This window comes from Delftia tsuruhatensis (assembly GCF_903815225.1).
GTDB classification, from domain to species: domain Bacteria; phylum Pseudomonadota; class Gammaproteobacteria; order Burkholderiales; family Burkholderiaceae_C; genus Comamonas; species Comamonas tsuruhatensis_A.
The window spans coordinates 4801255-4856348 of sequence record NZ_LR813084.1 but is presented as its reverse complement, the minus strand read 5'-3'; the positions used below and the strand labels follow the sequence as shown (position 1 = coordinate 4856348).

51 protein-coding genes, 2 tRNA genes and 2 pseudogenes (2 of these 55 only partly in view) are annotated in these 55094 nt (G+C 68.9%); 33 read left to right on the top strand and 22 right to left on the bottom strand.

All coding sequences use genetic code 11. The annotated features are described in order from the left end of the window. Positions 1-1961, bottom strand: the 5' portion of a protein-coding gene (gene nirB / locus L1Z78_RS22060) for a nitrite reductase large subunit NirB (RefSeq protein ID WP_234638479.1). Its footprint begins 556 nt before the window's first position; only the first 1961 of its 2517 coding nucleotides appear in the window; the start codon lies at positions 1959-1961; its stop codon lies off the left edge, out of view. Between the two features lie 222 nt (positions 1962-2183). Then, positions 2184-3194 (bottom strand): AraC family transcriptional regulator, encoded by a 1011-nt coding sequence (locus tag L1Z78_RS22055; RefSeq protein WP_234638478.1) that lies wholly within the window; start codon positions 3192-3194, stop codon positions 2184-2186. Positions 3195-3382: 188 nt separating this feature from the next. Between L1Z78_RS22055 and L1Z78_RS22050 the strand changes: the two genes are divergently transcribed. From L1Z78_RS22050 to L1Z78_RS22025, 6 genes are all read left to right on the top strand, one after another. Then, entirely contained in the window at positions 3383-4231 is an 849-nt protein-coding gene (locus L1Z78_RS22050) for a TauD/TfdA dioxygenase family protein (RefSeq protein ID WP_234638477.1), read from the top strand. 28 nt (positions 4232-4259) lie between these two features. After that, positions 4260-5318 carry a 3-keto-5-aminohexanoate cleavage protein gene (locus L1Z78_RS22045; RefSeq protein ID WP_234638476.1) on the top strand — a complete coding sequence of 353 codons (1059 nt, stop codon included), beginning with the start codon at positions 4260-4262 and terminating at the stop codon, positions 5316-5318. A 16-nt stretch (positions 5319-5334) separates the two neighbouring features. Then, positions 5335-6303 carry a Bug family tripartite tricarboxylate transporter substrate binding protein gene (locus L1Z78_RS22040; protein ID WP_234638475.1) on the top strand — a complete coding sequence of 323 codons (969 nt, stop codon included), beginning with the start codon at positions 5335-5337 and terminating at the stop codon, positions 6301-6303. Between the two features lie 35 nt (positions 6304-6338). Beyond that, the gene (locus tag L1Z78_RS22035) at positions 6339-7322 is read left to right on the top strand and encodes a quinone oxidoreductase family protein (RefSeq protein WP_234638474.1); all 984 of its coding nucleotides are present in this window, start codon (positions 6339-6341) and stop codon (positions 7320-7322) included. 91 nt (positions 7323-7413) lie between these two features. Beyond that, positions 7414-8625, top strand: coding sequence for a porin (locus L1Z78_RS22030; protein WP_234638473.1), 1212 nt, complete (start codon positions 7414-7416; stop codon positions 8623-8625). Positions 8626-8686: 61 nt separating this feature from the next. Further along, positions 8687-11221, top strand: coding sequence for an ABC transporter permease (locus L1Z78_RS22025; RefSeq protein WP_234638472.1), 2535 nt, complete (start codon positions 8687-8689; stop codon positions 11219-11221). Positions 11222-11973: 752 nt separating this feature from the next. Here the strand turns inward: L1Z78_RS22025 and L1Z78_RS22020 are convergent. After that, the gene (locus L1Z78_RS22020) at positions 11974-12855 is read right to left on the bottom strand and encodes a LysR family transcriptional regulator (protein WP_234638471.1); all 882 of its coding nucleotides are present in this window, start codon (positions 12853-12855) and stop codon (positions 11974-11976) included. Positions 12856-12985: 130 nt separating this feature from the next. Here L1Z78_RS22020 and L1Z78_RS22015 point away from each other — a divergent pair, with 130 nt between their 5' ends. From L1Z78_RS22015 to L1Z78_RS21995, 5 genes are all read left to right on the top strand, one after another. Next, positions 12986-14542, top strand: a complete 1557-nt coding sequence (locus L1Z78_RS22015; protein ID WP_267966993.1) for an MFS transporter — start codon at positions 12986-12988, stop codon at positions 14540-14542. 39 nt (positions 14543-14581) lie between these two features. Then, positions 14582-14989 carry a group II truncated hemoglobin gene (locus L1Z78_RS22010; protein WP_234638470.1) on the top strand — a complete coding sequence of 136 codons (408 nt, stop codon included), beginning with the start codon at positions 14582-14584 and terminating at the stop codon, positions 14987-14989. A gap of 48 nt (positions 14990-15037) precedes the next feature. Further along, positions 15038-15628, top strand: coding sequence for a LemA family protein (locus L1Z78_RS22005; RefSeq protein WP_234638469.1), 591 nt, complete (start codon positions 15038-15040; stop codon positions 15626-15628). 16 nt (positions 15629-15644) lie between these two features. Further along, on the top strand, positions 15645-16682 hold the full coding sequence (locus L1Z78_RS22000) for a M48 family metalloprotease (RefSeq protein WP_234638468.1): 1038 nt from the start codon (positions 15645-15647) through the stop codon (positions 16680-16682). Between the two features lie 73 nt (positions 16683-16755). Next, positions 16756-18834, top strand: coding sequence for a bifunctional 2',3'-cyclic-nucleotide 2'-phosphodiesterase/3'-nucleotidase (locus L1Z78_RS21995; protein ID WP_234638467.1), 2079 nt, complete (start codon positions 16756-16758; stop codon positions 18832-18834). A gap of 43 nt (positions 18835-18877) precedes the next feature. On the opposite strand, the gene L1Z78_RS21990 is transcribed toward L1Z78_RS21995, so the two are convergent. Next, complete coding sequence (locus tag L1Z78_RS21990) at positions 18878-19453, bottom strand: PaaI family thioesterase (RefSeq protein ID WP_234638466.1); 576 nt, start codon at positions 19451-19453, stop codon at positions 18878-18880. 91 nt (positions 19454-19544) lie between these two features. On the opposite strand from L1Z78_RS21990, the gene L1Z78_RS21985 reads away from it, so the two are divergent. Both L1Z78_RS21985 and L1Z78_RS21980 read left to right on the top strand, forming a co-directional pair. Next, complete coding sequence (locus L1Z78_RS21985) at positions 19545-20000, top strand: MarR family winged helix-turn-helix transcriptional regulator (protein WP_234638465.1); 456 nt, start codon at positions 19545-19547, stop codon at positions 19998-20000. Positions 20001-20049: 49 nt separating this feature from the next. Further along, the gene (locus L1Z78_RS21980; RefSeq protein ID WP_234638464.1) at positions 20050-21333 is read left to right on the top strand and encodes an MFS transporter; all 1284 of its coding nucleotides are present in this window, start codon (positions 20050-20052) and stop codon (positions 21331-21333) included. A 29-nt stretch (positions 21334-21362) separates the two neighbouring features. Here L1Z78_RS21980 and L1Z78_RS21975 read toward each other — a convergent pair whose 3' ends face one another. Genes L1Z78_RS21975 through L1Z78_RS21965 form a run of 3 tightly spaced genes read right to left on the bottom strand, consistent with a single transcriptional unit; the run spans position 21363 to position 24333 of the window. Then, a complete protein-coding gene (locus L1Z78_RS21975; protein WP_234638463.1) occupies positions 21363-22328 on the bottom strand; it encodes a tripartite tricarboxylate transporter substrate-binding protein in 966 nt (321 codons plus the stop codon). Then, positions 22325-23338 (bottom strand): carbon-nitrogen hydrolase family protein, encoded by a 1014-nt coding sequence (locus tag L1Z78_RS21970; protein ID WP_234638462.1) that lies wholly within the window; start codon positions 23336-23338, stop codon positions 22325-22327. The genes L1Z78_RS21975 and L1Z78_RS21970 overlap by 4 nt, the downstream gene beginning before the upstream one ends. Continuing rightward, a complete protein-coding gene (locus tag L1Z78_RS21965; RefSeq protein ID WP_234638461.1) occupies positions 23335-24333 on the bottom strand; it encodes a carbon-nitrogen hydrolase family protein in 999 nt (332 codons plus the stop codon). The genes L1Z78_RS21970 and L1Z78_RS21965 overlap by 4 nt, the downstream gene beginning before the upstream one ends. A gap of 267 nt (positions 24334-24600) precedes the next feature. Here L1Z78_RS21965 and L1Z78_RS21960 point away from each other — a divergent pair, with 267 nt between their 5' ends. From L1Z78_RS21960 to L1Z78_RS21935, 6 genes are read left to right on the top strand one after another with little or no spacing between them, the layout of a single operon-like run. Beyond that, positions 24601-25503 (top strand): Bug family tripartite tricarboxylate transporter substrate binding protein, encoded by a 903-nt coding sequence (locus tag L1Z78_RS21960; protein WP_234638460.1) that lies wholly within the window; start codon positions 24601-24603, stop codon positions 25501-25503. Between the two features lie 24 nt (positions 25504-25527). Continuing rightward, entirely contained in the window at positions 25528-26934 is a 1407-nt protein-coding gene (locus L1Z78_RS21955) for an FAD-binding oxidoreductase (RefSeq protein ID WP_234638459.1), read from the top strand. Further along, the gene (locus tag L1Z78_RS21950; protein ID WP_234638458.1) at positions 26927-28153 is read left to right on the top strand and encodes a pyridoxal phosphate-dependent aminotransferase; all 1227 of its coding nucleotides are present in this window, start codon (positions 26927-26929) and stop codon (positions 28151-28153) included. The genes L1Z78_RS21955 and L1Z78_RS21950 overlap by 8 nt, the downstream gene beginning before the upstream one ends. After that, on the top strand, positions 28150-29334 hold the full coding sequence (gene metC / locus L1Z78_RS21945; RefSeq protein WP_234638457.1) for a cystathionine beta-lyase: 1185 nt from the start codon (positions 28150-28152) through the stop codon (positions 29332-29334). The genes L1Z78_RS21950 and metC overlap by 4 nt, the downstream gene beginning before the upstream one ends. Before the next feature lie 13 nt (positions 29335-29347). After that, positions 29348-29923 carry a cysteine dioxygenase gene (locus L1Z78_RS21940; RefSeq protein WP_234638456.1) on the top strand — a complete coding sequence of 192 codons (576 nt, stop codon included), beginning with the start codon at positions 29348-29350 and terminating at the stop codon, positions 29921-29923. Beyond that, positions 29920-31518 carry a rhodanese-like domain-containing protein gene (locus tag L1Z78_RS21935; RefSeq protein ID WP_234638455.1) on the top strand — a complete coding sequence of 533 codons (1599 nt, stop codon included), beginning with the start codon at positions 29920-29922 and terminating at the stop codon, positions 31516-31518. Before L1Z78_RS21940 ends, L1Z78_RS21935 begins: the two co-directional genes overlap by 4 nt. A 39-nt stretch (positions 31519-31557) precedes the next feature. Here the strand turns inward: L1Z78_RS21935 and L1Z78_RS21930 are convergent, their stop codons facing one another. Both L1Z78_RS21930 and L1Z78_RS21925 read right to left on the bottom strand, forming a co-directional pair. After that, positions 31558-32469: a LysR family transcriptional regulator gene (locus tag L1Z78_RS21930; RefSeq protein ID WP_234638454.1), complete on the bottom strand. Its 912-nt coding sequence runs from the start codon at positions 32467-32469 to the stop codon at positions 31558-31560. Positions 32470-32502: 33 nt separating this feature from the next. Then, the gene (locus L1Z78_RS21925; RefSeq protein ID WP_234638453.1) at positions 32503-33519 is read right to left on the bottom strand and encodes a carbon-nitrogen hydrolase family protein; all 1017 of its coding nucleotides are present in this window, start codon (positions 33517-33519) and stop codon (positions 32503-32505) included. A 447-nt stretch (positions 33520-33966) separates the two neighbouring features. On the opposite strand from L1Z78_RS21925, the pseudogene L1Z78_RS28020 reads away from it, so the two are divergent. Next, positions 33967-34278, top strand: a pseudogene (locus L1Z78_RS28020) (AraC family transcriptional regulator); the annotation flags it as partial. Further along, a complete protein-coding gene (locus tag L1Z78_RS28110; protein WP_326491987.1) occupies positions 34261-34755 on the top strand; it encodes a helix-turn-helix domain-containing protein in 495 nt (164 codons plus the stop codon). The pseudogene L1Z78_RS28020 and the gene L1Z78_RS28110, both read left to right, overlap by 18 nt. A gap of 24 nt (positions 34756-34779) precedes the next feature. On the opposite strand, the gene L1Z78_RS21915 is transcribed toward L1Z78_RS28110, so the two are convergent. Both L1Z78_RS21915 and radC read right to left on the bottom strand, forming a co-directional pair. After that, positions 34780-35439 carry a Smr/MutS family protein gene (locus L1Z78_RS21915; protein ID WP_234638451.1) on the bottom strand — a complete coding sequence of 220 codons (660 nt, stop codon included), beginning with the start codon at positions 35437-35439 and terminating at the stop codon, positions 34780-34782. A gap of 56 nt (positions 35440-35495) precedes the next feature. Beyond that, entirely contained in the window at positions 35496-36176 is a 681-nt protein-coding gene (radC, locus tag L1Z78_RS21910) for a RadC family protein (protein ID WP_234638450.1), read from the bottom strand. Positions 36177-36271: 95 nt separating this feature from the next. Here radC and L1Z78_RS21905 point away from each other — a divergent pair, with 95 nt between their 5' ends. Together L1Z78_RS21905 and ispH are read left to right on the top strand one after the other, a co-directional pair. Beyond that, entirely contained in the window at positions 36272-36742 is a 471-nt protein-coding gene (locus L1Z78_RS21905) for an FKBP-type peptidyl-prolyl cis-trans isomerase (RefSeq protein ID WP_234638449.1), read from the top strand. Position 36743: 1 nt separating this feature from the next. Further along, positions 36744-37742 (top strand): 4-hydroxy-3-methylbut-2-enyl diphosphate reductase, encoded by a 999-nt coding sequence (gene ispH / locus L1Z78_RS21900; RefSeq protein ID WP_234638448.1) that lies wholly within the window; start codon positions 36744-36746, stop codon positions 37740-37742. A 67-nt stretch (positions 37743-37809) separates the two neighbouring features. On the opposite strand, the gene L1Z78_RS21895 is transcribed toward ispH, so the two are convergent. Beyond that, positions 37810-38499 carry an HPP family protein gene (locus L1Z78_RS21895; protein WP_234638447.1) on the bottom strand — a complete coding sequence of 230 codons (690 nt, stop codon included), beginning with the start codon at positions 38497-38499 and terminating at the stop codon, positions 37810-37812. 143 nt (positions 38500-38642) lie between these two features. On the opposite strand from L1Z78_RS21895, the gene serS reads away from it, so the two are divergent. Continuing rightward, positions 38643-39959, top strand: a complete 1317-nt coding sequence (gene serS, locus L1Z78_RS21890) for a serine--tRNA ligase (protein ID WP_234638446.1) — start codon at positions 38643-38645, stop codon at positions 39957-39959. Between the two features lie 33 nt (positions 39960-39992). Then, positions 39993-40082 (top strand) — tRNA-Ser (locus L1Z78_RS21885). A 57-nt stretch (positions 40083-40139) separates the two neighbouring features. On the opposite strand, the gene L1Z78_RS21880 is transcribed toward L1Z78_RS21885, so the two are convergent. The 5 genes from L1Z78_RS21880 to L1Z78_RS21860 all read right to left on the bottom strand — a co-directional run bounded on the left by L1Z78_RS21880 (position 40140) and on the right by L1Z78_RS21860 (position 44054). Next, on the bottom strand, positions 40140-41192 hold the full coding sequence (locus tag L1Z78_RS21880) for a hypothetical protein (protein WP_234638445.1): 1053 nt from the start codon (positions 41190-41192) through the stop codon (positions 40140-40142). Next, on the bottom strand, positions 41189-42208 hold the full coding sequence (locus L1Z78_RS21875) for a hypothetical protein (protein WP_234638444.1): 1020 nt from the start codon (positions 42206-42208) through the stop codon (positions 41189-41191). Before L1Z78_RS21875 ends, L1Z78_RS21880 begins: the two co-directional genes overlap by 4 nt. Positions 42209-42661: 453 nt before the next feature. Continuing rightward, positions 42662-42943 (bottom strand): H-NS family nucleoid-associated regulatory protein, encoded by a 282-nt coding sequence (locus L1Z78_RS21870; RefSeq protein ID WP_234638443.1) that lies wholly within the window; start codon positions 42941-42943, stop codon positions 42662-42664. Between the two features lie 139 nt (positions 42944-43082). Beyond that, positions 43083-43442 (bottom strand): hypothetical protein, encoded by a 360-nt coding sequence (locus L1Z78_RS21865; RefSeq protein ID WP_234638442.1) that lies wholly within the window; start codon positions 43440-43442, stop codon positions 43083-43085. A gap of 258 nt (positions 43443-43700) precedes the next feature. Then, positions 43701-44054, bottom strand: a complete 354-nt coding sequence (locus L1Z78_RS21860) for a PRC-barrel domain-containing protein (RefSeq protein WP_234638441.1) — start codon at positions 44052-44054, stop codon at positions 43701-43703. 393 nt (positions 44055-44447) lie between these two features. On the opposite strand from L1Z78_RS21860, the gene L1Z78_RS21855 reads away from it, so the two are divergent. From L1Z78_RS21855 to L1Z78_RS21840, 4 genes and pseudogenes are all read left to right on the top strand, one after another. Further along, positions 44448-44813, top strand: a complete 366-nt coding sequence (locus tag L1Z78_RS21855) for a bacteriocin (protein ID WP_234638440.1) — start codon at positions 44448-44450, stop codon at positions 44811-44813. A gap of 126 nt (positions 44814-44939) precedes the next feature. Next, positions 44940-45290, top strand: coding sequence for a DUF1304 domain-containing protein (locus L1Z78_RS21850; protein WP_234642236.1), 351 nt, complete (start codon positions 44940-44942; stop codon positions 45288-45290). A gap of 144 nt (positions 45291-45434) precedes the next feature. Further along, positions 45435-46148: pseudogene (locus tag L1Z78_RS21845) on the top strand (FliI/YscN family ATPase); the annotation flags it as partial. Between the two features lie 306 nt (positions 46149-46454). Further along, positions 46455-46531: transfer RNA gene (locus tag L1Z78_RS21840), tRNA-Gln, on the top strand. Between the two features lie 46 nt (positions 46532-46577). Here L1Z78_RS21840 and L1Z78_RS21835 read toward each other — a convergent pair. After that, positions 46578-47546: an NAD-dependent epimerase/dehydratase family protein gene (locus L1Z78_RS21835; RefSeq protein ID WP_234638439.1), complete on the bottom strand. Its 969-nt coding sequence runs from the start codon at positions 47544-47546 to the stop codon at positions 46578-46580. A 99-nt stretch (positions 47547-47645) separates the two neighbouring features. On the opposite strand from L1Z78_RS21835, the gene L1Z78_RS21830 reads away from it, so the two are divergent. Next, a complete protein-coding gene (locus tag L1Z78_RS21830; protein ID WP_234638438.1) occupies positions 47646-48539 on the top strand; it encodes a LysR family transcriptional regulator in 894 nt (297 codons plus the stop codon). Between the two features lie 21 nt (positions 48540-48560). Here the strand turns inward: L1Z78_RS21830 and L1Z78_RS21825 are convergent, their stop codons facing one another. The 4 genes from L1Z78_RS21825 to xsc all read right to left on the bottom strand — a co-directional run bounded on the left by L1Z78_RS21825 (position 48561) and on the right by xsc (position 53034). Next, entirely contained in the window at positions 48561-48749 is a 189-nt protein-coding gene (locus L1Z78_RS21825) for a hypothetical protein (RefSeq protein ID WP_234638437.1), read from the bottom strand. A gap of 258 nt (positions 48750-49007) precedes the next feature. Next, complete coding sequence (locus L1Z78_RS21820; RefSeq protein ID WP_234638436.1) at positions 49008-50054, bottom strand: YeiH family protein; 1047 nt, start codon at positions 50052-50054, stop codon at positions 49008-49010. Then, the gene (locus L1Z78_RS21815) at positions 50051-51022 is read right to left on the bottom strand and encodes a bifunctional enoyl-CoA hydratase/phosphate acetyltransferase (RefSeq protein WP_234638435.1); all 972 of its coding nucleotides are present in this window, start codon (positions 51020-51022) and stop codon (positions 50051-50053) included. Before L1Z78_RS21815 ends, L1Z78_RS21820 begins: the two co-directional genes overlap by 4 nt. Before the next feature lie 200 nt (positions 51023-51222). Then, positions 51223-53034, bottom strand: coding sequence for a sulfoacetaldehyde acetyltransferase (xsc, locus tag L1Z78_RS21810; RefSeq protein ID WP_234638434.1), 1812 nt, complete (start codon positions 53032-53034; stop codon positions 51223-51225). A 131-nt stretch (positions 53035-53165) separates the two neighbouring features. On the opposite strand from xsc, the gene L1Z78_RS21805 reads away from it, so the two are divergent. The 3 genes in view from L1Z78_RS21805 to L1Z78_RS21795 are tightly spaced (each overlapping or abutting the next) and all read left to right on the top strand, a layout consistent with a single transcriptional unit that may run on beyond the window. Continuing rightward, positions 53166-53996 carry an IclR family transcriptional regulator gene (locus L1Z78_RS21805; protein WP_234638433.1) on the top strand — a complete coding sequence of 277 codons (831 nt, stop codon included), beginning with the start codon at positions 53166-53168 and terminating at the stop codon, positions 53994-53996. Next, the gene (locus L1Z78_RS21800) at positions 53989-54966 is read left to right on the top strand and encodes an AAA family ATPase (RefSeq protein WP_234638432.1); all 978 of its coding nucleotides are present in this window, start codon (positions 53989-53991) and stop codon (positions 54964-54966) included. The genes L1Z78_RS21805 and L1Z78_RS21800 overlap by 8 nt, the downstream gene beginning before the upstream one ends. Next, on the top strand, positions 54956-55094 hold the 5' end (the start) of the coding sequence (locus L1Z78_RS21795) for a cobaltochelatase CobT-related protein (protein ID WP_234638431.1). It continues 1535 nt past the right edge of the window; 139 of the gene's 1674 nt are visible here — the first part of the coding sequence; the start codon lies at positions 54956-54958; the stop codon falls past the right edge of the window. The genes L1Z78_RS21800 and L1Z78_RS21795 overlap by 11 nt, the downstream gene beginning before the upstream one ends.

Sequence of the window (55094 nt, the reverse complement as noted above, 5' to 3'; positions counted from 1 at the left end):
GCCAGGCCCACGCTGTCGTCCACGCCGTAGCGGCACCAGGTCGATCCGACGCAACTCTTGACGGTGCGCAGCGACTTGCCATACGCATGGCCGGACTCGAAGCCGGCGGCGATCAGCTCCTCCCAGATCAGCGGCAACTGCTCCACGCGGGCGCCGAACAGGTCCACGCGGGCACCGCCCGTGAGCTTGGTGTACAGGCCGTATTTCTTGGCCACCTGGCCCACGGCGATCAGGCCGTCGGGCGTGACCTCGCCGCCAGGCATGCGCGGCACCACCGAGTAGCTGCCGTCCTTCTGGATGTTGCCCAGGTAGTAGTCGTTGCTGTCCTGCAGGCTGGCCAGCTGCGGCTGCAGCACGAACTCGTTCCAGCACGAGGCCAGGATGCTGGCGGCCAGCGGCTTGCAGACATCGCAGCCCAGGCCCTGGCCGTGGCGGTGCAGCAGTTCCTCGAAGGTCTTGATGCCGCCCACGCGCACCAGGTGGTAGAGCTGCTGGCGCGAATGCGGGAAATGCTCGCAGACATGGTTGTCGACCGCCATGCCGCGCCGCGCCATCTCCGCCTTCATGACCTGGGCGGCCAGGGGCACGCAGCCGCCGCAGGTGGCGCCGGCCTGGGTGCAGGCCTTGAGCTCGCCGACGGTGCAGGCGCCTTCGCCCACGGCTGCGCAGATCTGCGCCTTGGTGACGTTGTTGCATGAACAGATCTGGGCCGTGCCGGGAAGGGCGTCCACGCCCAGGCCGGGCCTGGCCTTGCCGTCGCTGGAGGGCAGGATGAGGAACTCGGGCTCCTCGGGCAGGACGATGCTGCCCAGCGTCATCTGCAGCAGCGTGCCGTATTCGTCGGCATTGCCCACGAGCACGGCGCCCAGCAATTGCTTGCCGTCCTCGCTGACCACGATTTTCTTGTAGACCTGCTTGCGCTCGTCGATGAACTGGTAGTTGCGGCTGCCCGGCGTCCTGCCCTGGGCATCGCCGATGCTGGCCACATCCACGCCCATGAGCTTGAGCTTGGTGCTGAGATCGGCGCCGCCGAAAGCGGCCCCGGCCTCGCCCGCGATGTGGCGGGCCGCCACGCGCGCCATGTCGTAGCCGGGTGCCACCAAGCCGAAGGTCTGCTCGCGCCAGGATGCGCATTCACCGATGGCATAGATATGGCGGTCGCTGGTGCGGCAATGGTCGTCCACGGCCACGCCGCCGCGCGGGCCTATGGCCAGCGCGCACTGGCGCGCGATCTCGTCGCGCGGGCGGATGCCGGCCGAGAACACGATCATGTCGGTTTCCAGGTGCGTTCCATCGGCGAACACCATGCGGTGGCGGGCCGTGGCGCCATCGGTGATCTCCAGCGTGTTGCGCTCCGTGTGCACCTGTACGCCCAGGTCCTCGATTTTGCCGCGCAGCATGCGGCCGCCGCCGTCATCCACCTGCACGGCCATGAGGCGCGGTGCGAACTCGACCACATGGGTCTCCAGCCCCAGGTCGCGCAGGGCCTTGGCGCATTCCAGGCCCAGCAGGCCGCCGCCCACCACCACACCGGTGCGTGATTTCGCGGCCGAGGCCTGCATGGCCTCCAGGTCCTCGATGGTGCGGTAGACGAAGCAATGCGGGCGGTCGCGCCCCGGCACGGGGGGGACGAAGGGGGCCGAGCCCGTGGCCAGTACCAGCCTGTCATAGCAGAGGACCTCGCCGTCGGCCGTGGTCACCGTGCGCTCGCGCCGCTCCACCGCGGCGGCCCGGGCGGCCAGGCGCAGCCTGAAGCCGGTGGTCTCGAAGAAGCCGGGTTCGACCAGGGACAGGTCCTGGGCCGTCTTGCCGGCGAAGAACTCGGACAGGTGCACGCGGTCGTAGGCCGGGCGGGGTTCCTCGCAGAGCACGGTGACGTTCGCATCCGCCACGCCCAGGGCATGCAGCTGCTCGAGAAACTTGTGGCCCACCATGCCGTGGCCGATCACAACGATGTTCATCTGGCGTCCTGCGTTGCGCATCCAGTGTTTGCGGGCCGCGGGCCGGTGGGCCGGCGGGTCGGTGCATCCGATGCAAGGGCCATGCCAGCAGTCGGTCTGCACCGTCGCAGCGGCGTGCGGGACGGGGCCTTCGATCCCCGTGCCTGTGTGGCACCGGGCGGGGGCAGGGTGCGCCGCGGTGGTGCGCGGCATGCACCGCAAGGCGGATGGCGCGACGGGGGCTCAGGCGGGGTCGCCGCCGCCGGCGCGGTTGCGCCAGGTCTCGGGCGGGCAGCCGTGGTGCGTTGCGAACCAGCGCGTGAATGCGCTGTGGCTGCCATAGCCCAGCATGGCTGCGACCTGCGCGATGCCGTAGAGCGGATTGCCCAGGTAGCGCAGGGCCAGTTCCTGGCGTACCTCGGCCAGCAGGTCGCTGAAGCTCAGGCCCTCGCGGTCCAGCTCGCGCTGCAGGGTGCGCATGCTGCGGCCCATGCCCTGGGCCACGCTGGCGCAACTGGCATTGCCCGAGGGCAGCAGCAGGTGGATGGCCTTGCGCGTCTGCTGGCCCACGGAGGCGGCCCGGTGCGCCGGCATGGCGTCCACGAGCTTGCGGGCATAGCGGGCCAGGGCCGGGTCGGCCAGCGGATTGGGCGCGTCCAGGTCGGCGGTGCGGCAGACGATGCCGTTGAACTCGGCGCCGAAGGCGACATGGCAGCGGAACATCCTGCGGTGCACGGCCAGGTCGGCGGGCGGGGCATGGCTGAAGCACACGCTCTGCGGGTGCCAGTGCTCGCGCAGCAGCACCTCGCACATGCGCCACAGCACGCCCATGGCCAATTCCACCGACTGGCGCAGGGCTCCACCGGGGCGCACGAAATCCTGGCGCAGGATGGCGATGTCGCCCGCATCCTCCAGGTGGATCAGCAGCGACTCGTTGACCAGATGCATGTGGGTGATCAGCGTGTCCAGCGCGTGGCGCAGCGTGGGCTGGTGCAGCAGCAAAAGGCTCACCGCACCGAAGCTGGACAGCTGGCGCGACTGTGCCATGCGCAGGCCCAAGGTCTCGCAGCCCGTGGCCTGGGCGGCGTCCTCCAGCAGGCGCGCGACGGTGGCCACCTCGATGAGCTGGTCCTGCTCGCTCAGCAGGGCCGGGCGCAGGCCGGCCTGGCGCAGCGCCCTGTCGGGGTCGCCGCCGAGTGTGCGCATGACGTCCGAGAAATGGTTCAGCGCGGCGGCGCGCACCAGGGTGACCATGCTGTGCCTCCTGTCAGGCCGTGGCCGGGGCTGTGCCGTGCTGGCACGAAATGCAAAGAGGATGGCATGGCTTGCAAAGCCTGCGGACCCGGAGTTTTCCTACATTGCCAACACCGGGAACGCCTTGGCGCCCCGGGCCGACGGCGCCGGCACAGGCCCCGCATACACGACAGGACAAGGAGACAAGCATGCACATAGCGCCCATGACATGCGCCATCGGCGCCGAACTGACAGGCGTGCGCCTGGCCGACGCGGTGCGCGACGACGCGCTGTTTGCGGACATCCAGGCGGCGCTGCTGCGCCACAAGGTCTTGTTCCTGCGCGACCAGGACATGGACCGCGCCGAGCACGTGGCCTTTGCGCGCCGCTTCGGCGAGCTGGAAGACCATCCCGTGGCCGGCAGCGACCCCGACCACCCGGGCCTGGTGCGCATCTACAAGTCGCCCGACCAGCCCAATGACCGCTATGAGAATTCCTGGCACTGCGATGCCACCTGGCGCCAGGCCCCGCCCATGGGCTGCGTGCTGCGCTGTATCGAGTGCCCGCCCGTGGGCGGCGACACCCTGTGGGCCAACATGGCCCTGGCCTACGAACGGCTGCCGCAGCAGGTCAAGGAGCTGATCGCGCCGCTGCGCGCGCGCCACAGCATCGAGTGCACCTTCGGCGCGGCCCTGCCCATCGACCGGCGGCTGGCGCTCAGGGCGCAATACCCCGACGCCGAGCACCCCGTGGTGCGCACCCATCCCGAGACGGGCGAGAAGGTGCTCTTCGTCAACGGCTTCACCACCCACTTCACCAACTTCCACACGCCGGCCAACGTGCGCGTGGGCCAGGACTTCACCCAGGGTGCCAGCGGCCTGCTGCAGTACCTGATCAGCCAGGCCGCCATCCCCGAGTACCAGGTGCGCTGGCGCTGGCAGCCGGGCAGCGTGGCCATCTGGGACAACCGTGCCACCCAGCACTACGCGGCCATGGACTATCCGCCCAGCCATCGAAAGATGGAGCGCGCCGGCATCGTCGGCACGCCGACCTTCTGAACCACGACACAGCAAGGAGACACCACCCATGAATTTCCTCGACGGCCACCTGTTCCCGGAGAACCAGCAGCCCCTGATCATCACGGCCGCGCCCTACGCGCCTTCGTGGCTGCCCTCGGACTTTCCCGGCGAGATCGCCGTGACCATGGACGCGCAGATCCAGAAGGCCGTGGACTGCTACCACGCGGGCGCCACCGTGCTGCACCTGCATGTGCGCGAACTTGACGGCAAGGGCAGCAAGCGTCTGTCGAAGTTCAACGAGCTGATCGCCGGCGTGCGCGCGCGCGTGCCCGAGATGATCATCCAGGTCGGTGGCTCCATCAGCTTCGCGCCCGAGTCCGAGGGCGCGGCCGCCAAGTGGCTGTCCGACGACACGCGCCACATGCTGGCCGAGCTGCAGCCCGTGCCCGACCAGGTGACGGTGACCGTCAACACCTCGCAGATGAACTTCCTGGAGCAGTTCGATGCGCGCGACATCCGCGGCACCTCGATGGAGGACCCGGCCGTCTTCCATGCCTACCAGGAGATGACCGTGCCGGCCCAGCCCGGCTGGGTGGAGGAGCATGTGCGCCGCCTGTCGGCGGCCGGCATCCAGAGCGCCTTCCAGTGCTACAACATCAACAGCTTCGAGTCGGTGGAGCGGCTCATGCGCCGGGGCATCTACAAGGGGCCGCTGGTGCTGAACTGGGTGGCCATCGGCGGCGGCATGGACGCGCCCAGCGTCTACAGCCTGGCGAACTTCGTGCGCGCCGTGCCCGACGGCGCCGTGCTCACCGTGGAAAGCTCGGTGCTCAACGTGCTGCCCGTGAACATGATGGGCATCGCCATGGGCCTGCACGTGCGCTGCGGCACCGAGGACAACCTCTGGAACCAGGACCGCTCGGCCAAGATCGGCACCGTGGCGCAGATCGAGCAGCTGGTGCGGATCGCGCGCGAGTTCGGCCGCCCCATCGCCACGGCCCGGCAGGCGCGCGAGATCTGCCGCATCGGCCAGTTCTACGGCTCGGCCGACGAGACGCTGGCGGCCAACGGCTTCGCGCCCAACCGCCACGGCGCGCAGCAGGGCTTTCTGCGCAAGGCCGCCTGACCCCCGGGAGCCCACCATGAAACGCATGGCCCCGTGGACTGCCATCGCCCTGGCCGCCGCGCTCCAGGCCGGGAGCGCCTTCGGCTTCGGCGACAAGCCGGTGCGGCTCATCGTGCCGGCCCCGCCGGGCGGCACCATCGACGTGTTCGCGCGCATCATCAGCGACCAGCTGGCGCAGGAGATCCGCCAGCCCGTCATTGTCGAGAACCGGCCCGGCGCGGGCGGTGCCATCGCCGTCAGGCACATGCTGTCCCAGCCGGCCGACGGCAGCACGCTGCTGGTGACGGTGACCAACATCCTCACCGAGGTGCCGCATGTGCTCAAGGTCGGCTTCGACCCCCTGAAGGACGTGCGGCCCGTGGCGCAGATGGCGCGCTCGGTGATGCTGTTCATCGCCTCGCCCCAGTTCCCGGCCAAGGATGCGGCCGAGGCCATCGCCTACGTGAAGGCCCATCCGCGCCAGCTGTCCTTTGCCTCGTACAGCCAGGGCACGGCCTCGCAGTACGCGGGCGCCATCCTCAACCGCAAGGCGGGGCTGGACATGGAGCATGTGGCCTTCCCGGGTTCGGCGCCCGCGCTGGCCCAGCTCATGGGCAACCAGATTCCGTTGATGTTCGACGGCTCGGTGACCGCGAGGCCGCTGATCGCCGGCGGCAAGGTCAAGCTGCTGGCCGTGGCCTACAAAAGCCGCCTGCCCGACTACCCGCAAGTGCCCACGCTGGCCGAGCTGGGCTACCCCGAGGTGGACTTCAGCAACTGGAGCGGCGTGTTCGCCTCGGCGCAGACGCCGCGCCCGGTGCTGGAAAAAATCCATGCCGCGCTGGCCCGGGTCAACGCGCGGGCGGCCGTGCGCGAGCGCTATGCGGGCACGGGTTTCGAACCCATCGAGGGCGAGCGCTCGATGGAGCAGATGGCCGCCGACCTGCGCGGCGAGTTCGAGCGCAACGCCGGCATCGTCAAGAGCTTCGGCATCCAGCTCAACTGAACCGAAGCGTGCTGTCATACACACAAGGAGATTCCATGGCCAAGGCCATCCGTTTTCACGCCACCGGCGGCCCCGAGGTGCTCGGGCTCGAAGACGTGGAGGTCGGCGCGCCCGGCCCCGGGCAGGCGCGCGTGCGCCACAGCCTCATCGCCGTCAACTTCATCGACATCTATTTCCGCACCGGCCGCTATCCGCTGGCTTTGCCTGATGGGCTGGGATCGGGGCTGGGATCGGACGCCGTGGGCGTGGTCGAGGCCGTGGGGCCGGGCGTTACCGAAGTACGTCCCGGCGACCGCGTGGGCTACCTGATGGGCCCGCAGGGCGCCTACAGCGAGGCGCGCGTGATGCCGGCCGAACTGCTGATCCCGCTGCCGGACGGCATCGCCGACCGCACGGCGGCCACGCTGATGATGAAGGGCATGACGGCGCAGTACCTGTTCCGCCAGGTCTATCCGCTGCAAGGCGGCGAGACCATCCTCTACCACGCGGCCGCCGGCGGCGTGGGCCTGATCGCCTGCCAGTGGGCGCGCGCCCTGGGCGTGACCATGATCGGCACCGTGAGCACCGACGAGAAGGCCGCCGTGGCGCGCGCCCACGGCTGCGCCCACGTCATCGTGACCTCGCGCGAGAACACCGTGCAGCGCGTGCGCGAGATCACGGGCGGCCAGGGCGTGCCCGTGGTCTACGACTCGGTGGGCAAGGACACGCTGATGGACTCGCTGGACTGCCTGCGTCCGCGCGGCACGCTGGTGAGCAACGGCACCTCGTCGGGCTCGGTGGTGGTGGACTCGCAGCTACTGGCCGCCAAGGGATCGATCTGGATGACGCGGCCCGCCATGGCGCACTACATCCAGCCACGCGTCCACATGCTGGAGATGGCGCGCGAGCTGTTCGACCACGTGCTGGCCGGGCGCATCGTGAGCGAACCCCAGCAAAGCTTCGCGCTGGCGGATGCGGCCGAAGCACACCGCGCGCTGGAATCGCGCCGCACCCTGGGCGCGACCGTGCTCGTGCCCTGAGGGCCTGAACACACCCCGGGCAATGCGGCGCGGGCCTGTACGGCGCGGCGGCGCCCGAGTGCGCCACCACCACGATGAACAGGAGACATCCATGCCCCGCCTTCGCCTCTGTCCCCCCGGTCTTCTCGGCCTGTGCCTTTCAGGCGTGGCAGCCGCCCAGGCCCCGTCCTCGGTCACGCTGTTCGGCGTGATGGACGCCGGCATCAGCCGCTACAGCGTGCGCAGCGCGTCCTGGGATGCGGGGCCTGCGCGCTCGGTGCGCCAGGGTACCTGGGCGCTGTCGCCCTCGGGCAACCTGGCCAGTCGCATCGGCCTTCGCGCCCACGAGGACCTGGGCGGCGGCCTCGCGGCCGGCCTGTGGCTGGAGGCGCCGGTCAGCAATGACACAGGGGGCGGTGCGCTGAACTTCGGCCGGCGCGCCACGATCAGCCTGTCCGGACGGCTGGGCGAGCTGCGCATGGGGCGCGACCACACGCCGTCCTTTCTCAACGACTGGGCCTTCGATCCCTTCACCGTCAACGGCGTGGGCACCAACCTGATCGCCGTCGTCAACAGCAACCTGGCCATCGCCCGCGCGCTGGCCACGGGCGGGCTGCTGGGCGGCGGGCTGTCGGCGGGTACGGATACCTATCTGCGCGCAGGCAATTCCATCGGCTATTTCCTGCCGCAGGGCCTGGGCGGCATCTACGGCCAGGCCATGTACGCCTTCCCGGAAAACACCTCGAAACGGGGGCGCTATGCGGGCGCGCGCATCGGCTGGGCGGGCGGGCCGGCCGACATGGCGCTGGGCTATGGCGAGAACACCCTGGGCACGTCAGGCGCCAGCGCGGAAAAGATCCACTCGCTGAACCTGGGCGGCTCCTACGACTTCGGCGTCGCCAGGCTGTTCGGCGAATGGTCCCGCGTGCGCAACGAGCGGCGCGACGCGGCCACACTGGACCCGGTCAACGACCGCTACGACGGCCTGCTGGCAGGCGTCAGCATCCCCGTGGGCCCCGGCGCGCTGCGCGCCTCCTATGCCCGTGTGCAGTTCCGCAATGGCCAGGGGCTGGCCGACGGCAATTCCTCGGTGAACAAGCTGGCCCTGGGCTATGTGCACCCGCTGTCCCGGCGCACGGCGCTGTATGGCACCGTGTCGCGCATCAGCGTGGGCAACGGGCGCAACAACCCGGGCGTGATGGGCGTGACGCCGCTGGTGGTCAGCAACCCGGTCATCCTGCCCCAGCCCGCCTACCTGGCCACGGGTGGCATGCAGCCGGCCGGCGCGTTCGGGCTGGACCTGGGCCTGCGCCTGGTGTTCTGACCCTGCGGCGAATAGCCGTGGCGCGCTGCTGCCCATCGCCGCCTGCGCTAATCTGCGCGGCATGAATGGATCTTCTGCATGGACCCTGGGTTGGCGCACGTTGTGGCGCGACCTGCGCGCGGGCGAGCTGCGCCTGTTGATCGTCGCCGTGATGCTGGCCGTGGCCGCGCTCAGTTCGGTGGGCTTTTTCGCCGACCGGCTGCAGGCGGGGCTGCAGCGCGATGCGCGCCAGCTGCTGGGCGGCGACGTGGTCGTGGTCAGCGACAACCCGACGGCCGCGGCGTTTGCCGAGCAGGCGCGGGCCGAGGGATTGCGGGCCCTGGAGACCGCCAGCTTCCCGACCATGGCGCGCGCCACCGACGCCCAGGGCGGCATGAGCCGGCTGGTGGCGCTCAAGAGCGTGGACGAGGGCTATCCGCTGCGCGGCAGCCTGCGCGTGGCGGATGCGCCCGGCGCGTCCGACCATGCCACGCGCGACATTCCGGCGCGCGGCGAGGCCTGGGTGGACGAGCCCCTGCTCGAAGCCCTGGGCATTGGCGTGGGCGACATGCTGCTGCTGGGCGATGCGCAACTGCGCGTGGCGCGCATCATCGCCATCGAACCCGACCGGGGCGCGGGCTTCATGAACTTCGCGCCGCGCGTGATGGTCCGCTCGGCCGACCTCGCGGCCACGGGCCTGGTGCAGCCGGCCAGCCGCATCACCTACCGCCTGGCCGTGGCCGGCGAGGGCGATGGCGCCGAAGCCGCCGTGCAGCGCTACCGCGCCTGGGCCGAGCAGCAGGCCAAGGCGCCCGGTGTGCACGGCGTGCGCGTGGAGTCGCTGGACAGCGGACGCCCCGAGATGCGCCAGACGCTGGACCGCGCCGAGAAATTCCTGAGCCTGGTCGCCCTGCTGGCGGCCCTGCTGTCCGCCGTGGCCGTGGCCCTGGCCGCGCGCGGCTTTGCCAACAGCCACCTGGATGCCTCGGCCATGCTGCGCGTGCTGGGCCAGAGCCAGCGGCGCATCGCGGGCGCCTACACGGTGGAGTTCGTGCTGGTCGGGCTGGCGTCCAGCGCGGCCGGCGTGCTGCTGGGCTGGGCCATCCACCATGTGTTCGTGCTGCTGCTGGCGGGATTGGTGGAATCGGCGCTGCCTTCGCCCGGCCTGTGGCCCGCCGCCTTTGGCATGGGCATGGGCCTGACCCTGCTGCTGGCCTTCGGCCTGCCGCCCGTGCTCCAGCTGGCGCGCGTGCCGCCGCTGCGCGTGATGCGGCGCGACCTGGGCGCGCTCAAGCCGGCCTCCATCGCCGTGCTGGCCGTGGGCGTGGCGGGCTTTGCGGCCCTGCTGCTGGCGGCCAGCCGAGACATCCGGCTGGGCCTGATCGCCGTGGGCGGCTTTGCCGTGGCCGTGCTGCTGTTCGCGGCGCTGGGCTGGCTGGCCGTGCAGGCCCTGCGCCGCCTGGTGCGCGAGAGCACGGCGCCACGCTGGCTGGTGCTGGCCACGCGCCAGATCGCCGCGCGCCCGGCCTATGCCGTGGTGCAGATCAGCAGCCTGGCCGTGGGCCTGCTGGCGCTGATGCTGCTGGTGCTGCTGCGCACCGACCTGATCGGCAGCTGGCGCCAGGCCACGCCCGCCAATGCGCCCAACCGCTTCGTGATCAATGTGCAGCCCGAGCAGGCGCAGGACTTCCGCGCGGCGCTGGACGAGGCAGGCGTGCGGGACTACGACTGGTTTCCCATGATCCGGGGCCGCCTGGTGGCGGTCAACGGCCAGGCGGTCAGCCCCGACAGCTACACCGAGGACCGCGCCAAGCGCCTGGTGGACAGGGAGTTCAACCTCTCGACCTCGGCCCAGGCGCCCGCCCACAACCTGATCACGGCGGGCACCTGGACGCCCGGTGCCAAGGGCGAGATCAGCGTGGAGGACGGCATCGCCGAAACCCTGGGCCTGAAACTGGGCGACACGCTGGACTTCGACATCGGCGGTGTGCAGAGCCAGGCGCGCATCACCAGCCTGCGCAAGGTGGACTGGGGATCGATGCGCGCCAACTTCTTCGTGATCTACCCGGTGGACCACCTGGACGACGTCGCCGTCAGCTATCTGGCCGCCTACCGCGCGCCCGAGGTGGCGGGCTTCGACAACGCCCTGGTGCGCGCGTTTCCCAACATCACCAATGTGGACCTGAGCACCACGCTGGCCCAGGTGCAGCGCGTGCTGGACCAGGTGATCCGCGCCGTGGAGTTCCTGTTCGGCTTCACGCTGGCGGCCGGTCTGGTCGTGCTGTTCGCGGCCGTCACGGCCACGCGCGAGGAGCGCGCCCGCGAGTACGCCATCATGCGCGCCGTGGGTGCCCAGGCCCGGCTGCTGGCGCAGGTGCAGCGCGCGGAGCTGGCCGGTGTGGGCCTGCTGGCCGGCTTCCTGGCCAGCTGCGCGGCCGGTGCCGTGGGCTGGGCCCTGGCGCGCTGGGTGTTCGAGTTCAACTGGACCGTGCCTTGGTGGGCTCCGGTGGCAGGGGCCGTGGCCGGGGCCCTGCTGGCCTGGATGGCGGGGTGGTGGGCGTTGCGGGAGGTGTTGAGGAGGCCGGTGATGGCTACGTTGAGGCAGGTGGCTGAGTAGGTCTTTGGTTTTTGCCCGGGTCCCCCTTTTTTGACCCTGCCGGGCGGTTTCTTTTCGAGGCCGGGTCTCGGCCCGGCGGCCGACTCCCTTTCTTATCGCGCGATAAGAAAGGAAGCAAAGAAGCGCGCCCCAAACTGCCCACGACCCCTACGCTGCGCTACGGGGCGACCTGCGTTGGGCGGGATGCGGGGTGCGCCGCAGAACTCGCTTTGCGCTTCGCGCGCCGCTCAAACAACTGCGGCAAGTCAGATGACGAAGCAAGCCTGTCCTTCGGCAGGCTTGCCACCCCGCATCCCGCCCAACGCAGGCGTGGGCAGAGGGGGGAGGCTGGGGAACAGCCAACAGCCAACAGCCAACAGCCAACAGCCGGCGCCATCGCTACGCGTGGCTTCAAACCAGGGGCCGAGCGAAGCGAAGGCCCGCACCTACTCCCCGTATGTCAGCGCCTGCGGCGTGGTGGTTGCGGGGTTGCAGTCCTGCCGAAGGACAGGACTGCTTCGTCAACTGACTCGCTGCGGTTGTCTGAGCGGCGCGCGCAGCGCAAAGCGAGTTCCGCAGCGAACCCCGTAACCGCCACGACGCAGGTTGCCCCGCAGCGAAGCGAAGGGGTCGCGGACATCCGGGTCGCCTTCTTTGATCTGGCCTTTCTTGGCGAATCAAGAAAGGGCAGTCGGCTGCCGGGCCGAGACCCGGCCTCGAAAAGCAACCACCCGGCAGGGGCAAAAACAACCACTCGGTAGGGAAGGAGCCAGTCAAGACTCCTTGAACAACCTCTCCCCCACAAAATCCACAAACGCTCGCACCTTGGGCGAGAGCTGCCGACTCGACGGCCACAGCGCCGAGAACTGCCCCGTGTGCGTGAGCTGGTCCGCCAGCACCCGTCGCAGCTCGCCGCGTGCCAGCGCGTCGCGGGCCAGGAAATCGGGCAGATAGGCCAGTCCCATGCCGGCCACGGCCGCGCCCAGCATGGCCTCCATGTTGTTGCATACCAGTGCGATGGGAAGGTTGGGGGGCATGCCCGGCAGCACCCATTCCTCCAGCTTGCCGCTGTGCAGGAAGCGGTAGCGCAGGCAGCTGTGGCGGGCCAGGTCGGCCGCCGTGCGGGGCGTCCCGCGCTCGGCCAGATAGGCGGGCGAGCCGGCCAGGATGAAGCGAAACGGTCCCAGGCGGCGCGCCACCAGGCGGGAGTCCGCCAACTCGCCGCTGCGGATCACGACGTCCAGGCCCGCCTCGACCACGTCCACCAGGTGGTCGTTGAAGTCCAGGTCCAGCTCGACCTCCGGATAAAGCGCCTGGAACTCGGGCAGCACGGGCAGCAGAAAGCGGTAGCCAATGGCGGGAAGGCTCACGCGCAGCCGCCCGCGCGGTGCCTCGGCTGCGGCCTGCATGGCGGCGCGCGCGTCATGCAGCTCGTCGAGGATGCGGCGGCAGCGTTCATGGAACAGCGCGCCTTCCTGTGTGAGCCGCACCTGGCGCGTGGTGCGCTGGAACAGGCGCAGTCCCAGCTGCTGCTCCAGCCGGGCCACGTTCTTGCCGACGGCCGAGGCCGAGATGCCCAGCGCGCGGCCTGCCTCGGCAAAGCTCAGCAGGTCGGCCGCCCGCACAAAGGATTCGAGTCCACTGAAACTGTCCATGGCGATTGGCAACCTGTGGTTGGGAGTATTGGGAGTGAAACAGATATTTTCCTGGAATTGAAGCGCTTTTATCGTTGATACATGCCCGGTCACCCCTGACCGGGGCCTTGCCTGAAAGCGCTGTCTCCCCATGTCCTCTTCTTCCCCCTCGGCCTGCGTCGCGGACGCCGGCCCGTCTTCCCGCGCGGCTTCACCGGCCTGGGTTCTGCTGTCGGTGTGCCTGGCGGCGCTGGCCATGCCGCTGAGCTTCACGGGGCCGGCCGTGGCCTTGCCGGCGTTGCGCGAGGCCCTGGGCGGAGGGCCGCTGGCCCTGAACTGGGTCACCAATGCCTTCATGCTGAGTTTTGGCGCGACGTTGATGGCCTGCGGCGCGCTGGCCGACCTGCATGGGCGCCGGCGTGTCTTTCTGTCCGGGCTGGCCGTGGTGCTGGTCAGTGCACTGGCCCAGGGCTGCCTGACCGGCCAGGGCGCCATCCTCCTGTTCGATCTGCTGCGTGCGCTGCAGGGCCTGGGCGCGGCGGCCGCGCTGGCGGGCGGTACGGCGGCGCTGGCCCAGGTCTTCGAGGGGGCGGGGCGCATGCGGGCCTTCAGCTGCGTGGGCACGTCGTTTGGCGTGGGTCTGGCCTTCGGTCCCCTGCTGTCGGGATGGTTGCTGGGCGTGGCGGGCTGGCGCGGGGTGGTGCTCTGCGTGGCGGGCGTGGCACTGGCTGCACTGGTGCTGGGCTTGCGCTGCATGCCCGAGTCCCGCAACCCGCAGGCCCAGCGTCTGGACCGGCGCGGTGCCTGGCTGTTCACAACCGCACTGGCCCTGCTGACCTGGGGGGTGCTGCAGGGGCCGGAGACCGGCTGGGGCAGCGCAGCGGCACTGCTGCCGTTGGCCGGCGCGGGGTTGGCGCTGGTCGCATTCGTGCGTGTGGAAGGCCGCACCCCGCAGCCCATGCTGGATCTGTCGCTGTTTCGCTACCCGCGCTTCGTGGGAGTGCAACTGCTCGCGGCGGCACCTGCCTATGCCTTCGTCGTGCTGCTGGTGCTGCTGCCAGTGCGTTTCATCGGCGTGGAGGGCATGGCGCCGATGCAGGCGGGAAGACTGATGTTCGTGCTGTCCCTGCCCATGCTGTGTGTCCCTCTGCTTGCGGGCTGGCTCGCGCGCTGGGTATCGGCCGCGCTGCTGTGCGCGGCGGGGCTGCTGGTTTGCGCACTGGGCTTGCTGTGGCTGGGAGGCTGCGGCCCGGGCACGGACTTCGCGCGGATGGCGCCGCCGCTGGTGCTGATCGGCCTGGGCATCGGCCTGCCCTGGGGCCTGATGGACGGCCTGGCCGTGAGCGTGGTGCCCAGCGAGCGCGCCGGCATGGCCACGGGCATCTTCAGCACCGTGCGCGTGGCGGGCGAGGGCATTGCCCTGGCCCTGGTGGGTGCGGGGTTCGCGGCCCTGCTGGCGTCGCGGCTGTCCGCGCACGCAGCCGCGCTGCCGGCGGCGCGGCAGGCGGCCCAACTGCTGGTGACGGGCGATATCGCCAGTGCCATGGCGCTGCTGCCGGGGGTGTCCGCGCCTGCCGTGCTCGAGGCCTATGGCCAGGCCTTCACCAGTCTGCTCGACGTGCTGGCGGGCATCACCGTGTTCACGGCACTGGCCGTGTTCGCCTTCCTGCGCGCCGGCACGGCGGGTACGGACATGGCGCATGCCTGACAATTGCGGGTTTCATTCACGCGCCCGCCCGAAGCAGCCATGTCAGAGGATTTCCAGAACAACGTCCCCCAGACCCCTTATGAATGGATAGGCGGCGAGCCGAAGGTGCAGGCCCTGGTCGACCGCTTCTACGACCTGATGGACCTGGAGCCCGGCTATGCCGAGCTGCGCGCCGCCCACGGCAGCACGCTGGCCGATGCGCGGCAAAAGCTCTTCTGGTTCCTGTGCGGCTGGCTGGGCGGCCCAGACTACTATCAGGACCGCTTCGGCCATCCGCGCCTGCGCATGCGCCACATGCCGTTTTCCATCGGTATCCAGGAGCGCGATCAATGGGTGGCCTGCATGGACCAGGCCATGGGCGAGATCGGCGTGCCGGAGGACCTGCGCGTGCGGCTGAAGGCCAGCTTCATGAACACCGCCGACTGGATGCGCAATCGCGGCGGTTGAACACGCATCTAAGATGCATCTCCCCCAACGACAAAAGGAGGAGGAGCCATGGATACCGGAATCTGGCTGGTGCTTGCCCTGGTGCTGGCTTGCATCTGGGCCGTCGTCACCTACAACCGCCTGCGGCAGCTGCACAACCGCGTCGAGAATGCCTATGGGCAGATCGACGTGCAGCTCAAGCGCAGGCATGACCTCATCCCCAACCTCGTGGAGGTGGCACGCGGCTACATGGCGCACGAGGCCCAGACCCTGGAGGCCGTGGCCCGCGCGCGCAGCCAGGCCGTGGGCGCGGCCAGCACGGCGCGTGAGCATCCCGGCCAGGCCGGCGCCATGGGCGCGCTGGCCATGGCCGAGCAGGCGCTGGGCGGCAGCCTGGGGCGGCTGATGGCGCTCAGCGAGGCCTATCCCGAGCTGCGTGCCGACGAGCGCATGCAGTCGCTGGCCGAGGAGATCGCCAGCACCGAGAACCGCATCGGCTTCGCCCGCCAGGCCTACAACGACCAGGTGCTCGAATACAACGACCGCTCCAGCCGTTTCCCCGACCTGCTGATCGCGCGCCTGCTGGGCTTTGCCCATCTGCAGATGCTGCAGGCCACGCAGTCGTCCGAGGAGCGGCTGGCGCCGCAGGTGCGTTTCTGATGCCTGACCACCGGCGATGAGGTTCTGGCACCGGCAAGGCGAGGCGCGGCGCAATACCCGCTGGCTGCTGCTGGCCTTCGCACTGTGCGTGCTGGCCGTGGTGGCCGCCGTGCACCTGGGGCTGGCACTGGCCTGGCTGCTGGCGGCGTGGATGCTGCCGGGCCAATGGGCCTATCCGGCCGGCTTCACGGCCGTCAACGTGGGCGTGACCCTGGTTCTGGTGCTGGGCGGCTGGTGGCTGGAGACCGACAGCCTGCGCGGCGGTGGTCAGCGGCTGGCGCGGCGCGTGGGCGCACGCGAGGCCCGCCCCGGCAGCAGCCTGGCCGAGCAGCAGCTGTGCAACATCGTCCAGGAGATGTGCATCGCGGCCCACATGCAGGCGCCCCAGGTCATGGTGCTGGCGCGCACCGAGGCCATCAACGCCTTTGCCGCGGGATGGGACGGGGACGACGCGAAGGACGCCGTGCTGGCCGTCACGCAGGGCGCGCTGGAGCATCTGACACGCGAGGAGATGCAGGGCCTGGTGGCGCATGAGCTGTCCCACCTGCACGAAGGCGACACGCGCATGAACATGCAGCTGGGCGGCATGGTCTTCGGCCTGGAACTGGTCTACAACTACGGCGATACGCTGCGCGAGCGCGGCGGTCCCTTCTGGTGGTTCGGTTCGGCCATCATGGCCGCTGGCTTCGTGGGCTGGCTCAGTGGCCACCTGCTCAAGGCCGCGGTGTCGCGCCAGCGCGAGTTCCTGGCCGATGCCCGCGCCGTGCAGTGGACGCGCAGCCGCGACGGCCTGGGCGGCGTGCTGCGCAAGGTCATGACGCAGCGCCAGGAAGAGCGGCGCCACTATGGCAGCTCGGGCGATGCGCGCAGCCATGTCGGGCTCAACCATCCGGCCGTGCAGCACATGTTGCTGGTGGACGCTCCGGGCGGCAGCCACCTCCAGGCCTGGCTGGAATCGCATCCCCCGCTGGGCGATAGGGTGCGGCGCATCTACGGACGCGGCATGGGGCCGCTGCCGCTGCGTTCGGGAATGCAGCCGTCCGGCGTGCAATGAGCGGCATGGGTGTCACAGGCCTGTCAATACGGGCCGGGACACTCATGCACTTCCTCATTGCTACAAAAACCACATGCCGGTCCGTCAACTTCCCACCCTGCAATCCCTGATCCTGTCCCGCCGGCTGGCCCTGAGCGTCCTGGCCAGCGCCGCGCTGGTGGCCGCCTGCGGCGGCAGCGACAGCAACGACAGCACCCCGCCGCCGGTCGCCAGCCAGCCGGCCACGGCCACGCTGGCCGTGCTGGAGACCACGGACCTGCATTTCAACGTGCGCAGCTTCGACTATTTCAAGCTGGCCGAGGACCCGTCCTACGGCTTCGAGCGCACGGCCACGCTGGTGCGCGCGGCTCGCAAGGAGTTCGCCAACACCCTGCTGGTGGACAACGGCGACACCATCCAGGGCACGGCCCTGGCCGACTACGAGGCCGAGGTCGCCAGGATCCCCTGCACGCAGCAGCTGTCCATGTACAAGGCCATGGGCGCGCTGGGCTTCGACGCCGGCACGCTGGGCAACCATGAGTTCAACTACGGCCTGCCGTTCCTGAACCAGGTGCTGGGCGGCGGCCTGGACGTGGACGGGGTGGACAAATCCCTGAAGTGCGCGGGCAACGGTTTCCCGATGGCGCTGTCCAACGTCTACAGCAGCAAGACCCGGCAGCCCCTGGTCCAGCCCTATGCGATCCTGGAACGCAAGATCGCGGCCAAGGACAAGGACGGCAAGGCCGTGGAGCTGCCCATCAGGATCGGCGTGATCGGCTTCACCACGCCCGGCATCATGAACTGGGACAAGCGCTACCTCGAAGGCAAGCTCTACACCGAGGGCGCGGTCGAATCGGCCCGCAAGTACGTGCCCGAGATGCGCGCCAAGGGCGCCGACGTGGTCGTGGCCATGCTGCACGGCGGCCTCGATGGCGCGGCCTATTCGCCGACCATGGAGAACCCGGGCCTGTACCTGAGCCAGGTGGCCGGCATCGACGCCATGGTCATGGGCCACCAGCACAGCGTCTTCCCCGACTCGGCGGCCACGCCAGCCTTTTCGCAGCCCGGCGTGGACAACAAGGCCGGCACCATCAACGGCGTGCAGGCCGTCATGGCCAGCTCCTGGGGCAAGGCGCTGGGCGTGATACAGCTGGCGCTCAAGTGGGACGGCAAGCAGTGGAGCGTGGACAAGAGCGCGGGCAAGAGCGAGCTGCGCAATATCCAGACCGGCAAGGACGCCGCGGGCAAGGCCACGTATGTCGCGGCAGACCCCACGGTGGCGCCGCTGATCGAGACCCAGCACCAGGCCGCCATCCAGTACGTGAAGACGCCCATCGGCAGCACGGACTTCCGCATGAGCACGCTGTTCGCCGACGTGGGTGATCCGGGCGCCATCCAGATCGTCAACCAGGCGCAGCGCGACTATGTGGCCGACTACGTGAAGGCCAACCTGCCGCAGTACGCGCAACTGCCGGTGCTGTCGGTCAGCGCGCCCTTCAAGTCGGGCTTCCAGGGCGGCGCCGACTACACCGACGTGGCCGTGGGCCCGCTGGCCATCTACAACGCGGCCGACCTGTACCTCTATCCCAACACGGTCTACGCGGTGAAGGTCAACGGCGCCGACATCAAGGACTGGCTGGAGGCCGCCGCCAAGCGCTTCAACCAGATCGACCCGGCCAAGACGGGCGAGCAGCCGCTGATCAGCACTTTCCCCGGCTACAACTTCGACATGTTCACCACGGCCGACGTGCAGTACGAGATCGACGTGACCCAGCCCGTGGGCAGCCGCATCAGGAACCTGCAGTACCTGGGCAAGCCCATCGACGCCGCACAGGAGTTCGTGATCGCCACAAACAACTACCGCGCCACCAGCGGCAAGGGCTTCATCGCCAAGCTGGACGGCTCCAGCGCCATCTGGGCCTCGCCCGATGCCAACCGCGACGTGGTGATCGGCTATGTGCGCAAGCACGGCGCCATCACGCGCGCGGCCAACGGTGGCGCCAAGAGCTGGCGCTTCACCAAGGTGGCCACCTCGGCCAACGTGGTGTTCAGCTCCGGCGCCAACGCGCTGCCCGTGGCCCGGGCCGCGGGGCTGGACAACATCTCGCTGGTCGCGGCGGATGACGGATCGGGCAAGGGTACGTCCAAGTACCGCCTGGACCTCTCCAAATAAAAGGAGGGAGCGCGCCTGGCGCGGGGCGCGAGGGTGCCGGTCTTCAGCGCGCTGGCGGCAGCTCGAACACCAGGCAGGTGGTGGTGGCATGGGCATACAGCGTGCCGTCGGCCCCCACCAGGCGGGCCTCGGCCGTGGCCAGCTGGCGGCCGCAGTGCAGCACGCGGCCCTCGGCGCGCACGCGCGCCACGCGCGGGGTCAGGCCCTTGACCAGGTTGATGCCCAGTTCGGCCGTGGTATAGCCCCGGCCCGGCGGCATGCGGGTATGGACGGCGCAGCCCAGCGCCGAATCCAGCAGCGTGGCGAACCAGCCGCCATGAATGCCGCCCATGGGGTTCAGGTGCGCGGGCCCGGGCCGGCCCTGGAACACGGCGCTGCCTTCATCCACCGAAATCAGCATGAAGTCCAGCGTGCGGGCGATGGGTGCATAGGGCAGCTCGCCGCGCAACATGGCCTGCATCAGTTCCAGCCCGCTGCGCCCCGCGATCTGGTCGGGACGCGCCACGCCGGGGCCGGGGCCGGCGTCGAGCCGCGCCTGCACGGCCTGTTCCTCGTCCAGCCAGGCCTGCAGGGCCGGTGAGGGGGCGCCGTCCGAAGGCGGGGTGGTACGTGTGTCCATGGAATGTCTCTCTTTCTGGTGTGCAAGCGACCGGGATGGTGCCGTGGAAATTATTGTAGCTACAACAGTTGTATATGCAATAATGCTTTCCATGCGCAGCGATCCCGACCTTTTTCCCATGCCCCAGGGCTGCACCAACCACCGCGTGCGCCAGCTCATGCGTGGCATCGGCCAGGTCTATGACGCCCATCTGGCCGCCAGCGGGCTGCGCATCACGCAGTATTCGCTGCTCAGCCACGTGCTGGCCTCCAGTCCCGTGCGGCCGGTGGACCTGGCACGGCGGATGCGCATGGATGCCTCGACGCTCACGCGCAACCTCAAGCCCCTGGTCGATGCGGGCTGGGTGCGCATGGGGCCTGGCGAGGACCAGCGCAGCCGCCTGGTCCACATCACCGAAGAGGGCCGGGCCCGGCGCGAGCAGGCCAAGCAGTGCTGGAAGACGGCGCAAAACGAGATCAACGCACGCCTGGGCGCCCAGCGCGTGGCGGCGCTGCATGGGCTGATCGACGAGTGCCTGGAGCTGCTCGACGTGCCTGCACAAGACTAGGGTGCACACCGCAGCCGTACCGAATCCCCAACCCGAGACGAGGCCTCCCATGCTCTCCCACCCCACGGCGCGCTGGCTGCAGCGACGCGGCATCCACTACGGCTGGCTGGTCGCCGCCATCACTTTCCTGACCATGCTCACCATGTCGGCGGCGCTGGGCCTGCCCGGCGCCATGCTGCAGCCGCTGTCGCGCGAGTTCGGCTGGAGCACCGAGCAGATATCGAGCAGCCTGGCGTTGCGCTTTGCGCTGTTCGGCCTGCTGGGGCCCTTCGCGGCCGTCTTCATGGAGCGCTTCGGCCTGCGCGCCGTGATGTGCGCGGGCCTGCTGCTGGTGGGCGGCGCCATGGCCCTGGTCACCCAGGCCACGCAGTTGTGGCAGCTGTTCGTGCTGTGGAGCCTGCTGCTGGGCATGGGCACGGGGCTGACGGCCCTGGTGCTCGGCGCCGTCGTGGCCAACCGCTGGTTCGTGGCGCGCAGGGGCCTGGTGATCGGCCTGCTCACGGCCAGCGCTGCCACGGGACAACTTGCCTTCCTGCCACTGGCCGCCTGGATGATCGAGCACTGGGGCTGGCGCTCGGCCACCGTGCCGGTGTTCGCGGCCAGCGCTTTGATCGCCGTGCTGGCCTGGGCGCTGATGCGCGACCGGCCCGCCGATGTGGGGCTGGCGCCGTATGGCGGCGAGCCGGTGCCGGCGGGGGCCGCCCAGCCGGTGGCCATGACCCTGGCCACGCCCTTCAAGGTGCTGGCCGAGGCCGCGCGCAACCGCACTTTCTGGCTGCTGGCCGGCACCTTCTTCATCTGCGGGCTGTCCACCAACGGTCTGGTGCAGACGCATTTCATCTCGCTGTGCGGTGACTTCGGCATGTCGGCCGTGCCGGCGGCCTCGGTGCTGGCCATGATGGGCGCCTTCGACTTCGTGGGCACCGTGCTGTCGGGCTGGCTGTCGGACCGCTATGACAACCGCAAGCTGCTGTTCTGGTACTACGGCCTGCGCGGACTGTCGCTGTTCTGGCTGCCGCATTCGGAGTTCACCTTCTACGGCCTGGGCCTGTTCGCCATGTTCTACGGCCTGGACTGGATCGCCACCGTGCCGCCCACGGTCAAGCTGGCGGGCCAGCATTTCGGGCCGCAGAAGGTGGGCCTGGTGTTCGGCTGGATCTTCGCGGCGCACCAGCTGGGTGCGGCCACGGCCGCCTGGGGTGCGGGCCTGACGCGCACCCTGCTGCTGACCTATACGCCCGCACTGTACGCGGCGGGGCTGGCCTGCCTGGTGGCGGCGGTGATGGCGCTGGTGATAGGGCGCTCGCGCAAGGCGGTGGCGGTGGCGGCCTGAATGCCTGCATGGCTGCCGCAGTTGCCGTCCTAGTCCGCCACGAAGCCGGATGCGCGGATCGCGGGCTCCCACAGGCGCGCGGCTTCCTGCAGCAGGGCGGCGGCTTCCTGCGGCGAGCCGGTGCGGGCCTCGATGCCCAGCGCCGCCAGCCGCTGGCGAAGGTCGGCCTGGCCCAGTGCCTTGGTCAGAGCGGCATTCCAGTTCTGCACGGCATGCGCGGGCGTGCCCGGGGGCGCGAAAACCAGGTAGCGTCCTGTCACCACGAGCTGCCTGTAGCCTTGCTCGGCGAACGTCGGGACGTCGGGCAGCACGCTGGCGCGCGCGGCGCTGGAGATGCCCAGCACGCGCAGCTTGCCGGCGCGGTGGAATTCGATCATGTCGGTCAGCGTTGCGATGCCGCCCGCGATCTCGCCCGACATGATGGCGGTCATGAGCGGGGCGCTGCCCTGGTAGGGAACATGCATGAGGGGCACGCCGATGTCACGGCCGATCATCGTGCCGGTGAAGTGCGGCGGCGAGCCTGCCGCCGGCGAGCCGAAGCTGGCCTTGCCGGGGTGTTGCCGGCTCCAGGCGGCGTAGGACGGCAGGTCCCGGGCGCCGGAGCCGGCTGCGGTGGCCAGCGCGAACGGGAACTCGGCCACCACGGAGACCGGCAGCAGGTCGCCGGGGGCATACGGCAGACGCCTGAAGACGAATGGGTTGGTGGTGACCAGCCCGTCGGGCGCCAGCATGACGACGGAGCCATCGTGGGGCTGCGCCTTCAGCAGGGCCGCCGCGACCTGGCCCCCGGCCCCCGGCCGGTTGTCGACGAGCACGGGCCGCTTCCATTCATCCCGCAGCTTGTCCGCGATGAGCCGCGCCACGGTATCGGCAGAACCGCCCGCGGGGAAGCCGACGACGATGCGGGCCGGCGCATGGCTTTGTGCGTGCATGTGTCCCGCCACGGTGGCGAGCAGGGCGGCCGCGATCAGGCGGTGCAATCGGGTCACTGTCATGGTTCGCTCCCGTGGCTTGAAGAGGGCGGTGCCTCGGTGTAGACGACGCTGGGTTGCGCGCGGTAGTCCACATGCAGGCGCAGCACGTCCGGCCTGGCGGAATGTCCAGTGGTATCGAGCACGCGCTTGGCCAGGGTCAGGGCCGAAAAATCGAGGTCTGCCAGCACCAGGCCTTCCTGGTCCTCGGGCAGAGGCGGGGCCATTGGCGCGCCGTCGGGCCCGTAGACCATGGCGGCGCCGCCCGCCGCGCTGCGGCCTTCGACGCCCATGAGGCGGCGCTTTTCAGGCGTGTCGCACAGCGCCGCGATCAGGTCCTGGTCGAGGACGGCCGTGGGTGCAATGACGAAGCACGCCGACTCCACCGCCAGTGTCTGGTTGATGGCGGCGGTCATCGCGGGGCCGATGGTGTAGCGCCAGTCGCGCCCCATGCTGAGCGCGGGCCACGCCGCGACATGGATCTGCGCATGCTGCATCGCCAGCGCATGGCGCGACAGCGGCATGAGGTGCTCCCAGCAGCACAGGGCGCCCACGCGGCCCGCGGCCGTCTCCTTCACGCGCAGATCGCTGCCATCGCCTTCGCCGAAAAGCGAGCGTTCGTGATTGGACGGTTTGAGCTTGCGCCTGTGCTGCACGGTCCCGTCCACATCGATGATCGACTGCGCAAGGTACAGGCTGGCGCCGAAGCGTTCCACATGGCCCATCACGACCACGATGGCGTGCTTTCGGGCCGCGGCCGACAGTTGCGCCATCTCGGTTCCTTCGCGGACCAGGGCCTGCGCATGCAGCCGGACGGCCCATGGCATGCCCGCAGCCGGCGAATCCAGCCAGATCCACCAGGGGTAGCCGGGCAGCCAGGCCTCGCCAAAGGCGACGAGCTGCGCTCCCGCCGCAGCCGCCTGTTCGATGAGGTGCAGCGCCTTGCCGAGCGAGGCCTGGCGGTCCATGAATACCGGGGCCGCCTGCACGGCGGCGACGCGCAACGGGCGCCTGCGCTCGTCCGTGGCGGTCATGGCGCGGCCTCGCCAAAGGGTTCGCAAGCGGGCAGGCCTGCCGCATCGGACAGGCACAGCCGCAATTGCACGATGTCCGGGCGCGCCCAGTGGCCAAAGGCGTCCACCGCGATCTTGGCGCTGGCGATGCGGCCGCGGTCGATCTCGGCCAGCACGAGGCCGACCTCGCCCTCGGGCAGCGCCTCGCAGAGCATCTCGCCGTCGGGCGAGTAGATCATGGAGCTGCCGCCGGAGCGCGCCATGCCGACCGGCGACATCATCCGCAGCCGCTCGGGCGTGTCGCACACGGTCTCCAGCATGTCGGTGTCGGCCACGCTGGTGGCCATGATCACATGGCACTGGCCTTCGAGCGCGTAGCTGCGGCTGGCCAGCTGCGCGGCTTCCGGCCCCGTGCGGAAGGCGCTGCCCCGCAGCAGGCTGAAGGAGGGCCAGGCCGCGACGTGGACCTCTTCGCCCTGGGCCATGAGGCCGGCCTTGAACAGCACCTGGTAGTGCTCTCCGCAGCACAGCTGTCCGAATCGGCCCAGCGCCGTATCGACCGCGCGCAGGTCGCTGCCCGAGCCCTGGCCGAACGTGCCGCGTTCCGTGCGTGCCGGCTTGAGTTTGCGCCGGCAGTGCAGCAGCCGGCCGTCGTCGCCGAACAGGGCCTGGCTGATGTAGAGGCTGCCGCCCTGGCGCTCCGAGAAGCTGAAGCTGACGTGCATGCGGTGCCTCGCCGCCGCCGCTGCGATGGCGCGCAATTGCGGGCCGTCGCGCTCCAGCGATTGGTCGGCATAGCGCTGGGCGAAGCGGCTGCCCCAGGCGGGGCTGCCCAGCCACACCCACCAGGGATAGCCGGGACACCACAGTTCGGGAAACACGACCAGCTGCGCGCCCCGCGCCGCGGCCTGCGCGATCAGGTCCAGGCTTCGCCGGATCGTCGCGTCTGAGTCGAGAAAGACCGGCGCGGCCTGGACGGCTGCAGCCGTGAATCGGGGTGGGCAAGAGGGCGTCATGCGGCGATTTTGCAGAGTCCTGCCCCGCCGCGGATATGCCGGATGGGCATACGCCGGCGCCATGCCCATCCGGCATGACGTGAAACAGCCATCGCACCCCTAGAGTGGCCCCTGTTCCCCGCATTCCCCTTTCCGCAGGAGACCTTCGTGAGATGCACTTGTCCCGTTCGTGTGCCGATGGTGCCGAGGATGGCCCGGGCCTTGTCCTGGTGCCTGGCCGCATGCGCTTTCACCGCCCCGGCCTTGGCACAAGCGCCGCAGGAGCCCTTGCGCATCGTCGTCGGCTACTCGGCTGGCGGCTCCGCCGACCAATGGGCGCGCATTCTGGCGCCGCGCCTGTCCGCCGAGGCCGGCCGTCCGGTCATCGTCGAAAACCACCCGGGGGCGGGTGGAAATGTGGCGGCCGACCTGGTGAGCCGCAGCGGCGCCCGCTCCTCCTTGCTGTACATGACAGGTGCCTCGCAGCACGGCGCGGGCGCCGCCCTCAATACGGGCGCACGATGGGACCCGGAGAGGGATTTCACGCCGATCGCGGCCGTGGCGGAGAGCGTCAATGTGGTGGTCGTGCGCGCGGCCAGCCCCTACGACTCGCTGCAAAGCCTGCTGGCCGCCGGCATGCGCGGCGACCGGCCGCTGACCTATGCATCGCCGGGGGCCGGCACGTCCCCGCACCTGGCCGGCGAGCTGCTGGGCCACCGCACCGGCGCCAGGCTGGTCCACGTGCCCTACCGCGGGGCCTCCAATGCCCTGACCGACCTGATGGGCGGCCATGTGGACCTGATGGTGGTGACCCTGACCGTCGTGCGTGAACCCCTGCTGGCGGGCAAATTGCGCGCACTGGCCGTGCTCTCGCCCCAGCGTTCGCCGGCGCTCGCCGCCGTGCCGACGGCGCGGGAAGCGGGCGTGCCCGGCGTGGAGATGCGGGTCTGGGCGGGGCTGGTGGGGCCGCCCGGCATGCCCGCATCCAAGGCCGACGAGCTGAACCACTGGGTCGGCAAGGCACTTGACGATCCCGCCACGGCGCAGCGGCTGCAGGCGCTGGGATCACAGCCCTTCAAGCTCGACCGGACTGCGTTCCGTGCCTTCGTGCATGAGGAGCTGGCCGCCGGGCGCAAGCTGGTGAAGGACGCCGGCATGGCGACGCAAGCCCCCGGCGCCTCCGCCCCCTGACACACCAACCCGGATGGGGAATCCATGAATCTCGATGCACTCCAAAGCCAGGTCCCGGCCCGCCTGCTGACCTCTGCGCATGACATGGCGCCTTTTCTTGAAGACTGGCGCGGCCGGTGGCGGGGCCGCGCGCTCGCCGTGGCCCAGCCCGCCGATGCCGCGCAAGTCCAGGCGATCGTGCGCTGGTGCGCCGCCCATGGCGTGCCCATCGTTCCCCAGGGCGGCAATACCGGCCTGGTGGGGGCGGGCGTGCCGGACGGCAGCGGCCGCGCGCTGCTGGTTTCGCTGACGCGGATGAATGCCGTGCGCCGCACCGACCCCGTCAACGGCACCGTGACGGCCGAGGCCGGTTGCCGCCTGGCGGACTTGCAGGAGCTGGCGGCCCGCCATGGGCGGCTCTTTCCCCTGTCGCTGGCATCCGAGGGGACCTGCACGCTGGGCGGCAACCTGTCCACCAACGCCGGTGGGGTGCAGGTGCTGCGCTATGGCAATGCGCGCGAGCTGTGCCTGGGCCTGGAGGTGGTCACTGCCGAAGGCGAGCTGTGGTCATCCCTGCGCGGCCTGCGCAAGGACAACACCGGCTATGACCTGCGGGATCTGTTCATTGGCGCGGAGGGCACGCTGGGCATCATCACGGCCGCGACCATGAAGCTGTTTCCCCGCCCGGCGGCTCAGGTGACCGCCTTCGTGGCGCTGGCCGGAGCGCAGCAGGCGGTGCGGCTGTTCGAGATGGCCCAGCGCCATCTGGGCGCGGCCTTGACGGCCTTCGAGCTGGTTGACGACCGCTGCGTCGCCCTGGCCCAGCACCACTTTCCGTCGCAATGCCGCAGGCCGCTGCCCATCGCCTGCGCGTCCTGGGTGCTGATCGAATGCGGCGACGGCGGGGACGAGGCGCGCGCCCGTGCGGCCTGCGAGGCCCTGCTGTCCGAGGCGCTGGAGGCCGAATGTGCGCTGGACGCCGTGGTGGCCGGCTCCCTGTCCCAGTCGCGCGAACTCTGGCGCCTGCGAGAGCTGTCGGCCGAGGCCCAGGTGAAGCAGGGGCCGAACTTCAAGCACGACATCTCCCTGCCGATCTCGGAGATCGCGCAGTTCATCGAGCACATGCGCGTCGATCTTGCCAAGGCATTTCCCGGCACCGAGCTGCTGGTCTTCGGCCACATCGGCGACGGCAATCTGCACTTCAACGTGGCCCCGCCCGCAGGTCTGTGCGGTGCGGCATTCGAGGAGATGGAGGCGCGCGTCAACCGCCATGTCTATGACGCGGTGGATGCGGCAGGCGGCTCGTTCTCTGCCGAGCATGGCGTCGGACAGGCCAAGGTCGACGAGACCCGGCGCTACAAGCCGTCTGTCGAGCTGAGGCTGATGCAGAGGATCAAGCGCGCGCTGGATCCCCAGGGACTGATGAACCCCGGAAAGGTGTTGAATGTCTGAACTGCCCACCCAGGAGCGGCGCATCGCCGCCCGCATGCAGGCCGTGCGCCTGTCCCCCACCCTGGCCTTCGAGCAGGCGGCCCATGCCCTGCGCGCGCAGGGGCGCGACATTGTCGTGCTGGGCGCCGGCGAGCCGGACTTTCCCACGCCTGCCCCGGTCGTGGACGCCGCCCTGGCCGCGGCCCGCGCCGGCCAGACGCGGTATACGCCGATGGCCGGCACCGCCGCATTGCGCGAGGCCATTGCCGCCAAGCTGCAGCGCGACCACGGCCTGCGCTACGGGCTGGACCAGATCATCGTCTCCAGTGGCGCCAAGCAGTCGCTGTTCAACCTGATGATGGCCACGCTGTCGCCGGGCGACGAGTTGCTGCTGCCCACGCCGGGCTGGGTCAGCTATGCCGACATCGCCCGGCTGGCCGGTGCCGGCACCGTGCGGGTGCCGACCACGTACGAGCAGGGCTATCTGCTGCAGCCCGAGGCGCTGGCCGCCGCCATCACGCCGCGCAGCCGGCTGCTGGTGCTCAACAGCCCCTGCAATCCCACGGGAGCGCGCCATGGCCGCAGCGACTGGCTGGCGCTGGGCCGGGTGCTGGCCGCGCACCCGCAATTGCTGGTGGTCTGCGATGACATCTACGAAAAGATCCTGCTGGATGACGAGCCTTTCGTGCATTGGCTGCAGGCCTGTCCTGGGCTGTACGACCGGACGGTGGTCATCAACGGGGTGTCCAAGGCCTACGCCATGACAGGCTGGCGCATCGGCTACGCGGCGGGACCGCGCGATCTGGTCGAGGCCATGGAGCGCGTGCAGTCGCAGGTGACGTCCTGCGCCAGTTCGGTGTCGCAGGCCGCCGCGTTGGCGGCCCTGAACCTCTGTGACGAACCCGTGCTGCCCATGCGTGCCGCGTTCCGCGAGCGCCATGCGCAGGTCTTGCAGGCACTGCAGGCCCTGCCCGGGCTGCGCTGCCGGCCCGCGCGTGGCGGGTTCTACCTGCTGCTCGACGCCACCACGGCGGTGCAGGCACTGAAGGCGCGCGGCGCCATCGCCCGGGCCGATGACGCCGACCTGGCGCACTGGCTGCTGCGCGAGCATGGGCTGGGGCTGGTGCCGGGCAGCGCCTTCGGCGCCGCAGGCTGCCTGCGCCTGTCGTTTGCCGCATCGCCCCAGATCCTGCAGGCTGCGATGTCGCGCCTGGCCTGCGCATGGGAGGTATTGCAATGACAGGCCCTTGCGATACGGATTTCGTCGCCGCCGGGCGCAATCCGCCAGCGTTCTTCGGCATGGTGAACCCGCCCGTTTGCCGGGCCTCGACGATTCTGTACCCCCATCTCGCCGCGTTTGAAGCCGGCAAGGCCCATGCCCCGGGCCAGCTGACCTACGGCCGCTACGGCACCCCGACGACGCTGGCGCTGGAGCAGGCCATGACGGAACTGGCCCGCGGCCACGGCAGCCTGCTGTATCCCAGCGGTCTGGCGGCGATCTCCGGAACGCTCAGCGCCCTGCTGGCGCCCGGCGATCACCTGGCCATGATCGATACCGCCTACGCGCCGGCGCGCCGCTTTGCGGCCACGCATCTCGGACGCATCGGTGTGCGCTGCGACTTCTTTGCCGCGACCCCGGCCGGCCTGCGGGGCTGCCTGCGCGGCGATACCCGCGTCGTCTACCTGGAGGCGCCCGGCTCGCTGACCTTCGAGGTCCCGGACATGCGGGCGCTGGTGCGCGCCGTCCGCGAGCAAGCGCCGGGCGCCGTGATCGTGTTCGACAACACCTGGTCCACCCCCATGCTTTTTCGTCCGCTGGAGCATGGCGCCGACGTGGTCGTGGAGGCCGCCACCAAGTACCTGTGCGGGCATTCCGACGTGATGATGGGCATCGCCACGGCCAGCGCCGATGCCCATGCGCGCCTGGAGCCGGTGTACCGCCAGTTCGGCTGGTGCGTGGGCGCCGATGATGCCTATGCCGTGCTCCGGGGCCTGCGCACGCTGGGGCCGCGCCTTCGCCAGCACGGGCAGACCGGCCTGCAGCTGGCGCGCTGGCTGGCCTCGCGGCCGCAGGTCGAGCGCGTCCTGCATCCGGGGCTCCCCGACCATCCCGATCATGCCGTCTGGTTGCGCGACTGGAGCGGGGCATCCGGCCTGTTCGGCGTCGTCCTGCGCCCTGTGGCGCAGCGGGCATGGGAAGCCTTTTTCGACGGGCTGGCGCATTTCGGCCTGGGAGGCTCCTGGGGCGGCTACGAAAGCCTGCTGTTTCCAGACGACCCCTCACGCCATCGCAGCGCTGGCGCGTGGAGCACAGGCGGGCGCTACCTGCGTGTGCATGCGGGGCTGGAGGATCCCCGGGATCTGGTCGAAGACCTGGCAAAGGCCTTTGCGCGCATGCAAGCCGCAGCGGCGCCGGACTGACAAGGAGAGACGGATGCAGAACCAAGACCTGTTGACTCAAATGGTGCGCAGCACCCTGGCGCAGGTGCGCCGTGTGGTAGCACTCGCAGGCGTCGATCGCGCCGCGCTGGCGGACATCCAGGCCATTCTTGGACGCCTGGCCGCCCGCCGCGATCTGCTGACCTATGAGCGCTTCGCGCTGCCGCCGGGGCAGATCAGCGTGCTCCATACGCTGGGCACGGACATGGAATGCGGGTGCACGCTCTATGCCAACCGCAGCGACGGCGGCCTGGCCTCGCCGCCCCATGACCACAACACCTGGGCGGTGATCGCAGCCGTCCATGGCACGGAGTTCAATCGGCTCTACCGGCGCGAGACGCTGGCCGATGGCAGCGAGCGCATCACCGCCGTCCGCGAGATCGCATTGAAGGAGGGCGCCTCCATCGCCCTCATGCCGCAGGACGTGCACAGCATCCGCGTCGAGCCCGACACCCGGCTGTTGAATCTGCACCTCTACGGCGCGGCGATGGAGAGGCAGTCGGGCCGGCGCCGGTTCGATGCCCAGGGGCGGGACAGCGGCCACTATGCGCCGCAGCCGCTGATCCTATGATCCGCCGCATCGACATTGCAGCCCTGCGCCAGCGCCTGGCCGCGCCGCAGGAGCTCGCCTTGCTCGACGTGCGCGAGCAAGGGCGTTTCGGCCAGGGGCATCTGCTGGCGGCGGCATGCCTGCCGCTGGGGACGCTGGAGGCCGATGCGCCGCAGCGCCTGCCGCGTCTGGATGTGCCCATCGTCGTGCTCGACGACGGGCAGGCCGACGCCATGCTGGCACAGCGCGGCGCGCAGCGGCTGCAGGCCCTGGGCTATACCGATGTCGCGGTGCTCGAGGGTGGCGTCGCTGCCTGGGCGGCTGGCGGTGGCGAGGTGTTTCGCGGCTTCAACGTCCTGGGCAAGGCCTTCGGCGAGTGGATCGAGCATGCATGGAACATCGATGCGCTCGACGCAACCGCGCTGGATCTGTGGCGCCGTGGCGCGCGGGAACATTTGCTGCTCGACAGCCGGCCCCTGGATGAGCATTTGCGGGTGCGTGTTCCCGGTGCATTGCATTGCCCCGGCGTGGAACTGCCATGGCGCGTTCCCGGGCTGTTGCAGGACGGGCATACGCCCATCGTCGTGCACTGTGCGGGGCGCACGCGCAGCATCATCGGTGCCTGCCTGTTACGCCTGCTCGGCCTGCCCAATCCCATCTACGCACTGCGCAACGGCACGATGGGCTGGCAGCTGGCCGGCCTGCAGACGGCCTCGGGCGGCGATGCGCAGTTGCCGCCTCCCGTCGCGCAGTGCGCGGCAGGCTTCGGCCCGGCCGTGGCCGCGCTGCGCCAGCGCTGCAAGATCCCGCGGCTTGGCGCGCAGCAGTGGCAGCAGCTGCGCGGCGACGTCTCGCGCACGCTCTATGCGTTCGACATCCGGACGCGGCAGGAGCATCTCGACGGCCATCCGGCGGGTTTTGTCCATGCAGCGGGCGGCCAGCTGCTGCAGCAGCTGGATGAATATGCGCCCGTGCGCCACAGCCGCATCGTCGTCACATCCGACGACACGCTGCGTGCCGACGCCGTGGCCGTGATGCTGTGGCAGATGGGCTGCGACGACGTGGCCGTCATCGCCATCTCCGAGGCGGGAACGCTGCGGCAAGGCCCCGAGCCCTTGCGCCGCTGGCAGGCGCCACCGGGAGACCGTCTGGTCGCACCGGCGCAACTGGCCGAGTGGATCGCCGCCGGGCAGGCGCTGGTGATGGATCTGTCGCCCAGCCCCGCCTACCGGCGCGCGCACATTCCCGGGGCATGGTTCGCCGTGCGCTCCCGGTTGCAGCAGGCGCTGCAGGCCGTGCCTGCGGCGCAGCGCATCGTGCTGACCAGCACGGATGGCGAGACGGCCGCATGGGCCGTGGCCGTCGACAGCGGGTTGCCGCCCCATGTGCTCGCCCTGGCGGGCGGCAACCGCGAATGGGCCGCCAGCGCCGGGCCGCTTTCGGCGGCGGACCCGCGCTGGGCGGACGAGGCCGACGATGTCTACGTTCTGCCGTATGACTACCAGGGCGATGTGGCAACGCAGATGCAGGCCTATATCGACTGGGAACTGGCGCTGGTGGCGCAACTGCGGCGCGATGGCCCGGTCCGCTTCAGGCCGGTGCCGGCCGCGCGGTGAATGGCGCATCGCGGCGGGGCCACTGCGCGGCAGGGGCCATCACGGGGCAGATGCCGTCTCGCTGCGCACAAGGCACTCGCCGCCGGTGGCTGCCAGCATGGCGCTCACGCTATGGCGGATGGCCGCGTGCAAGGCATCGGCCGCTGCGCTGCGAGGACGGTCCTTCAGCCAGATCAGATGGCGCTCCACGAAGGCGCCTGGAATGGACTGCAACTGAAGGGAATCCTTCAGCGCCTCTTCGTGCACGGCCGAGAACGGCAGGATTGAACGGGCTCCTCCCGCCGCTATGAGCCGCTTGACGCTGGCCGTCGGCGTCACGGCGATGCCCGAGTCCGGGTGCAGCCCGATCGAAGCCGCCGCATCCGCCACCGCACGCGCAATGTCGGAGTCGCTGGTCGGAATGACGAAGGGGGCCGGCCGGTCGGCTGTGGCGCGGGGCGCTACCAGGAACAGGGCCTCCTTCCACAGCGGCTCGCGTGCGATCCGGGGCTGCGGGCAGACGTCCGTGGAAATGGCGAAATCCAGTTGTCCGGCAAAGATCTGTTCTCGCAATGAGGGGCGATCGCCTTCAATGACGCGAAGGCGCAGCCCGGGGGACAGCTCGACCGCCCATGCCATCACACGCGGCAGCAGCAATGCCATGGGGCCCGCCGCCATGCCCAGCCGCAGGACATCGCCACCGGGCTCCACCTCCTGGCGCATCGATTGCTGCAGGCGCTCGAATTCCATCAGCCAGGCCTGCGCTTTCCCGTACAGGCGCTGTCCGGGCGCAGTCAGGTCCACGCCGGCCTTGGTTCGCACGAACAGCTCGGTGCCCAGGGCGTGTTCGAGCTGCTGTATCCGGCGGCTCAATGCCGGCTGCGCGATATGCAGCTTCTGTGCGGCGCGGTTGATGCTGCCGGTATTGACGACTTCCAGGAAGCACTGGAGCTGGCGCTGATCGATGTGCATCGGCCGCCTCGGTTGCGGGGGTGGCCTGCATTGTCAGGCCGGGCCGGCAGCGGCCGCCATCGGGACATCCTGGGGGGTGAGCGGCAGCGAGAAGGCCTGCACGCGCCGGCCGGGCTCGCGGTTGAGCATCAACCGGTAGACGTCGGGACGCGAATAGTGGCCGACGGGGTCCATGGCATTCTTGGCCACGCCGATGGCGCCCAGGTCGATCTCGGCGATGAGCAGGCCCTCCTGGGTCTCGGGCAGCTTGTCCGTCAACGCACTGCCATCGGGTCCGTAGATCACCGCATGTCCGCCGCCCGCATGGGTCAACGCGCGCTTGTCGGGGGTGTCGCACAGCTCCTCGACCATCGCATCGCTGATGGTGGCGCAGGGCGCGAGCACGAAGCAGCCGCCCTCCACCGCATACACCTTGCTGATGGCGTTGTTCGTTTCCCAGCCCAACTGGTGCGCGAAGGGCTCATAGGTGGAGAAGCTGGGCCAGCACGCCACATGCACCTGCTCATGCTGCGAGAACATGGCGAACTTGTTGAGCGACAGCAGGTTTTCCCAGCAGCACAGCGCGCCCAGCCGGCCCAGCGGCGTGTCGTGCACGGCGAGGTCGCTGCCGTCGCCCTCGCCGAACACCGTGCGTTCCCCGTGGGTGGGCCGGACCTTGCGCCGCCGATGGATGGTCTCGCCATCGGGGCCCAGGGTCCACTGCGCGATGTACAGCGAGCCGCCGCAGCGTTCCGACAGACCGAGCACGGCCGTGATGCCTGACGCGCGGACCGCCTGCCGCAGCCGTTCGGCCTGGGGGCTGTCGTAGCACAGGGAATTGTCGAAGTACCGGCGCACGAAGCCGCGCGCCACGGCCCAGGCCGGAGGACCCATCCAGATATGCCACGGGTAGCCGGGAATGAAGGTCTCGGGAAAGGCGATCAGCTTGCAGCCCCTGGCTGCGGCTTCATCGATGAGGGCGATGCACTTGTCGACAGTGGCATCCATATCCAGCCACACGGGCGCTGCCTGCACGACGGCAACGTGGTACTTCGGGTGCGCGAGGGCCATGGTTCGCTCCAGGGCAATGATGAAGATCAAAGGGTATGGGCACGCGGCGAAAGGCGCTGTGCTGGAAACGACCGCTTTCATGGCTGGTTCCGTCCTGCGCGCCCAGGGATTCACCCAGCAAGCGCCCCGGAACACGCCACTAGACTGGTTGGCGTGCAGCCTGCACCTTGCCGCTGCCTTTTCCTTGCGAGGCCCCCATGTCCACCGATGCCCTGCTGTCAGACAACGCGTGCGCAGCCGCGCCTTCGGCCCTGACGAGAACGCGCATGAGCACGGCCAGCGTCGATGTCCGCGACCGCTTCGCCTATTGGAACGACATGGTCTGTGCCGCCTATGTGCCGCTGGAGTGTGAACGCCCCGAATCCTGCGATATCGTCGGCGAGATCGCACTGAGCCGCCTGGGTCCGCTGGAGCTGACGCAGTTGCACTCCTCGGTGCGCAAGGTGCGTCGCACCCCCCCGGCTGATCGGCCGCGATGGCCGCGACTTCTGCCTGGTGCAGATCCAGCGCTCGGGCAGCGCGCTGGTCAGCCAGGGGGGCCGCCAGGCCACCGTGCGGCAGGGGGACTTCGTTGTCTATCAGACATCCCGGCCCTATGAGCTGTGCTTTGGCAGCCCCACGCACGAAGTCATCGTGGTGAGGCTGCCGCGCGCCGCGCTGGCGCCGCACGTGCCGGATCTTGAGGACCTGACCGCCGTCGCCGTGCCGGGAGCCTGTGCGGCCGCCCATCTGCTGGGCACGATGGTCGATACGCTGCAGCGCAGCCAGGACCCGTCGTCGGCCGTCAGCTTCTCGGAGTCCATCGTGAGCATGATCGCGGCGGGCCTGCGCAGCCTGCCGGGTGCCAACGCGCGCGGAGCCTCCACCATGGCGTCCTTCCATGTCACGCGGGCCAGGCAGTACCTCATGGAGCATCTGCGCGACCCGCAACTGTCCGTGGCCGGCATGGCCCGGGCGTTGGGCGTGTCGCCGGATTACCTGGGCCGGCTGTTTCGCGCCGAGCCGATGGGGCTGTCGAGGCTGATGTGGCACAAGCGGCTGGAGGCCTGCCGGCGCGAGCTGTCCGATCCCCGGCAGGCGGGGCGGCGGGTGAGCGAGATCGCGTTTGCATGGGGGTTCAACGACGCCGCGCATTTCGCTCGCCTGTTCCGGCAAGCCTTCGGTGCCAGTCCCCGCGCCTGGCGCCAGGCTGCGCTGGGCAGCGCGCCGCTGCTGCCGTCATCCCAGGGCGACTGACCCCTTTGCCGGGGCAGGACACCGTCAATACAGCTGGCGCTTGCCCGGCTGCAGCAGCACCACCAGCGCGCCCGCGCCGCCATCGACGGGGCGGGCCTGCACGAAGGCCAGCACTTCCTTTTTCTGCACCAGCCAGCGCTGTACGCGGCCCTTGAGCACGGGGGTCTTGCCCGGCGAGCCCAGTCCCTTGCCATGCACCACGCGCACGCAGCGTATGCCCGTGCGGTGGGCCAGGCGGATGAACTGGCCCAGGGCCTCGCGGGCCTCGTCCACGCGCAGGCCGTGCAGGTCCAGCTGGCGCTGGATGCTCCAGTGGCCGCCGCGCAGCTTGTGCGTGACGTCGCGCCCGATGCCGGGGCGCCGAAAGCTCAGCTGGTCGTCGATGTCCAGCAGGGTGCTGACGTCGAACTCGTCGCTCATGGCCTCCTGCAGCACGCGCTGCTCGTCCAGCTCCAGCTGCAGGGGCAGCGGCTCGGGCGGCTCGGGGGCGTGGCGGTGGCGTGCGGGCGAGGCCTTGAGCGCATGAACGGGACCCACGGTGTTCTCGAACAGTTTCTGTTCGGCCAATGCGCGGCGCGCCGCTTCGGCGCGCTGCTGTCGCAGCAGGGCCTCTTGCGCGGCGGCTTCGGCCAGCGCGCGGCGCAGCGGCGCAAGGTCCTGGAGGCTCGTGGCTTTCAACGTCATGGTGAGGCCGGTTGTACCGCAAATTCGGCATGGCGGCGGCCATGGCGGGCCACGCTCTAGAGCAGGCCCTGCTCGGCCATGGACAGCGCGGCGCCGGGTGCCACGATCAAGTGGTCCAGCACCTGGATGTCGATCAGGTTCAGCGCGGCCTGCAGGCTTTGGGTGATGGCCCTGTCGGCGGCGCTGGGCTCGACACGGCCGCTGGGGTGGTTGTGGGCCAGGATGACCGCGCCCGCATGGTGGTGCAGCGCCCGCAGCGCCACTTCTCTTGGATAGACGCTGGTGCGGGTCAGCGTGCCGCGAAACATCTCCTCCAGCGCGATCAGCCGGTGCTGGCCGTCGAGGAACAGTACGGCGAACACCTCGTGGGGCCTGGCCGCCAGATGCATCTGCACATAGCTGGCCACGGCCTGGGGAGATGTCAGTGCCGGGCGCTCGCGCAGTTGCTGGGCCATGGCACGCCGCGCCAGTTCCAGCACGGCCAGCAGCTCGGCGCGCTTGGCCGGGCCCAGTCCCTTGATGTGGCACAGGTCGGCATAGCCTGCCTGCAAGAGCCCGGACAGGCCGCCCTGGCCGGGCAGCTCCAGCAGCTCCTGCGCCAGCTGCAGCACGCCCTTGCCGGCCATGCCGGTGCGCAGCACGATGGCCAGCAGTTCCGTGTCGGACAATGCCGAGGGGCCGCGCGCAGCGAGTTTCTCGCGGGGCTTGGCCTCGGCCGGGAGATCTTTGATTGCCATGGTTCAGCCAGGTCAAGGGCGCCGCAGGCGCTGTTGCACGGGGCGTGGGGGCATGGATGTTTTTCTACAATATGGACCAGTTTATCGGGACCTCCATGACTTCTAGCGCTTCTACCACGGCCACCCCCACTGTCCAGGCCGGATCGTTCCTCACGCTGCACTACCGACTGTCCGGGCCGGCCGGCGACGTGATCAATACCTTCAACGACAAGCCCGCCACGCTGTCGCTGGGCGCGGGCGAGCTGTCGCCGGCGGTCGAGCAGCGCCTGATCGGCCTGGCCGAGGGCACGCGCACCACCTTCGAGATGCCGGCCGGCGAGGCCTTTGGCGAGCGCAACGGCGACATGGTGCAGTGGGTGGCGCGCAAGCTCATGAACGAGCTGGGCGACCCGCACGAGCAGTACGCGGCCGGCGACGTGGTGCAGTTTCCCACGCCCGACGGCATGGGCAGCTATGCGGGCGCCGTGGTGCAGGTGCGCGAGGACGGCGCCGTGCTGTTCGACTTCAACCACCCGCTGGCAGGCCAGCCGGTGACCTTCGAAGTGCAGATCATCGGGGTGCTCTGAGGTGTCGGGTCCGACCTCGCCCCAGGAAATCCTGCTGGCCGAGCCCCGGGGATTCTGCGCCGGCGTGGACCGCGCCATCGAGATCGTGGAGCGGGCGCTGGCCAAGTTCGGTGCACCCATCTACGTGCGCCACGAGATCGTGCACAACACCTTCGTGGTCAACGACCTCAAGGCCAAGGGCGCGATCTTCATCGAGGAGCTGGACGACGTGCCGCCCGGCGCCACCCTGGTGTTCAGCGCCCACGGCGTGAGCAAGGCTGTCCAGGAGGAGGCCCGGCGCCGGGGCTTTTCCATCTTCGACGCCACCTGCCCGCTGGTCACCAAGGTGCATGTGGAGGTGGCCAAGCTGGCCCGGGAAGGCTACGAATTCCTGATGATCGGCCACAAGGGACACCCCGAGGTCGAGGGCACCATGGGCCAACTGTCCGAAGGCATCCACCTGGTCGAGGACGAGGCCGACGTGGCCCGCGTCAATCCGCGCCAGACCGAGAAGCTGGCCGTGGTCACGCAGACCACGCTGTCGGTGGACGATGCCGCGGGCATCACGGCCGCCATCCGCGCGCGTTTTCCGCAGGTGCGCGAGCCCAAGCAGCAGGACATCTGCTATGCCACCCAGAACCGCCAGGATGCCGTCAAGGTGCTGGCGCCGCAGGTGGATGTGCTCATCGTCGTGGGCAGCCCCACCAGCTCCAACAGCAACCGCCTGCGTGAGCTGGCGGCCCGCCTGGGCACGCCCGCCTACATGGTGGACAACGCGGGCGAGCTGCGCGAGGAATGGTTCACCGACGTGCGCCGCGTGGGCCTGACGGCTGGCGCATCGGCGCCCGAGGTGCTGGTCGATGAGGTCATACAACGGCTGCGCCAGCTGGGCGCGCTGTCGGTGCGCAAGATGGACGGCATCGAGGAAACCATCAAGTTCCCTCTGCCCAAGGGCCTGAAGATCGACGCGGCCACCGGCCTGGAGATCGCCGTGCGCAAGAGGCCGGAGACGGGCGGCTGATCACGCCGTCCGGAGGCTCCATGCAAAACGGGCGCCAGGCGCCCGTTTTGCATGCCGGCGCCGAAGCTCAGCTCCACAGATCCAGCGGCGGATCGGAGGCCACGGCGCGCAGGATGTCGGTGCGGCTGATGAAGCCGGCCAGCAGACCCTGGTCGTCGGTGACGGGCAGCCCCGGCAGGCCGGTGTCGAGCAGCACGCCGGCCACGCGGCGCAGGTCCGTGTCCCTGGCGACGGTGGGGATGGGCGAGATCATCACCTCGTGCACGGGGCGGCGCGCCAGCGCGATGGCCTCCTTGATCGCACCGGGCTCGGGCAGCAGGTCCAGCGGCGCCATGTCGGCGCGCAGCAGCAGGCCGACCACGCGGCCGTCCGCATCCAGCACGGGGGCCTGGGCCACGCCGTGCTCGGCCAGCACGCGCCAGGCATCGTTGACGCCCGCCTCAGGTCCCACCGTCACGGCTTCGCGGCTCATCACATCGGCCACGGTGTGCAGCGGCTGGCGGGGCTGCTGGGGGCCTTTTTCCGTGGAGACATAGGCGTCGACCGCATCCCGTCTGCGGGGCGCCGGCTCATGCGCGGGCTGGCCGGTCAGTTCGGCCAGGATGGCGGGAAAGGGCGTGGAGCCCCCGGCGGCCACGTCGGCCGCGCGGGTGCGCAGCGCCTGGGGCCGCTGCACGCGGCGCACGGGCGCCACCTGTCCCAGCCGTTCGGCGGGGCCGCGAAACATCTGTCCCTTGGGACCGAAGACAAAAAACATGGCTGCTCCCGGCTGCATGGCCGCGCGCATCCCAGGCGCGCGCACGGCTCCTCGCCACTGTATCGGCGCGAGCGCCCTGTTCTGTAGCGTGAAGGCTCCGGGGCCGGGCGCCGGAATGGCGATAGCGCCTAAAATCGGCGGCTATGCTCGATATCCTCCTTCTTCGCAAAGACCTCGATTCGGCCGTTGCCCGGCTCGAAACCCGCAAAAAGCCCCAGGCCTTCCTGAACGTGGAGGCTTTCCAGTCCCTGGAGGCGGAGCGCAAGTCCCTGCAGACGCGTACCGAGGAACTGCAGTCCAGGCGCAATCAGCTGTCCAAGCAGATCGGCATGCTCATGGGCAAGGGCGAGAAGGATGCCGCGGAAGCGGCCAAGGCCGAAGTCGGCGCCTTGAAGACCGAACTGGACCAGTCGGCCACGCGCCTGGAACAGATCCAGGCCGAGCTGCAGACCATGCTGCTGGCCGTGCCCAACCTGCCGCACGACAGCGTGCCCGTGGGGGCCGACGAGTCCGGCAACGTGGAAGTGCGTCGCTGGGGCACGCCCAAGGCCTTCGACTTCGCGGTCAAGGACCATGTGGACGTGGGCCAGCCCCTGGGCCTGGACTTCGACATGGGCGTCAAGCTCTCGGGCTCGCGCTTCACGGTCATGAAGGGCCAGATCGCCCGCCTGCACCGTGCGCTGGCGCAGTTCATGATCGACCTGCAGACCGAGGAGCATGGCTACACCGAGTGCTACGTGCCCTATGCCGTCAATGCCGACTCGCTGCGCGGAACGGGACAGTTGCCCAAGTTCGAGGGCGACCTGTTCGCCGCCAAGAAGGGCGGCCAGGATGGCGAGCCCGTGCCCGACCATGCGGCGCTCTACCTGATTCCCACGGCCGAGGTGCCGCTGACCAACTTCGTGCGCGACGTGGTCGTGGCCGAAGACCAGCTGCCCATCAAGCTCACGGCCCACAGCCCCTGCTTTCGTTCGGAGGCGGGCAGCTATGGTCGCGACACGCGCGGCATGATCCGCCAGCACCAGTTCGACAAGGTCGAGATGGTGCAGATCGTGCATCCGGAAAAGAGCTACGAGGCGCTGGAGGAGATGACCGGCCATGCCGAGGCCGTGCTCCAGAAACTGGGCCTGCCCTACCGCGTGATGAGCCTGTGCACGGGCGACATGGGTTTCGGCGCGGCCAAGACCTATGACCTGGAAGTCTGGCTGCCCGCGCAGGACACCTACCGCGAGATCAGCTCGGTCTCCAACTGCGAGGCCTTCCAGGCCCGCCGCCTGCAGGCGCGCTTCAAGAACGCCCAGGGCAAGAACGAGCTGCTGCATACGCTCAACGGCTCTGGCCTGGCCGTGGGCCGCACGCTGGTGGCCGTGCTGGAGAACTACCAGAACGCCGATGGTTCGGTGGAAGTGCCCGAGGCCCTGCGTCCTTACATGGGTGGACAGGCTTTGCTGAAGCCCTGAATTTTTAGGCTATAATTTCAGCTTCGACGCTGCGGAGAGGTGGCAGAGTGGTCGATTGTACCTGACTCGAAATCAGGCGTACGTGTGAGCGTACCGAGGGTTCGAATCCCTCCCTCTCCGCCAGAAACACTGCGCCCTGTGCTATTCCTGGCACAGGGCGTTTCTGTTTGCGCCGACCGCTCAGGCCCTGCGATGGGAAGGTCGCACCTGCCCGCGCCGGGCCCCTGCGCCGCGCTGCCTCCAGATCACGGCATCCACCAGGTAGTGGTGGAAACTGAGGGTGAAGTGCGCGATCAGTACCGTGGGCAGCCCCAGCCAGAGCATTTGTGCGCCTGCCCGGTCGATGGCCAGATAGAGCATGGCACCCAGGACCAGGCAGATGCCGCCGTATCGCGCAGCGCTCCTGCACAAGCCGGTCTCCAGCGCCGGGCCGGCCTGCGCCTGCCGGTCGCGGCGGATGTTCTGCACCCAGACGAACAGCAGGTACTGCAGGTTGTGCCACAGGTTGATCACCAGCCAGCCCAGCGTGATGTCGGTGATCCAGACATAGGCCACGAGGCAGACGCACACATGCGAGGCCACAAAGCCATCGTGGCGCCAGTCGATGGCCTGCCCGGCCAGGGCCGCGCGGCCCTGTCGCCACAGCCAGCCTGCACCGCAGGCGATGGCCGCGAGGCCTGCGGCATCGACCACCTGGGCGGGCATGGCCGGCAACTGGATCGGGTAGCCCAGGAAGCTCTCGGGGCCCTGGGCGCAACGGGCCAGCAGTCCCCACGCAGGCACAAGGTAGATCAGTGCCTGGGCCAGCCGGTCCGGCTGGAAGGGCGGCGCAGACGAACGCCGATAGGCCCTGGCAATGCCGAAGGACTGCCGCGTGGTGTGAAAGCACTGTGCGAAGAAATAGAGCGTGAACAGCCCCGCGACCTCGAAGGCCAGTGAGACCGCCACCACGGCGCCGAGCACGATCACCGGCAGGCCGAAGAGCAGAAAGCGATGCCGCTTCGCAACGGCCATGCTGGCACCGATCCGCGTGAAGGTGGCCGCCACATGGGGATTGGCGAACAGCCAGGTATCCACCAGCACGATGGCGAGCAGCAGGGCGGGCGACAGGGAGGCCACGGCACCCAGGCCGAACGCCAGGGCCAGGGTGCCGCCAATGAACATGCCGTCGAATCCCGGGTGTCGGGCCAGCAGGCCGGCGTGCATGCTGCCCGTGTGCGCAAGCCGGCTCATGTGACCACGGGCGGCGGGATCTGCGGCCGGGGTGACCCGAGTGGCGCGGGCTTGGGTGGCGTCGTGAAGGTGGTGCCCGGCCGCAGATGGCGTTCGGTGCCATTTTTGAGCTTTTCAAACGCGAGCGTGCGGGCTGCGGCGAAGCGCGGCTCCAGCGTCAGCCGGCTCGACATGCCGGACAGGCCCGCGGCCGGCAGCCGCTGGTGAGGATCATAGATTTCGCTGATTTCACAGGGGTGGCAACGACCGGCCGCATCGGATTGGATCGCCAGCGCCATCTTGTAGACCACGCCTTGGGCCTGTCCCGGATCGATGGGAAAGGAAAAGGTCAGTTCGGACAGCACCGGATCCTGCGTGGCATGCTCCATGAACGTGAACCCAGCAGCCCGGTAGGCCTCGACGATCGTGGCCTTCAGCCTGGCTGGCTCGATGCCCGTGAATGAGTTTTCATGGAGGTTCTTCTCCCCTCGCCATTGCGCCTTGTAGTCGAATCCGAAATTCCTGTCCATTGACGCCCGGCCATCTTCTCGAATGCTGGCATAGGCCTGGTCGATGGCTTGGAACACCTGTCGGCTTGCGTCGTATTGAAGCATCCACGGAGCCGCTTGCAGGCGGGCGAGATCGGGCAGCGTGGTCATCCGCAGAAAGCAATCCGCGCATTTCCTGTTCTTGTCCAGGTTTTCGTCCACCTTCAGTTCGACGTCAACGCTCCGGGTTTCCCCGTCACTCAGCACGGGATAGGAGAATCTGTAGTGCACCGTTTCTTCCCGGGTCTTCACGATGGTGGCCGACGAGAAGCCCGCATTCTTGAAAGCGCCGATCACCAGTTTTCTGAAAGCCTCGACCTGGATTCCACGATAGGCGGCCACTGGAAAGGCGCTGTGCCTGGTTCTGGCATGCAGAAGAATCGGGGACTGGGCGCCTTGTGCCAGGGAAACTTGCCCTGAGGCATCCAGTGTCGATGCCATGCCGAGGAAGGCGGCAAGCACCCGGGTCTTCAGTCGCTTTGCAATCATGCTTTGTTGCCGCGCGTTACTCAAAAAGGAGTGCAATCCGGCTGTGCTGGCGCCAGGGCATGCAGGTCGTTCCGGCAAGTGTACGGTCTCGGCAGGGCGGGGCCCATGACTCCCGGGCTGTGGACGGCAATCCACTTGAAAATGGAGTCGCTCTGGCCCGTTCTGGCAGGTATGCACGTGGCAATGCAATCCAATGCCGTCCCGTGCGATCCGGGCAAGCAGCACGCTGCGCAATCGAATGGGATGCAGGGGAGCGAATGATCGGCATCCTCGCCACCGCAAATGGGGGCGGTGTGCGCCGGCATGGCGCTGGCAGTTGCGACCTGGCGCATCGTCTCGCGCAGGTGCCGGCCATGCGGGAAGGCCGGGCCTTGAGATCACGGCAGCAATGGCGGGGCGGCGGGTCCGCCTGGCCCTGATCGATGAAAAAAGCCCGCGTTGGCGGGCTGAATCTCAGATCTCGAAGGACTTGCGGTCCTGGCCCTCGATCCAGCGCGGAGGCTTTCCCCGGCCGGTCCAGGTGGCGCCCGTGGCGGGATTGCGGTATTTGGGTACACCCACGTTGCCGGACTTGGACTTGCCCGCGCCGAAGATGTCATCCGCAGTCAGTCCGTATGCCTGGACAAGCTCGCGCGCCTTGGCGATGACATTGCCCTTTTCCGCCTTCAAGGTCTCGGCAATCCGGGCCTCGAGTTCGGCTTTTTGCCGGAGAAGCGTTTTGTAGTCTGCGGTCATGGAGTCCTCTTGGATAGTGTGCTACACAATGATGCATTTTAGAGAGGCAGGGCCTTCGTCGCATGGGGGACAGCATCAGTAGTTGCACTTATTCTGGACATCAGTCACCGCGTGCACGGCTTTGTGCGGTGCCTGACGGCTATGCCGCGGCCAACTGCCGACTGGTGCTGAAGTGCAGGATTTCCGAATCCAGGCCACAGCCTTTTTTCTGGATGACGATGGTCCCGTTGGCATGCAGGTAGATCCGCACGCCTGGCGTGGTGTCCGAGTCCCAGTAGCAGGGGCTTTTGTCCAGGTCTTTCCAGCCGTCCTCTTCGCACAGCGTCCTTTGCCGCATGCGGTTGAGAAGATCCCTGCGGGCTCCCGCGTTCTCGCAGATACGCATCCACAACAGCAGCAGCATGTCATGGGCCTGTTGCCGTGATGAGCAAGGCGGCATGTGCTTGAGTTGACTCAGAAGGGTGAAGAAGCGGTCTTCGATGCAGATATTGAGCGCCATGTGCGTTCTCCTGGGCGTTGTCTGCATCAAAGTGTAGAAAGTGCATCCTGCGCGCGGCCGTGGAAGATGGCGACAGCGCCAGTACCATTTTTTCTGACACCCGTGCAGGACCGTCGGCCGGGGGAGTGCCGTGCCTGGCGGCCTTGTCGGCCTGGGTCCACAGCCCTGCATCCGGATCCGCGCCGGTCCCCTGGCCCGTCTCTTCATTGCGGCACGGCGCGGGCGGGTGCGCGCCGTGCCGCAGGCAGTCCCGGGCCCTTACAGATAGGGCACGCCGTAGTAGTCGTTCACGCGTCGGCCGTAATCGTCGGTATAGGCCGGCGCGGTATCGCGTTCATAGCGAGGCGCGCTGTCCAGCTGTTCGCGGGTCAGCGAGACTACATAGCCGCCCATGTCCGGCTCGTACTTCAGTGATTCCCAGGGCAGCGGGTAGCGTTCCGTGCCAATGCCCAGGAAGCCGCCGAATTCCAGTACGGCATAGCGGACCTGTCCCGAGAGCTTGTCGATCATCAGGCTGTCGATGGACCCCAGCTTGTCCCCGGCCGGGTTGTAGACATTGGTGCCGCTGACGGTCTCGGAGGAAATGACGCTGGATGCGGTATTGAGGACCATGGTGGTGTTCTCCTGTGGATGGTGGTTGCGGGAGCGCCAGCGCAGCAAGTGCGCAGGCTGGGCGTTGCGGGCGGTACGCTGCGAGGTGCGTCGTGCGGACCGGTGCATCGCCTGGCGAGGACGAAGCGCCTTGGCTTCTGGAACCCAGCTTAGGCCCGTGTCCGCTGGCTGTGGGTAGTCACGCCGCCGTGGCTGCCGTAGGAAGGGCCTTGGAGGGCGGCGGCCGTCTCCTACGCCCGGCAGTATTGAAGGCCGGTGCAGCCCCGGGCCCTGGCCGACGCTCGCCCGCTCCCAAGGCTGGCGCCCGTGCCGGGCTGCGCGGGGTACAACGAAGTTGCAAGGGGATGCGCGGGCAGGGTCCCGCAGTTTTGTTCCGTCCCCGGAGGAGCATCCATGAAACCATCCAGCAAAGCATTGCCAGCCACCGCGCCCGTCGACGAAGACCTTGCCGTGCAGGCACGGCCCGGGCACGGAGTGCCTTCCCAGGACCCCGACGCGCAGGCGCAGTACGCGCTGTCGCCTGAAGATGCGCAGCGCGAGGCCCGTTCGGTCTATATCGGCGGCGGCGTGCTGGCCGGAGCCGCTGCAGGCGCTGCGGCGGGCGCCGTGGTGGCCGGCCCTGTCGGTGTGGTGGTGGGAGGCACGGTGGGCAGCGTGGCCGGTGCACTGGGCGGCGCGGCCGCAGGTGCGGGGGCGAGTCCCCAGCCGACGCAAGCGCCCGCCGGTAATCGGGGAGGCGGATCCCGCCGAAATGCCTGAGGGCGCAAGTCCTGCATGCGACACTTGGCGGTGTGCGCGCCGTTGCAGTGTCGCGCCTGCGCCATGGACGGCGGACGGCCTGTCCCGTATACAGGGGGCTTGTCCACGGCTCACCTGATCACCATGCTGGCCAACGCCCTCATCGCCATCGTCGCCGCGATCCATGCCTGTATCCTCGTGCTGGAGATGTTCCTCTGGCACAAGCCTGCCGGGCGACGCGTCTTCGGCATGACGGCTGAATTCGCGCAGCAGACCCGGACGCTGGCGGCCAACCAGGGCCTGTACAACGGATTTCTGGCGGCAGGGCTGGCATGGGGCCTCGTACAGGGGGCTGGTGGAGTCCAGTTCAAGGCGTTTTTCCTGGGCTGTGTGCTGGTGGCAGGCCTGTACGGCGCTGCCACGGCCAGCCGCAAGATCCTCTGGGTCCAGGCCCTGCCCGCCGCCGCCGCGCTGCTTGCGTTGTATCTCGGGCTGTAGATAGTGCGGCGGGTGGTCTCCGCTGCCTCTGAACGAGGCTGAACCGGCACTGACACTGGCAGCGCGTGTGCGCCTGCATGTCGCCTCCCATGCCCCGTATTTCCGACCAGGCCGTCGTGTCAGAGCATCATGGCTTTGAATTGGGACGGCCTGCTGACCGTGGGCAAGGGCCAGCGCGTGGGCATCTTCGCGGGCAGTGGCGTGGGCAAGAGCACGCTGCTGGGCATGATCGCCCAGCACGTCAGTGCCGATGTCAACGTCATCGCCTTGATCGGGGAGCGTGGACGCGAAGTACGCGAGTTCATCGACAAGCAGCTGGGGCCCGAAGGCCTGAAGCGATCCGTGGTGGTCGTGGCGACCTCCGACCAGCCTGCCCTGGCACGCATACGGGCCGCGCATGCGGCCGTGACCATCGCCGAATATTTCCGCGACCTGGGCCGTCAGGTGCTGCTGACCATGGATTCCGTCATGCGGCTGGCCATGGCACGGCGCGAGGTGGGGCTGGCTGCGGGCGAACCGCCCACGGCGCGCGGCTACACACCGTCCGTGTTTGCCGAACTGCCCCAGCTGTGCGAGCGTTGCGGCACGGCGCCCTCCGGCGGCTCCATCACCGCGCTGCTCACCGTTCTCGTCGAAGGCGACGACATGAACGACCCCATCGCCGACAGCCTGCGCTCCATCCTCGATGGCCACGTCGTGCTGTCCCGGCACATCGCCCATGAAGGCCAGTACCTCGCCATCGATGTGCTGCGCAGCGCCAGCCGCCTGCTGCCGGACCTGACCACCGCGTCAGAGCGCGAACTCATCTCCGGTGCCATCCGCCATCTCGGGCTGCTGGAGCGCAATCGCCAGCTGGTCAACGGCATCGACGCTTCGCACCCCGACAGGCGGCGCAAGGCCTTTCGCATGTTCATGGAATCCACGCTGGCCAGAGAGCTGGGTGAGTCGATGCAGTCGGATCCACAGTTTGCGGCACTGGTCGACCAGGTGCTGGAAAGGATGCAGGCGGATCCGCAGCTCGATGCGGCTTGCCTGGAGGCCGCGGACATTCTGCTCGACCAGGCGGGCCCGTCTGGCGACCGGAGGCCCGCCGCCTCGCCCCGTTGAAAATCTTTGGCGTTTTCTTTTTCGGGCCAGAAATTCATATTAGAATCTAGGTCTTCTAGGGGAGTCGCCAAGTTGGTAAAGGCACCGGATTTTGATTCCGGCATGCGAGGGTTCGAGTCCTTCCTCCCCTGCCAGACAGGCAAAGGCCCTGACAGTTTCGCTGTCAGGGCCTTTTTGTTTTCACGCTCCGGGGCGCCGTGATCCGACAGCGGCCAGGGCGGCCTCCAGGGTGGCCTGGATGCCCTGGCGGTAGGGTGTCTTGGCGATGGGGCCCAGCAGGGTATGCAGGGCCGAGTCGTCCATGATCAGCGGGTCGGTCAGCAGGTAGTGCATCTCGGCCAGTTCACGCATGAAAGGGTCGAACAGGCCGGCGATGCGCAGCAGGGTCTTGCCGGCGATGCGCAGCGCCAGGGGCCTGCCGGTCAGCCGTTCGATTTCCGAGACGATGTCACGCTGGGTGATCTGCCCCGCGCCGGCCAGGTGCCAGGCCCTGCCCCAGGCCTGCGGCGTGTCGATGAGGCGTGCCAGCACGGGGCCCACGTCGGGGACGAAGACGAATTCATGGGGCCGGTCGATGGGGCCGACAAGGTCGGCCCGGCCACCCCGGGCCGCAGCTTCGAAGGCCCGGTGCAGCAGGCTGTTGTGCACGCCAGGCCCGTAGAAATCGGGCAGGCGCAATACGGCGGCCTCGATATGGCCCTGGGCATGGGCTGCGAACAGCAGGTCTTCCTGCGCCTTGCGCATGCGGCCCTTGAAGGTATGCGGTTCGCGCGGGTGGTCTTCCGATACGGGAAGCGTGCGCGCCCGGCCATAGGGGTAGACGGTGCCGACGAGGACGATGCGGCGCACGCCCGCCGCGATGGCCGCCTCGAGCGTCTTGCGCATCAGCTCGGGATGCAGCTCGAACTGCCAGTAGTTCACGCCCACCATGTAGACCAGCGTGTCCACGCCTTGGGCGGCATGGCGGATCGAGTCCGGGCTGTCGGGGTTCCATGTCGTGATGCGGGCCAGCGGATCGGTGCCGAAGGCCTGGTGCAGGCGGGCCTCGCTGCGTCCGACGACGCGGTAGGCCTGGCCCCGCTGGCCGAGTGTGGTGGCCAGGCTGTGGCCGATGGCGCCCGCGGCGCCGAAGAGAGCAATGGAGGGCATGGCAAGTCCTGTGTTGACCTGCTCAGTGTCGGGAATCCATTTCAAAAAGAAAATTGCCTAGAATCCTATGGTGTCCATGCATAAATGAATGGATAAGCCATGTCGGAACCCCATTGGGAGTGGTATCGGAGCTTTCTGCAGGTGCTGGAGTCGGGATCGCTGTCGGCGGCCGGCCGGGCCATGGGATTGGCGCAGCCGACGGTGGGCCGGCACATCGATGGACTGGAGGCAGCACTGGGCCTGCAGCTGTTCACGCGTTCATCGGACGGTTTTGCGCCCACCGAGGCAGCGCATGAATTGCAGCCCTATGCGACCAGCATGGCGGCCACGGCAGCCGCCCTGCGCCGCGTGGCGGCCAGCCATGGTTCAGGTGTACGCGGGACGGTGCGCCTGACGGCCAGCGAGGTGGTGGGGGTGGAGGTGCTGCCGCCGGTGCTGGCCGGCCTGCGCGCGGTCCATCCCGAACTGCGCATCGAACTGGTGCTGTCCAATGCGGTGGACGATCTGCTGCGCCGCGAGGCCGATGTGGCCGTGCGCATGTTCCGCCCGCAGCAGGAGGCGCTGGTGGCGCGGCATATCGGGGCGATCGAGCTGGGGCTGCATGCCCATGAGCACTATCTGGCAGCGCGGGGCACGCCGGCTTCGCTGGAGGAGCTCGCCGGGCATTCGCTGATCGGCTTCGACCACGAAAACGCCTTCATCCGCAAGCTGCAACAGCAGTTTCCCATGTTCACGCGCGATGCCATGGCGCTGCGTTCGGACAGCGATCTGGCGCAGCTGGCCGCCATCCGCGCGGGCTTCGGCATCGGGGTCTGCCAGTCGGCGCTGGCGGCCAGGGACGGGCGGCTGGTGAGGGTGCTGCCCCAGGCCTTTTCCTGGAAGCTGGACACCTGGGTGGCCATGCATGAGGACTTGCGTGGCAGCGAGCGCTGCTCCGTGGTCTTCAAGGCCGTGGCGCAGGCGCTGACGGCCCATGTCCGCAGCCTGTCCTGACGCCGTGTCGACCGCCGCAGCTCAACTCGCGCGCAGCAGGCAGGAGCGCACGAGGTGGCGCAGCGTGGATTTGCGGCGCTGGCTGGCGACGAAGGCCTCGCAGCTGTGCGCGACATAGGCGCCCAGTGCCACGATGAGGCAGGTGACGAGCCACAGCGGAATGGGAACCAGGGAGTCCAGCAGCACGGCGCAGGCGGCCAGCAGCAGCAAGGATGGCAGCAGCCGAAGCAGGGCGGCTTGCCGGGGTTGCTGTTGGCGCAGGAGGGACAGGATGCGGGTGGCAGTGAATCTGCGGAATCTGCCGGTTTGCTTGCGAAGAGGGTTCACGGCGCGGGATGAGGCGTTGATGTATCTCGGATATTTGTATTGAAATGTATCATTTTGGTGCATGAACATCAAGTGAGGGATCGCTCAACACCCAGGGCCCGCGCAGTGCGGGCCCTGGGTCGGGCCTTGCTGCGGCCCGGGTCAGCGCATCTCGATCTCGATGGCGATCAGCACGAAGGCGGCCATCCACAAGGTCTCCACCACCAGCAGCGCGAAGGGTCGCCAGCCGGCCTGGGCCAGTTGCTGGAACGAGGTCTTCAGGCCCAGGGCGGCGATGGCCAGCACCAGGCAGTTGCGCGACAGATCGCTCAACTGGTGCTGCAGGCCCGGCGGCACCCAGCCCAGCGAGTTGATGGCCACCAGCGCGACGAAGACCCAGAGGAACCATGGCACCAGTCCCGGCTTCCTGCCATGGTGCTGCTCGGCCGCCGCTTCGCGCTGGCGCTTGAACAGGGCCGAGACCATGACCACCACCACGGCCAGCATGGACACGCGAAACAGCTTGACGATGGTGGCGTAGTCGCCCGTGGCCTGGTCGATGGTGTAGCCCGCGCCCACCACCTGGGCCACGTCGTGGATGGTGCCGCCGATGAACAGCCCCGCCAGCTCGGGCGGCAGATGCAGGGCGCGTGCCACCAGCGGGTACAGCACCATGGCCGCGGTGGACAGCACGGTGACGGTGACCACCACGGTGAGCGTGAATCGGTCGCTGTCCTTGTCGCGCGGCAGCACCGAGGAGATGGCCAGCGCGGCCGAGGCGCCGCAGATGGCGACCGCGCCGCCCGACAGCACACCCTGGGGTCGCGTCAGGCCCAGGCGCCGACCCAGCAGCGTGCCGCACAGCAGCGTGGTGACCACGGCGGCGATGACGATCAGGGCCGTGGTCCAGCCCAGGCCCGCGATCTGGGTGGCCGTGATGCGCGCGCCCAGCAGGCCCACGCCCAGGCGCAGCACGCCCCGCGCGCAGAACTCGATGCCGGGCTTGGCACGCGCATCCTGGCTCAGGAAGTGGAAGGCCACGCCGAAGAACAGCGCGAACAGCAACTGCGGGCCGCCGTGCAGCGTGGACACGAAGGTGGCCGCCAGCGCGATCACGCCTGACAGGCCGGTGCCGGGCAGCAGCCGCAGCCACTGCAGCATGCGCGGCACGGGTGGCTCTGCAGTCACATGCGCTTGAACCTGGCTCATGACGGCTCCCTGCCGCCCGTCGCGCTGGCCAGCACGGCCAGCGCGCAAGAGGCGATGCGGCTGTCCACCGAGTCCGACCGGCTGGTCAGCACGATGGGCACACGCATGCCCAGCACCAGGCCCGCGCATTCGGCGTCGGCCATGTAGACCAGCTGCTTGTAGATCATGTTGCCGGCTTCCAGGCTGGGCACCAGCAGCACGTCGGGCTGGCCGGCCACATCGGAGACGATGCCCTTGTGGTGGGCCGAGCGCAGCGAGATGGCGTTGTCGTAGGCCAGCGGTCCGTCGAGGATGGCGCCGCTGATCTGGCCCCTGTCGGCCATCTTGCACAGTGCGGCGGCGTCGATGGTGCCGGGGATGGCAGGGTTGACGGTCTCCACCGCCGAGAGCACGGCCACGCGGGGCCTGGCGATACCGATGGCGCGGGCCAGGTCGATGGCGTTCTGGGCGATGTCGCGCTTGTCCATCAGCGTGGGGAAGATGTTGACCACGCAGTCGGTCATCAGCAGCGGGCGCTCGAAGCCCGGCAGGTCCATCACGAACACATGGCTGGCGCGGCGGCCGCCGCGCAGGCCGGCCTCGCGCGCCACGGCGGCGCCCAGCAGCTCGTCGCTGTGCAGGCTGCCCTTCATCAGCGCGCGGGCCTGGCCGCTGCCGCACAGCGCGGCCGCCTGGGCCGCGGCGGCGCGCGGGTCGTCCGGCGTCGAATGGAAGGCGACGCCGGCCAGATCCAGCCCGGCTGCCTGGGCCGAAGCCCGGATGCGTGCCTCGGGGCCCACCAGCAGCGGCGTGATCAGACCCTCCTGGGCAGCCTGCAGGGCCGCCTGCAGGGAGCCCGCATCGCAGGGGTAGGCCACGGCCACGGGAATGGGGCCGCGGGCCCGGGCCTGGTCGATCAATTGCTGGAGATGGGGACGGGGCGTGGCGGGCGCATCGTCGGCGGCCACTGCGAGGGAGAGTGGGGGCATGGGAGAACTCCTGGCTGCAAGGCTGGAAACCCGCGTTGTGCGTGGAGAAGCCCGGGGGCAATGCCCCGGGCCGTAGGCACAGCCTGCGCAACCGGCGCGGCCCAGGCGCGAGACAGCGAGCAAGGGCCGCCCCGCCGCGAGGCTGTCGTCCCCCTTTCAGGGGGAAGGCGCGCAGCGCCTCAGGGGGTGTCAGACTTTTGTTAGACAAAGTCCTTGTACTTTTCCAGGAAGCGCACGGGCTTGGAGAGCGCATCGCGGCGGAACGGGTCGCCCAGCTCGCGCGTGCACATCACCTCGATGACGCAGGTCTTGCCCTGGTTCATCTGCAGGTCGATGGCTTTCTTCAGGGCCGGTCCCACGTCCTCGATCTGGTCCACGACGATGCTTTCGGCACCCATGGCGCTGGCAATCGCCGCGAAGCTTTCGCTTTCGAGTTCGCCGGCCACGAAGCGGCGGTTGTAGAAGTCGACCTGGTTCTTCTTTTCCGCGCCCCACTGGCGGTTGTGGAAGACCACGGCGGTGACGGGAATGTCATGGCGCACGGCGGTCATGATCTCGACCATGCTCATGCCCCAGGCACCGTCGCCCGCATAGGCGATGGCCGGGCGCTCGGGCGCCGCGCACTTGGCGCCGATGATGGTGGGCAGTGCATAGCCGCAGTTGCCGAAGCTCATGGGCGCGAAGAAGCTGCGCGGCTCGTCGAAGCGCAGGTAGCTGTTGGCCACCGAGTTGATGTTGCCGATGTCGGTGGAGACCATGGCGCGCGGGGGCATGGCCTTTTCCAGCTCGCGCAGCACCTGGCGCGGGTGCAGGTAGCGGCCGCCGGTGGGGGTGCGCTCGCCCTTGGCCTCTTCGATCATGTCCAGGCTGTAGGGGTCGCGTTCATGCGTCCATTCGTCCAGCTCCTTTTCCCAGGCGGCCTTCTCGGTGGCGATGGTGTCGGCGCGCGCGGCCTTGGTGGCGTCGCAGGCCAGGGTCTGGCCCTGCAGGCGGCGCGTCAGTTCGCTGGCCACGGCCTTGGCGTCGCCATGGATGCCCACCGAGATCTTCTTGACCAGGCCCAGGTTGGTGTGGTCGGCCTCGACCTGGATGATTTTTGCGTTCTTGGGCCAGTAGTCCATGCCGTGCTGGGGCAGGGTGCCGAAGGGGCCCATGCGCGAACCCAGCGCGATCACCACGTCGGCCTGGGCGATGAGCTTCATCGCGGCCTTGGAGCCCTGGTAGCCCAGCGGGCCGGCCCACAGCGGATGCCTGGCGGGGAAGGCGTCGTTGCGCAGGTAGCCCGTGACCACGGGCGCGCCCAGGCGCTCGGCCAGTTGTCGGCACTCTTCGACCGCATCGCCCATGACCACGCCGCCGCCGGCCAGGATCACGGGGAATTGGGCCGTGGCCAGCAGTTCCGTGGCGGCCTTGAGGCTGTTCTCGCCGCCCGAGCCGCGCTCCACGCGCATGGGCCTGGGGATCTCGCACTGGATCTCGCCATAGAAGTAGTCGCGCGGGATGTTCAGCTGCGTGGGGCCCATCTCGGAGATGGCGCGGTCGAAGCAGCGGGCCGTGAACTCGGCCATGCGCTTGGGGTTGCAGACATGGCCCTGGTACTTGGTGAATTCCTGGAACATGGGCAGCTGGTTGGCCTCCTGGAAGCCTCCCAGGCCCATGCCCATGGTGCCGGTCTCGGGCGTGATCATGACCACGGGGCTGTGCGCCCAGTAGGCGGCCGCGATGGCGGTCACGCAGTTGCTGATGCCGGGGCCGTTCTGGCCGATCACCACGCCGTGGCGGCCCGAGACGCGCGCATAGCCGTCGGCCATGTGGGCCGCGCCCTGCTCGTGCACCACGGGGATCAGGCGGATGCCGGCCGGCGCGAAGATGTCCATGGCGTCCATGAAGGCCGAGCCCATGATGCCGAACATCTCGGTCACGCCGTTGGCCACGCAGGTCTCCACAAAGGCTTCCGAAGGGGTCATTTTCTGGACGCCTTCGACCACCGTACGATTGTTGGCTGCTGTCATGTTGTCTCCTTGAAAATGGAACTTTAAGTTCCGAAAAAAGAAATCACGACGCAAGTCTAGGGGCGATCTCGCTTTGATGTCAAACAAATTTCTTTTTTCGGAACAAATTGACTCGAAAAATTGAAAAACATATGATGACCAACACCATGAACACCCGTGACCAGACCCCGGCCCTTGCCCGCATCGATGGCGACACCCCCAATCTGCGGCTGTTCGCGCTGCTGGAGGCGATCGCGCAGAAGAACGAGCCCTTTACGTTGCAGGCCATGGTCGAGGAGACGGGCCTGCCCAAGCCCACCATGCACCGCATGCTCCAGCAGCTCGAGGGCGCCGGCATCCTGCAGCGCGAGGGCAATGGCCGGCATTACGGAACGGGCCGGCGCCTGATGCGGCTGGCCGAAAGCGTGCTGCTGAACAACACCACACATGGCGCGCGGCACGCGGTGCTGGCGCAGCTGGTGCGCGACATCGGGGAAAGCTGCAACATCACCGCCTTCTCGGGCAGCGAGGTGCTCTACCTGGACCGCGTGGAGACGCCGGCGCCGCTGCGCTTTTACCTGCACCCGGGCTCGCGCGTGCCGGCCCACTGCTCGGCCACGGGCAAGCTGTTCCTGAGCCAGATGGCGCCCGCGCAGCGCCGGCGCCTTTTGTCGGCCGTGCCGCTGGAGGCCTTCACGGCCAACACGCTCACGGCCTTCGACGCGCTGGATGCCGAGCTGGACCAGGTGCGCAGCCAGGGCCATGCCTTCGACAACGAGGAGTTCCTGCCCGGCCTGCTGTGCCTGGGCGTGCTCGTGCCCTCGCAAGGCGGCGCCTCCAACATGGGCCTGGCCGTGCAGGCGCCCATCATGCGTTTCACGCGTGAGCGGGCGCTGTCCTTTCTTCCCCACCTGCGCGCGGCCGCCGAGGCGATTGCGCGCATCAACGACGAAGTTCCCCCGGGAGCCCCCGACGATGACTGAGCTGACCCTGATGCATCCCACGCGCACGCTGGCCGTGCGCGAGACTTTCGGCCTGGACACCGACATGCAGGTGCCGGCCTTTGCCGAGCGCAGCGAGCATGTGCCTGCCGTGGACCCGGCCTACCGCTTCAATCCGCAGGCCACGCTGGCCATCCTCGCGGGCTTTGCGCACAACCGGCGCGTGGTCATCCAGGGCCTGCACGGCACGGGAAAGTCCACGCACATCGAGCAGGTGGCGGCGCGGCTGAACTGGCCCTGTGTGCGCGTCAACCTCGACGGCCACATCAGCCGGCTGGACCTGGTGGGCAAGGATGCCATCGTGCTGCAGGATGGAAAGCAGGTCACGCAGTTCCAGGAAGGCATCCTGCCCTGGGCATTGCAGCGGCCCGTGGCCCTGGTCTTCGATGAGTACGACGCGGGCCGGCCCGATGTGATGTTCGTGATCCAGCGCGTGCTGGAGCGCGAGGGCAGCTTCACGCTGCTGGACCAGAAGCGCGTGCTCCAGCCGCATGCGCAGTTCCGGCTGTTCGCCACCATGAACACGCTAGGGCAGGGCAACCTCAGCGGCCTCTACCATGGCACGCAACTGCTCAACCATGCCCAGCTCGATCGCTGGAACCTGGTCACCAGCCTCGACTACCTGGCGCCGTCCGAGGAGGCCGCCATCGTGCTGGCGCGCGTGCCCGGCCTCAATACGCCCCAGGGCCGCGCGCAGGTGGCCGCCATGGTGGCGCTGGCCGCGCTCACGCGCAAGGGCTTCGCGGTGGGCGATCTGTCGCTGCTGATGTCCCCGCGCACCGTCATCACCTGGGCCGAGAACGCGCAGATCTTCCACGACCTGCGGCTGGCCTTCGCGCTGTCCTTCCTCAACAAGTGCGAGCCGGCCGAGCGCACCATCGTGGCCGAGTATTTCCAGCGCTGCTTCGGGCAGGAGCTGGCGCAGCAGGGCGAGCCTGTCCATGCCGGCTGACGCGGCGCAGGCCTGGGGAGGGCCGCTGCTGCGCGCCATGGCGGGCGATGCCTCGTTGCAGTGGAGCGGGCAGACGCTGTACCGGGGCACCATGCCCGTGGTCCTGGCAGCGGCCCACCAGTCCGATG

Coding starts and splice junctions, on each gene's coding strand:
- L1Z78_RS21975 (WP_234638463.1), bottom strand. CDS start 22,328: ATGACAGTGACCCGATTGCACCGCCTGATCGCGGCCGCCCTGCTCGCC.
- L1Z78_RS21895 (WP_234638447.1), bottom strand. CDS start 38,499: ATGTTTTTTGTCTTCGGTCCCAAGGGACAGATGTTTCGCGGCCCCGCC.
- L1Z78_RS21925 (WP_234638453.1), bottom strand. CDS start 33,519: ATGGCCCTCGCGCACCCGAAGTACCACGTTGCCGTCGTGCAGGCAGCG.
- L1Z78_RS21980 (WP_234638464.1), top strand. CDS start 20,050: ATGCTCTCCCACCCCACGGCGCGCTGGCTGCAGCGACGCGGCATCCAC.
- L1Z78_RS21935 (WP_234638455.1), top strand. CDS start 29,920: ATGATCCGCCGCATCGACATTGCAGCCCTGCGCCAGCGCCTGGCCGCG.
- radC (WP_234638450.1), bottom strand. CDS start 36,176: ATGGCAATCAAAGATCTCCCGGCCGAGGCCAAGCCCCGCGAGAAACTC.
- L1Z78_RS21930 (WP_234638454.1), bottom strand. CDS start 32,469: ATGCACATCGATCAGCGCCAGCTCCAGTGCTTCCTGGAAGTCGTCAAT.
- L1Z78_RS21830 (WP_234638438.1), top strand. CDS start 47,646: ATGTCGGAACCCCATTGGGAGTGGTATCGGAGCTTTCTGCAGGTGCTG.
- L1Z78_RS21870 (WP_234638443.1), bottom strand. CDS start 42,943: ATGACCGCAGACTACAAAACGCTTCTCCGGCAAAAAGCCGAACTCGAG.
- L1Z78_RS22020 (WP_234638471.1), bottom strand. CDS start 12,855: ATGGACAGTTTCAGTGGACTCGAATCCTTTGTGCGGGCGGCCGACCTG.
- L1Z78_RS21800 (WP_234638432.1), top strand. CDS start 53,989: ATGACTGAGCTGACCCTGATGCATCCCACGCGCACGCTGGCCGTGCGC.
- L1Z78_RS21990 (WP_234638466.1), bottom strand. CDS start 19,453: ATGGACACACGTACCACCCCGCCTTCGGACGGCGCCCCCTCACCGGCC.
- L1Z78_RS22015 (WP_267966993.1), top strand. CDS start 12,986: ATGTCCTCTTCTTCCCCCTCGGCCTGCGTCGCGGACGCCGGCCCGTCT.
- L1Z78_RS21965 (WP_234638461.1), bottom strand. CDS start 24,333: ATGACGCCCTCTTGCCCACCCCGATTCACGGCTGCAGCCGTCCAGGCC.
- L1Z78_RS22040 (WP_234638475.1), top strand. CDS start 5,335: ATGAAACGCATGGCCCCGTGGACTGCCATCGCCCTGGCCGCCGCGCTC.
- L1Z78_RS21915 (WP_234638451.1), bottom strand. CDS start 35,439: ATGACGTTGAAAGCCACGAGCCTCCAGGACCTTGCGCCGCTGCGCCGC.
- L1Z78_RS21860 (WP_234638441.1), bottom strand. CDS start 44,054: ATGGTCCTCAATACCGCATCCAGCGTCATTTCCTCCGAGACCGTCAGC.
- L1Z78_RS21955 (WP_234638459.1), top strand. CDS start 25,528: ATGAATCTCGATGCACTCCAAAGCCAGGTCCCGGCCCGCCTGCTGACC.
- L1Z78_RS22035 (WP_234638474.1), top strand. CDS start 6,339: ATGGCCAAGGCCATCCGTTTTCACGCCACCGGCGGCCCCGAGGTGCTC.
- L1Z78_RS22005 (WP_234638469.1), top strand. CDS start 15,038: ATGGATACCGGAATCTGGCTGGTGCTTGCCCTGGTGCTGGCTTGCATC.
- L1Z78_RS21950 (WP_234638458.1), top strand. CDS start 26,927: ATGTCTGAACTGCCCACCCAGGAGCGGCGCATCGCCGCCCGCATGCAG.
- L1Z78_RS21970 (WP_234638462.1), bottom strand. CDS start 23,338: ATGACCGCCACGGACGAGCGCAGGCGCCCGTTGCGCGTCGCCGCCGTG.
- L1Z78_RS21865 (WP_234638442.1), bottom strand. CDS start 43,442: ATGGCGCTCAATATCTGCATCGAAGACCGCTTCTTCACCCTTCTGAGT.
- L1Z78_RS22045 (WP_234638476.1), top strand. CDS start 4,260: ATGAATTTCCTCGACGGCCACCTGTTCCCGGAGAACCAGCAGCCCCTG.
- L1Z78_RS28110 (WP_326491987.1), top strand. CDS start 34,261: ATGGTCGATACGCTGCAGCGCAGCCAGGACCCGTCGTCGGCCGTCAGC.
- L1Z78_RS21905 (WP_234638449.1), top strand. CDS start 36,272: ATGACTTCTAGCGCTTCTACCACGGCCACCCCCACTGTCCAGGCCGGA.
- metC (WP_234638457.1), top strand. CDS start 28,150: ATGACAGGCCCTTGCGATACGGATTTCGTCGCCGCCGGGCGCAATCCG.
- L1Z78_RS21820 (WP_234638436.1), bottom strand. CDS start 50,054: ATGAGCCAGGTTCAAGCGCATGTGACTGCAGAGCCACCCGTGCCGCGC.
- L1Z78_RS21855 (WP_234638440.1), top strand. CDS start 44,448: ATGAAACCATCCAGCAAAGCATTGCCAGCCACCGCGCCCGTCGACGAA.
- L1Z78_RS21805 (WP_234638433.1), top strand. CDS start 53,166: ATGATGACCAACACCATGAACACCCGTGACCAGACCCCGGCCCTTGCC.
- L1Z78_RS21995 (WP_234638467.1), top strand. CDS start 16,756: ATGCCGGTCCGTCAACTTCCCACCCTGCAATCCCTGATCCTGTCCCGC.
- xsc (WP_234638434.1), bottom strand. CDS start 53,034: ATGACAGCAGCCAACAATCGTACGGTGGTCGAAGGCGTCCAGAAAATG.
- L1Z78_RS22010 (WP_234638470.1), top strand. CDS start 14,582: ATGTCAGAGGATTTCCAGAACAACGTCCCCCAGACCCCTTATGAATGG.
- serS (WP_234638446.1), top strand. CDS start 38,643: ATGCTCGATATCCTCCTTCTTCGCAAAGACCTCGATTCGGCCGTTGCC.
- L1Z78_RS22055 (WP_234638478.1), bottom strand. CDS start 3,194: ATGGTCACCCTGGTGCGCGCCGCCGCGCTGAACCATTTCTCGGACGTC.
- L1Z78_RS22030 (WP_234638473.1), top strand. CDS start 7,414: ATGCCCCGCCTTCGCCTCTGTCCCCCCGGTCTTCTCGGCCTGTGCCTT.
- L1Z78_RS21940 (WP_234638456.1), top strand. CDS start 29,348: ATGCAGAACCAAGACCTGTTGACTCAAATGGTGCGCAGCACCCTGGCG.
- L1Z78_RS21985 (WP_234638465.1), top strand. CDS start 19,545: ATGCGCAGCGATCCCGACCTTTTTCCCATGCCCCAGGGCTGCACCAAC.
- L1Z78_RS21880 (WP_234638445.1), bottom strand. CDS start 41,192: ATGAGCCGGCTTGCGCACACGGGCAGCATGCACGCCGGCCTGCTGGCC.
- L1Z78_RS21815 (WP_234638435.1), bottom strand. CDS start 51,022: ATGCCCCCACTCTCCCTCGCAGTGGCCGCCGACGATGCGCCCGCCACG.
- L1Z78_RS22000 (WP_234638468.1), top strand. CDS start 15,645: ATGAGGTTCTGGCACCGGCAAGGCGAGGCGCGGCGCAATACCCGCTGG.
- L1Z78_RS22025 (WP_234638472.1), top strand. CDS start 8,687: ATGAATGGATCTTCTGCATGGACCCTGGGTTGGCGCACGTTGTGGCGC.
- L1Z78_RS21835 (WP_234638439.1), bottom strand. CDS start 47,546: ATGCCCTCCATTGCTCTCTTCGGCGCCGCGGGCGCCATCGGCCACAGC.
- L1Z78_RS21875 (WP_234638444.1), bottom strand. CDS start 42,208: ATGATTGCAAAGCGACTGAAGACCCGGGTGCTTGCCGCCTTCCTCGGC.
- L1Z78_RS22050 (WP_234638477.1), top strand. CDS start 3,383: ATGCACATAGCGCCCATGACATGCGCCATCGGCGCCGAACTGACAGGC.